Raw genomic sequence first — 57,671 nt, forward strand, 5'->3', positions numbered from 1 at the left:
TCCTTTTCTCCACAGGTCTTGACCTTTGACGGATTATTTATTGTAAAACACCAATTACAAGACTGTTTCGGCATTATATTCACCTCTGTGCGATTATGTTTGTGCGTGTGCGATTGTTTTTGCATATGACCGCACAGCCGTAAAAGGCGTGTTTACTTGCCTTACTGCCTGCTTGTGCGATTGTGCGATAGGGGGTAAAGGGTAATACTAACCTTTACCCCCTACATACCTACTTCCGATTTTTTTCGGATTTAGGCATAAAAAATAGATGTGATACGTTTTGTAACACATCTATTGTAAACCTACAACGGAATATTTTATTTTTTTGGTAGAAGTATTGACAAATATTTGTTTTTGTGGTATTATATAATATTACCATGACATATGGGGAATTATAGAGAATCGGGAGAGGTGCTTTTTATGAAGAATGGTATGAAGAAAACGGCGGCTGTTGTTATGGCGGCAATGCTTATGGGCACGGGGGCTGTTGTACCTGCGGCGGAGGATATGGGGATATTCTCACAGACGACTATCGTTGCGGAAGCGGCGAGTGTTGGCAAGGTAACGGGGCTTAAATCTAAGACGCTTTCAAACAGTGAGATAAAGCTCAACTGGAGCAAGGTAAAGGGTGCGAGCGGTTACACTGTTTATATGCGAAAAAACGGCAAGTACAACAAGCTTGGGGATTGCAAGGGCACGAGCTACACAGTTAAGAAGCTGCCTAATGCAACGAGAGAAAATTTTAAAGTAAGGGCATACAAGACTGTAAAGGGCAAGAAAGTTTACGGAAAATATTCCGCAAACTGGAACACGGCGACCAATCCGCAGGCTTGCAAGGGGCTAAAGGTAAGCAGTGTTGGCACTGACAGCGTTAAGCTTTCTTGGACGAAGATAGGCTGTACAAATTACCGCATTTATCAGAACATAAAAGGCGAATGGAAAGAGATAGGCAAGACCACAGGGACAAGCTACACTGTGAAGAAGCTTGCGCCTGCGACAAAGTATCAGTTCAAGATAAGGGCTTGCAAGCAGGACGACAAAAAGACGAATAATAATCACTATGGCAAGTATTCGGGGGTCGTGACGGCGACAACTAAGAAAAGTGACAAAATCACACAGGCTGATATTGATGTGATGAAAAAGGAATTGCAGGAATATTCAAACAGCAAGGCTGAATTTATTCGAGAAAATTATACCGAATTTGACGGCTATGGTACAGAGTATAATACTGTTGATGAATTTTTTGAAAGATGTGTTAGAAACTACACTCCTGATAATTCAAGTTACAGCTCTGTTTACATAATTCCTACGGACGAAACTGACATAGAAGAAGTCAAAAAACAATTAAAAAACAAAATAGATTATGGTTATAGGAGAAATGAAGATGTGAACTTTGTTGTTTACATAGATAATTGCCCTAATGGTCTTGATATATACAATGGATCTTGCTGGGCTGTGTATCTGCTTTATTAATTCGGACACATATAGCACAAACGTAAATGAAAGGTACAAATAATGAAAAGTAAAACATATTACGAAATGTATGATCTGTTGACACAATCTATGTCATTAAACCATAAAATGATTGACAAGATAGAAGAACTCAGAGCAGAAAACGCTGTTTTGTATAAACAAATCGAGGAGTGCAGAGACACATTAAGAACGTTGATATCAAAAGATTTTGAAAGTTCAAATGATAATAAGAGACTTTTTTCATTCTGTTAGAAAGCAAAAACGCTATATAAAATCTGTACTTGCTATGGAAAAGTCAAAGAGTTGAGAGGTGAATGTTTTGCAGGCGGTTTATGAATATCCTCCGAAGCTGTCTAGGGCGGAGAGGCAGGTCAAGGCGGCGCATGATATTGAAGAACACAGGAAAATGCAGAGGAATATGTATAAGAATATCCTGCTTGGGGTCGTTATCGTGATAATTGGTGCGGTGTTTGCAAGTGCGGTCTTTGCAAAGGTCCTGCTTATACTGCTGGGGGCTTGCAATTGTTCTGTGGGCGGGCTTATGTACTGGTATTACTCGCTTTCACGGGACGCTGATGTTTACACGAGGATATATGAGGATCACATTGAACACTCTCAGCGCATGGGGCTTTCTAAAAGCTATCTGCACATATGCCTTTACTATGAGGAGGTAGAGAAGTCTTATCAGACAAACAAGGGAAGACTCGTTTGCGTGCTGAAAAATGTGGAGAAGTCAAGCTTTGTGGTAAAGGACAAAGAGGGCAGGGAGAAAGCTTTTGTGCCTGAGGACGGTATGATAGCTCTGAGCTTTCAGGACACTAAGGGCAAGCTTGTGCTTATCAATGACTTTTATGAGAAGATAGGCTATCCCCACAAGGAATACAACAAGTTAGAGGACGAGGAAGACGATTATTACTCCGAGGAGGATATGAAGTGGGACAGGCTTCATAAGCATGGACTGTAGTTGTAAACTTTTTGTTAAGCCCTTGAAATGTGGGGCAGAATGTGATAACATATTATTGTATCAATACACTTAAAACACTATGACCGAGAGAGTAGTTTTGCTAAGGGTCTTCAGAGAGAAGCTGCGGCGTGTGTGCGTTTTCTGAAAGCGGCTTTATATCCTGACAAAATGAAGTTCACTTGCGAGTGGTCATGCCGAATGAGAGATAGTCTTTAGTAAGCGTGAACGTCTGTCTGCGTTAAGGACGGAAGAGTGTTGGCTCTTTACTGATAGGTGGTATAAACAAGAATTTCAAAGTCTTGTCCTGTTTAGTCGGGGCAGGGCTTATTTTTATAGGAGGATAAGTAATGAAAGAACAGTTGAAAAGCATTGACGAGCGTGCGAAAGAAGAACTTTCACATATTGATGACGCCAAGCTGTTGGAAGATTTCAGAGTAAGATTTCTTGGCAAAAAGGGAGAGATAACTTCCATACTTAAGCAAATGGGCAAGCTTTCCGCAGAGGAAAGACCTGTTATCGGTCAGCTTGCAAACAAGGTAAGAGCTGATATCGAGAATGCTCTCAATAAGCGTAAGGAAGAGCTTAAGAGCAAAATGGAGCAGGTAAGGCTTACAGAGGAAGCTATAGACGTTACGCTTCCGGGCAAGAAAACAAGAATAGGCAGACCTCACCCTCTGAACGCTACTCTTGAAGAGGTAGAGGAAGTGTTCCTTGGCATGGGCTTTGACATCGTTGACGGTCCAGAGGTTGAAACAGACCATTATTGCTTCGAGGCACTGAATATGCCTAAATCTCACCCTGCAAGAGATACGCAGGATACATTCTACATCAATGAGAACGTTGTTCTTAGAACACAGACTTCTTCTGTTCAGATAAGAACAATGGAAAAGAGAAAGCCACCTATCAGAATCATTTCACCGGGCAGAGTTTATCGTTCTGACACAGTGGACGCTACACATTCACCGCTGTTCCACCAGATAGAGGGTCTTGTTATTGACAAGGGCATCACTATGGCTGACCTTAAGGGTACTCTTGAGCTGCTTATGAAGCGTCTTTATGGCGAGGACACTCAGATAAGACTTCGTCCGCACCATTTTCCATACACAGAGCCTTCTGCTGAAGTTGACCTTATGTGCTTCAACTGCCATGGCAAGGGCTGTTCAATGTGCAAGCAGGAGGGCTGGGTAGAGCTTCTCGGCGCAGGTATGGTACACCCTAAGGTACTTGAGGGCTGTGGCATTGACCCTGAGGTTTACAGCGGATTTGCATTTGGTATCGGTCTTGAAAGAATAACAATGGGCAGATACAACATCAACGATATGCGTCTGCTTTATGAGAACGATATGAGATTTTTAGAGCAGTTCTGATGAATGAAGTTATGAGCCAGAGCAGGCTTTACAGAAAGCTTGTGCCGTCAAAGGCTAAGCTTGTAACGTCGGCGGCTATCAGCACACTTATGGCGCTGATAGTAGGCGTTGGCGGTGGGTTATCGGTCATGCTTGTAAAAGAACAGCAGAGTGCATGGGATATGCTTGTGCTATGTGGGTTTCTGGTGATTTTTCTGGGTATCCTGCTTTTTATCGGAATAAGAGGATTTAAAAGGCAGGTAAAACAATACAGAGGGAACCTTGCAAGGCTGGAGCAATTTGACGCTCAGGATATGCTGGCTTTGGAAAGCGAGATAGAGGGAAGCGAGTTCAAATACAACACCTTTTATCTACTTGACAGATATATGTATGTGCCTAAGGCTAAACTGCTTATAAAATATACGGATATTAGAGAGTTCAAGACCATAGTTCACAGCACAAATGGTGTCAATGACAGCATGAAAGCTGAGATAACTGATAATTTCGGGATAAAATATACTGTGAACATAAAGCGGTGGAAAGATTTCTATATTTATAGACCGCTGTTTTTAAAGGACTTGGACGAGAAGATACAAAACTGCGGTAAATGATAAGATTACGGAGGAATAATAAATGGATTTGTCAATGAAATGGCTTGCAGACTATGTAGACTGCGATATGCCGATAAAGGATTTTGTTTCCGCTCTGACGCTTTCAGGCTCAAAGGTAGAGTGCTTTGAGCAGGAGGGCAAGGATATTTCTAACGTTGTTGTGGGCAAGGTAGTTTCTATGGAGCGTCACCCTGATTCTGACCATATGTTTATCACTCAGGTAGATGTTGGAGAGGACGAGCCTGTTCAGATAGTTACTGGCGCTCAGAACGTTCATGAGGGCGATTTTGTGCCAGTTGCAAAGCACAAGTCATCTGTACTTCATGAGGGTAAGCAGGTGAAGATAACAAAGGGCAAGCTGAGAGGCGTTGCGTCAAATGGTATGCTTTGCTCTCTGGGCGAGCTTGGACTTTCTGTTCACGATTTCCCATATGCTATAGAGGACGGAATCTTTATTCTCGGCGATGACTGCGACAAGACAGTAGGCAAGGATATACATGAGGCTATAGGTTATAATGACACAACTGTTGAGTTTGAGATAACTTCAAATAGACCTGACTGTCTTTCTGTTATCGGTCTTGCAAGAGAAACTGCGGCTACTTTCGGCACTGAGCTGAAGGTCAAGAAACCTGAGTTCAAGGGCATTGACGGGGATATCAACGATATGCTCAAGGTAAAGATACACAACACTGACCTTTGCAAGAGATATATGGCCGGTATCGTTAAGAACGTAAAGATAGGTCCGTCACCTCGTTGGATGAGAGAAAGACTCAGAGGCTGCGGCGTTAGACCTATCAACAACTTTGTTGATATCACAAACTATGTTATGCTTGAATATGGCAGACCAATGCACGCTTTTGACCTGAGATATGTTAAGGACGCTTCTATCAACATCAGAAATGCTAAGGCAGGAGAAACTATCACAACTCTTGACGGCGAGGTAAGAGAGCTTTCAGAAGAGATGCTCGTTATTGCTGACGCTGAAAAGCCGGTTGCTGTAGCAGGCGTTATGGGCGGCGAATACAGCGGTATCATGGACGATACAACTACTGTTGTATTTGAGTCTGCCTGCTTTGACGGTGCGAGCGTAAGAACAACAGCCAAGAAGCTTGGCATGAGAACTGACGCTTCTGCGAGATATGAAAAGGGTCTTGACCCACATGAGTGCTATGAGGCTCTTATGAGAGCTTTCCAGCTTGTTGAAGAGCTTGGTGCTGGCGAGGTCGTAAAGACTTACATTGATGAGAACTATGAGGACGAGACACCTAAGACGGTTGATTTTGACCCTGAGTGGATAAATAAGTTCCTTGGTACTGAGATACCTGAGAGCGACATGGTTGAATATCTCACAAGGCTTGGCTTTGAGATAAAGGACGGCAAGGTAGTTTCGCCATGGTACAGAGTGGACATTGCCTGCAAGGCTGACGTGGCAGAGGAAGTTGCTAGACTTTACGGCTACAACAAGATTCCAAACACTATCGTAAGAGGCGTTGCTCAGGCTAAGCTCACCGAGGCGCAGAAGTTTGACAGACATATACAGAGATCTATGCTCGCTATGGGTCTTAACGAGATATCTACATTCTCATTCATTTCGCCTAAGTATTTTGACAAGATAAATCTTCCTGCTGACTCAAAACTGAGAAAGACAGTTGTTATCACAAACCCTCTTGGCGAGGACACTAGCGTTATGAGAACGACTACCATTCCGTCTGTATGTGAAGTGCTTGCAAGAAACTACAGCTACCGCAACCCTGAGTGCTATATCTTCGAGAGAGGAAACGAGTATATACCAGTTGAGGGAGAGGTGCTTCCTAACGAGCCTGAAAGACTTGGTTTTGGTTTCTATGACACTGAGACGAAGGCTGATTTCTATGACATCAAGGGTTTTGTCGAGGGTCTGCTTTCTAAGCTCGGCGCACAGAAAGTTGAATTTGAAAAGGCTACTGCTGAATGTAGCTTTGACGAGTTCTATGCTTTCCACCCAGGCAGAGTTGCTGTCGTTAAAGTAAATGGTGAGGAGATCGGCATTTTTGGCGAGCTTCATCCGAGAGTTCTGGAGAACTACGGCATTGACGCTAGAGCTTATGTGGGCAAGATAAATGTTCCTGAGCTTATGGCAAGCTGTGTTGCTCAGAAGACATATAAGCCACTGCCTAAGTATCCTGCTACAACAAGAGATCTGTCTATCGTTTGTGATGACGATATCCCTGCGGCTCTTCTTGAAAAGACTATAAGCAAGGCTGTTGGCTCGATACTTGAAAAGGTAACGCTTTTTGACGTTTACAAGGGCGAGCAGATCGAAAATGGCAAGAAGTCTGTTTCATACTCCATTTCAATGCGTTCACATGACGGCACGCTTACTGACGAGCAGGCTGACAAGGCTATGAAGAAAACTCTTGAAGCTCTCAAGGCTATCGGTGCTGAACTCAGAATGTAAAAAATATAGCGCTTGATTTGTATAAAGTGCATAAATTTTGCTTTTTGACTTGTTATTTTGAAACAAATGGAGTATAATAATATCAGGCGTATTGCTGATATTAATACATTGCAGAGGGGCTGAGCATAATGCACGAACAAACTATGGAATTTTCAGTACAGCACGACAAGGAGGCTGAGCTGAAAAAGACACTTACAATTATATATGACGCTCTGAAAGAGAAGGGCTATAATCCTATTAATCAGATCGTAGGTTATATTCTTTCTGAGGACCCGACCTACATAACGACATACAATAATGCCAGAAGTCTTATTCGTCATATTGACAGAGATGAACTTTTGCAGGCATTGGTGAAGTCCTATCTTGAGTCATAACTGATATTTAAAGGCGGTAGTTTTTGCCGCCTTTTTTGTTTTACGTCAGAATTTACCTGAAACGTATTTTTGTATAAAGACGTTTTCTGAACATAATAGTATAAGATGATAAGAAAACGGAGGGCTTCATATGAAGATAAGAAATTGCATGGCACTTATTTGTGCAGTTGTAGCGCTCAGTGCTTGTGGCAGGACAGTGATAATGCGTGAGGGAAATTCATCAGAGGGAACAAGCTCGGCGGTCATTGAGCCTGTGGCTGTGGGAAAGAAAACCGCAAAGGAAAAGATAGATCTTTCGGGGCTTTCACATGACAAGGTCGGATATGGTCAAGGCGTTCTTGTGGACGAAAAGAACAGGACGACTGGTGCGTTTGATTTTAATGCACAATACGGTAAGCTTAACGCAAAGGCTATAAATAATGATGACAAGATATATCTGACCTTTGATCAGGGTTATGAGAACGGATACACTGAAAAGATCCTCGATGTGCTGAAAGAGAAAAAGGTCAAGGCGACGTTTTTTCTTTTGCAGGATTATGCAGAGAAAAATCCTGAACTTGTGAAGCGTATGATAGACGAGGGGCATATTGTAGGAAATCATTCGGTACACCATTATTCTATGCCGACGCTTGGGCAGGCGGAATGTGAGTCGGAGATAAAGGATTTCCATGAGTATATGGAGGATAACTATGATTATACCATGACAGTGTTCAGACCGCCTATGGGCGAGTTTTCGGAGTTCTCTCTTGGAGTGACGGCAAACTGCGGTTATGAGACTGAGCTTTGGAGCTTTGCTTACGCTGATTGGGACGTGAACAATCAGCCTGATGAAGGACAGGCTCTTGAAAAGCTTGTGAATGCGGCTCACCCGGGGGCTATTTATCTCCTGCACTCGGTATCGAAAACCAATACTGATATTCTCGGGGACTTTATCGACAGAGTGAGGACTGGCGGATTTGAATTTGGCTGATAAGAGAATATGATGAAGAGAGGCCTTGTGCCTCTCTTTTTGTTATTTTAGGGGTATTTGTAGCTGATTTGTAATATGTTAGTCTATTGACAAATTGTTAAAAGTATGTTATATTTTAAATACGAACAGAAACATGAGTTTCTTTAAGGAGGAAATAAAATGGTAAAAAATAAGGTGCTTACACCTGTATTGGCAGGCGTTTTGGGTCTCAGCATAGTTGGCTCAGGTCTTGGCTATTATTTTGTAAATAAAGACAGTAATGATGGTAAAACTGAGGGCGGCAAGGCTAAGCTTACTCAGGTGGCAGATAATATAAACAACACTCTTGGCACGGCTGAAAAGGCTATCAAGGGCGAACTTGATTTTGCTTACAACGCAACGGCTACTGTTTCATTCGGTGAGGGCTTCACAGAGCAGGCAGGTGTCAGCTTACAGCCTATTTCTGTGACAACTGTTACAAAGCAGAAGGGAAGCAACACTGCAGCAGATGTTTCGCTGACATATGGCGGAAATAATCTTGTGTCTGCTAATGCTGTATATTCCAGAGATAACAAGTCGGCTTATGTTCAGATACCTGAGCTTTCTGACGCTTATCTTATGGTTAACGTTGACAGCCTTAAAGACAAGGTAGGCAGTGAGCTTTCTTCACAGGGCATTGACCTTGATTCTCTCTTTGATTCTGCTGAGGGCGCTGATGTTGATTTTGATACTGACGCATTTGAAAAGGATCTGGAGGAATACAAGAAGGTTATAGAGGACTCTTTCCCTAAGCCTGTTGACGGCGAGAAAAAGACTGGTGACATTGACGGAAACGAGTACAGCTATACAACTAAGGAATACACTATCTCAGGCAATGATGTAAAGGCTGCTTTTAAGGCTGTTCTTGACAAGGCTAAGGACGACGCTACGCTTAAAGATATGTTCAGCAAGGCAGGCGTTGCTGACAAGCTTGGTATGTCATATGATGAGATAATCTCACAGTATGCTGATTCTATGGATTCACTTTTTGCAAGCGATAATCTTGACGAAACTGCAACATTTAACGCTTACTACAGCGGTGATGATTTTGCGGGCTTTAGCCTTGAAAAAGACGGCGAGGGTGCAACTCTTTACACCATTCTTAAGGACGACGTTGTGGCTGTTGATTTTAGCCTTAACATGGGCAGTGAGGGCAGTGCATCATTCAAGGGTTCTGCAAATACTGTTGACGGTGTTACAAATGGCAAGTTCACAATGAAAATGGAAACTGCGTCTGATTCAGATATAGACGCTGACAAGACTTCTGCTGACGGTGGACTTTCCCTTGAGCCTACCATGGCAGTTTCACCGAGCATAAACTTTGACACAATGGAAGCTGAGGTGACTCTCAAAGACCTTAAAGAAGAGGGTGACGCATTCTCAGGTACTATCAGATTTGATGTGAATGGTACATCTGATTCTCAGGCTGTATCAGGCTGGGTAGAGCTTGCTTCTGCTTCAACTGCTGATAAGCTTGATCTTTCTGTTGAGTTTGGCATGAACGGCAAGCAGTTTGTTACAATGGCAGTTACAGGAAATAAGACAGAGGCTTCTGACATCACTGTTCCGTCAGGCGACAAGATCTATGACATGACAAATGACGATCAGATGAATACATACCTTGCAGGCTGTGACAGTGACGGATTTGTTGCTAATGTAAAGAAAGTTCTTGGTGACGAGGTCTACAATATGCTTGTAAATGCAGAGGGTGATCTTGAGTCAGATTATGATGACTATGGTGATTATGATGATTATGATGACTACGATCTCTCTGATATTGATCTGTCAGATTATGATCTGAGTGCAAATGCATAAAATGCACAATAGATAAAAAATTAAGAGGATCGCATTGAGCGGTCCTCTTTTTTTAGCTGATAACACGATAATTCTCGGCTGCTTCTTCTTTTTTTACATACTCGGTGACATTGAGAACTTCCACCTTGACAGGCTTCTGACCCATATTTATGGTGATAATGTCGCCAACTTTCACGTCATATGAAGCTCTTGCAATCTTATCGTTCACAAGCACCTTGCCTGCATCGCAAGCTTCGTTTGCAATAGTACGTCGTTTAATAAGTCTTGTGACTTTCAGGTATTTATCAAGCCGCATATTTTCCTCCTTTGTAGTAAAAAAGACCTAACCCGCAGGCTAGGTCTGAGTGGCATAAGCTTTAGATTACTTGTTTACAGCGTCCTTAAGAGCCTTGCCTGCCTTGAATGCAGGAACTTTCTTAGCTGCAACAGTGATCTGCTCCTTTGTACGAGGATTGATAGCTGTCTTTTCAGCTCTCTCTCTAACCTCGAATGTACCGAAACCTACCAGTGAGATCTTCTCGCCGTTAGCAAGTGTCTCTGATACAGAATCAATAACAGTTGTAAGTGCCTTCTCAGCGTCCTTCTTTGAATAATCGCCCTTTTCTGCGATAAGATTGATCAGTTCTGCCTTTGTCATTGTTTTTACCTCCAAATTATTTTTAACGAATAAAGTTATTCATTCATTTTGCTCTCGCCAATAAGCGTCAAGCTCATTTATGCTCAGGGCGGTCATATCCTGCCCGTTTTGCCTTACAGCATTTTCTGTTTTCTCAAACTTTTCGATATAATTATTATTTGTATCCGTCAGCACTTCTTCAGCGTCAAGGTCAAGCTTTCTTGCAAGTGAAGCACAAGTGAACATTATCTCGCCAAGCTGTTTTGCAACTACGGCTTTATCACTGTCAGCACTGTTTTCAAGAGCCTTAACAGCATTTTCAAGTGCGCTGATATCATGAGCATTGTCATACTCGATACCTGCTCTTGCTGCACGTTTGCTTAACTTCTGAGCTCTCATAAGTGCAGGAAAGTTCTTTGGAACGCTTTTAAGGGTATCGGAATAAGTTTCCTGTCCCTTGGTTTCTTTCTTGATAGTGTCCCAATTTTTAAGCACTGTTTCAACGTTGTCAGCTTCTACGCTTCCGAAAACGTGTGGGTGTCTGATGATAAGCTTTTTACAGATATCAGTTATCACATCGTCAAGTCGGAAATTGTTGTTTTCGGTCTCGATAACTGTATGAAAAACCACCTGCAAAAGAACGTCGCCAAGTTCTTCTCTCATCATTTCAGGAGAGTCACAGTCAATTGCTTCCATGACCTCATAGACTTCTTCAAGAAAATCTTTCTTGATAGACTTATGGGTCTGGACCTTATCCCACGGGCAGCCGTTCTCGCTTCTGAGAATTACCACGATATCCGCAAGATCATTGATATCAAAGCTGTCTTTAGCAAGCAATTCCTTAATTTTATCGCTCATTACATCATTACCTTTCCAAAAGGGTGCTTATTAATAATAAACCATTTTGCTCAAAATTTCAAGGGTTTTGCGGATTTTTTTTTGAAAATATGTAATTTACAATATTTTTCGGCGTTTCGCACAATAAATATAAACAAAAAAAGTACATTGTGCTACCAATTCCTATAGAAAAAAGGGTCACAAATCTATGATTTATTTGCAAATTGGCTATTTTCGTAAGTGTTTCGTGTGACAAAACAGCTGTCACACTGCACATGATAGCGGCGTAGGTGGGCTTTACGAAAATTTCGCTCACTTTTGGTTTTAGATCCGTCATTTTGCAAACTGAGCGTACGGATAGGGCGCATATGAAAACCTCTGATACAAGAGTAGAAATAGCTGCTCCTGATATATTTATTATGGGCTGTCTTATAAGTATAATGTTCAGAAATAGCTTAATAATTCCACCTGTCAACATAATTATTATGGCTTTGTGAGGTTTTCCCAGAGTTTGCAGGATAGCAAAGCAGGGAGTTGCTATGGCAAGGAATATTACTGCTATTCCAAGTATGGACATTGGCATTATACAGACCTGTATCTCAGTTTCACGGCCTCCAAAAAGAAAATGCAGGATAGGTTCTGACAAAACTGCTATGCCCATGCCTGCGGGTATGGCTATGATACTGGTGACGATGAGCATTTTTGTAAGGCCTGACTGTATGGCTTTTTTATCATTTTTGGCACAGCTTTCGGCAAGTGAGGGGAGTATGCTTTTGCCAAACATTGCGGTGATGGTCGGAACAAGACCGAAAACTGTTACGGCAAGTCCTATGTAAGAGCCGTAAATGAAGTTCGGGAGCATATCGGTGGTGAGCTTATCAGAAAGCAGGCTGTCAAATGTGTGTGGAGAAGCTTTCATGGCGATTTTGATACACGGATTGACAGTGAGCATATCTATCATGTTGGCAAAGGTCATTATCACTGAGATAAGTGCGATCGGAAGACAGCAGACGACAAGCTTTTTGGCTGTTGCTCCTGTGGGGTCTGTTATGGTATCTCCTTGAAGCATTTGCTTTGTTATGCTGTCGCCTTTGATCTTGCCTGATATGAGAATATACAGACAGGCGATCGCAGAGGCTATGGACGAACCTAGGATAGCTGCGGCAGCTATAAATGGAAGTGCGGCGGAGGCTGCCTGACGTGAGTTTTCATAGGCTGTGCCAAATATCATGCCTGTTTTATCATACATATCGGAGATATGATACATTAGTCCGTAGGCGAAACCAAGACCTAGGATAAGTTTGAAAAGGGTTTCTATCACTTCTGATACAGCGGTCGGTATCATATTCTGCAAGCCCTCACAGTAACCGCGTTCCACTGACATAATGGTACAGAAAATAATAGATGGGGCAACGCACATGAGAGCATATTTTGTACTTGGCTCGCCGACTACATTGCGTGACAGAAAATCTGAGGTGAGTATCATTACTGCGGCAGCGGCTGCGCTGATGATCGTGAAAAGGAAAAATGCAGTTCGCTTGGAATGACGCATATTTGAAAAGCGTTCAAGGGCATAGTTTTCAGCGGTAAGGCGAGCCATGGTGGAGGGGATACCTGAAACGACTATTGCGAAAACTGGTGTGAAAACTGAGAATGCTGAAGCGAAATATCCCATGCCTGTGCCGCCCAGAAGATTAGTAAGAGGTATCTTATAGAGAAGTCCCAGAATTTTTGTTATCAGAACCATTGCAAGCAATATTGCTGAGCCTTTTATAAAGCCTTGTCTTTTCATCTGTCAACCTGCTTTCTGACTTGTTTTTATATGATCTTATGCTGTTATGGTGGGTTTTATTACGGTTTGTCCATATGTCAGGTGGATATGCAGTTGTTTAAATTGCACAAAAATAGAGCTTAGGGTGCTAATACTAAAAAAAGTTTGTGTAAACACTTTATTTTATAGGAAAAATGTGATATAATCATATTATGTATTTTTAAGAAAAAGAGGTAAAAAAGTTATGACTTATAAGTTTTCAGAAAAGGTTTCTCATCTGCAGGCTTCTGCTATCAGAGAGATACTTAAATTTACTTCTGACCCAGAGGTAATTTCATTTGCGGCAGGCAATCCTTCTCCTGAGGCATTCCCTGTGGACGAGCTTAATAGAATATCAGAAGAGATATTCAAGGAAAATCCTATCGGCGCACTCCAGTACAGCCTTACAGAGGGATACACTCCGCTGAGAGATCTCCTTAAGAAAGAGCTTGAAAAGAAGGGTGAATTTGATCCTGAGAGAGATGATCTTATCATCACAAGCGGTGCTCAGCAGGCTAACGAGCTTGCTTGTAAAGTTCTCTGCGACCCAGGCGACATTCTTTGCTGTGAAGCTCCAAGCTTTATAGGCTCACTTAATGCGTTTAAGTCTTACAATGTTGAGCTTAAGGGTATCACGCTTCATGAAGACGGAGTTGACCTGAAAGAGCTTGAAGAGGCTTTCGCTACAGGCAAGGTAAAGGTATTCTACATTATCTCTAACTTCCAGAATCCTACTGGTCTTACAACTTCTCTTGAAAAGAGAAAGGCTATATATGAGCTTGCTAAGAAGTACAGTGTTATGATCCTTGAAGATAACCCATACGGCGACCTGAGAATAAAGGGTGAGGCTATCCCGTCTATCAAGAGCATGGACAAGGACGGTCTTGTTATGTATTCAAGAACATTCTCGAAGATACTTGCTCCTGGTATCAGAGTTGGCTACATTTCCGCTCCAAAGGAGATAATCGGAAAGATAGTTGTCTGCAAGCAGGTGGCTGACGTACATACAAATATCTGGGCGCAGATGCTGGCTTACAACTTCATGAAGGACAATGATATCGAAGCACATCTTGCTTCGCTGAGAGTGATCTACAAGCATAAGCTCGAACTTATGATAGAGCAGATCGAGAAGAATTTCTCTTCACAGATCAAGTTCACAAGACCTGAGGGCGGTCTGTTCATTTGGTGTACTCTTCCGGAAGGCAGTGACATGACTGGTTTCTGCAAAAAGGCTGTTGCAGAATATAAGGTAGCCGTTGTTCCGGGCAATGCTTTCATGGTAAGCGAGTCTGACAAGACAGCTTCATTCAGATTGAACTTCTCAACTCCTACAGACAAACAGATAATCGACGGCTGTGAGAAGCTTGGCAAGCTTTCTAAGGAAATGTTCGGCGATTAAGATAAAATGAAAAAAGTTCCTTTTACGCCTTTTCAGCTAGTGCTTACGGTGGTAAATACGGCGGCTCTAATGTTCTGCATGGGGTGTGATTGCTTTGTGCTGATAGTGGGCATGACGGCAGGCAGGACAAAGCCTTATGTGGTGGATCTTGTGCTAAGTCTTCTTACTATGGCGGTGTTTATTCTGCTTGTGTTTTCAGCAGGCAGGATAAATATTTTCAGTGATAAAGCTGACCCCGATGGGGACACTGCACCTGCGGTATCGGCACTTAGGACGTATTTTTGTATCTTGTTTTTTGATATCTCAGGAGTGCTGGGTCTTATGCTTGCGGGAGCGTTGGGGGTTGAGTGGGCTAAAAAAGCTATTATAATTTTTGCTCCTGTCGTTTTTGTCCTTGCGGCGATTGTTTATTTTATTCTATCGGGCAGGATAGGTCTTGATGATTTTTCGGATAGTGACGGGGAAGAATGATATTACAAAGGGGAGGTCTGTCATGAAAAGTGCATTGAAAAAGGATACTGTCAGAGAGATAAGTCACTCGTTGGGCAGATTTCTCTCTATTTTTCTGATAGTTCTTCTTGGCTGTGGATTTTTCTCTGGTATCAAGGCGACTATGCCTGATATGATAGACACGGCGGAGAAATATTTCAGTGATAACAGACTTATGGATATTAAGTTAATGTCGTCTATAGGCGTTAAGTCTGAGGACGTTGAGGCTGTGAAAAAAGCAGAGAACGTTGAGGGCGTTATGGCGGGATATTCTAAGGACGTTTTCTATTATCATGAAAATCAAAACCTTGTGCTGAAATTCATGTCCTTCAACAATGTTGTTGATGAGAACAGCCCTAATAATCTTGATAAGCCTGTTTTACTAGAGGGCAGGCTTCCTGAAAAAAAAGGCGAGTGCGCAGTAGAGGTAAAAATGAGTTCACCTAACACCTTTAAGTTGGGCGGAGAGATAAAGATCAACGAGCCTGACTCGTCAAAAAATATAACTGATACTTTGGCAACTGACACATACAGGATAGTTGGTATTGTGGCTTCACCGCTTTATATCGGCTATGAGCGTGATGCGACCACAGTGGGCAACGGAACTGTGGTAAGCAACGTTTTTGTGCCTGAGAGCGAGTTTGTGTGCGATTATTACACTGAGCTTTATGTGAAATTCAAAGGCACTGACGAGCTTGACCCGTTTTCCGACGAGTACAAGCAGGCTGTGAAAGATAAGAGCGTTCAGGCGGTGGAGTTTTTTGAGGACAGTGTGAACGCAAGGTTTGAAAAACTAAGCAGTGACGCTCAGGACAGTATTGATGTCGCTCAGGAGAAAGTTGACATCTTGAAACAGGCGCTTGCCTGCGACGAAAATCAGCTTACGGAGCTTTTGACAACGGCGCAGAAGTCGGTTGAGGAAGCTCAGGAGGCTTATGATAAGGCTGAACAGAGTGGTTCTAGTGCAAAGTATCTTGCAAGGTCACAGCTTTTAAAAGCACAACAGCTTGAAGAAGTGGCAGGAAAGCTTCTTCAAGACAAAGAGACAGGAAGTACGGCGGCTTTTGATGAATATAATGGTCAGCTTGCGGCGGCAGAAGATGAGATAGCCGTAGCGAAAAAAGAACTTGAAGCCGTGAAAACGCCTGCATTCTATCAGTATGACAGATTTGAGGCTAGCTCTGATTATAGTTCCTTTTATGGGGACGCTCAGAAGGTCGACTCTATTGCAAAGGTGTTTCCTGTGTTCTTTATTCTTGTGGCGGCGCTTGTATGTCTGACCACAATGACTAGAATGGTAGAGGAACAGAGAACGCAGATAGGTACATACAAGGCTTTAGGATACAGTGGGGCAAGAATAGCCGGAAAGTATCTTTTCTATGCAGCAACAGCGGCATCAGCAGGAAGCTGCATAGGCGTTGTTGTTGGATTGCAGATCTTTCCGAAGATAATTTATAGTTGCTATAATATTTTATATAACATTCCTGATATTGACACACCGTTTAAGCCTGTTTATATGGTGCTTTGCTTGGTGGTGTCGGTTATTTGCACTTGCTCGGCGGTGCTTTATGCCTGCATGAAAGAACTAAAGTCGCAGCCGTCACAGCTTATGCGTCCAAAGCCACCGCAGAATGGCAGGCGTGTTTTGCTGGAGCGTGTGGATCTTATATGGAATCGGCTTGACTTTCTTGCAAAGGTCACTGTGAGAAATTTGCTGAGATATAAAAAGCGTTTCTTTATGACAATCGTGGGAGTGGCAGGCTGTACGGCGCTGATAGTCACGGGTTTTGGTTTGAAATATTCTATAAAGACTATTGCCGAAAAGCAATTCAATGAGATATTTCTGTATGATGGTATTGCGGTACTTAATTCAGCCGATTTTGACGAGAAACAATTGGAGGACAAGATAAGCAGTATCCCACAGGTAGACAAATCTATGCTTATGCAGAGTACAGATGGCATTGCAGAAAATGAAAGTGAAAACCAGTCTGTTTCTATGATCGTGCCGAAATCTCCTGAAAATATGGGAGATTATATCGATCTTGTATCTGCTGAGAATGGATCAAACCTTGAAGTGAAAAGCGGTTCTGTTATCATAACACAAAAGCTTGCAAAGCTTCTTGACCTGAAAACGGGTGACACTATTACTATAAAGCTCAGTGGTCATGAGGAGAAAGAGTTCAAGATAGGCGGAGTAAGCAAGAACTATGCTTTGCATTATATTTACATCACTCCTGATGATTTTGAAAGTGTATACGGTGAGAAGCCTGTTTATAATCTTTCTTTTATTGACCTAAAGAAAGACACTGATGAAAACTCTTTCAAGGAACAGCTTATTTCAAATGACGAGTTTTATGGAATAAGCTTTAAAAATGATTCAAGCAGAGGTTTCCTTAATTCAGTGGACAGTCTTGACGCTATCGTTATTTTGCTCATCGTTTGTGCGGGAGGCTTGGCTTTTGTGGTGCTTTACAATTTGGCAAACATAAACATAACTGAGCGTGTTCGTGAGATAGCGACAATAAAAGTGCTTGGATTCTATGATGGTGAGACTTCAGCGTATATTTACAGAGAAAATCTGATATCGACGCTTGTGGGCATTATCGTGGGTCTTGTGGCAGGAAAGATACTGCACTATTTTGTTGTGATAACTTCTGAGGTCGACCTTGTGCTGTTCAACAGACAGCTTGTTTGGTGGGCGTATGTGCTTGGTGCATTGCTCACATTGGCATTTGCATTTATAGTTAATTTGGTTCTTCATTTCAAGCTTAAAAAGATAGATATGGTAGAATCTTTAAAATCAGTAGAATAGACGGAGGTATTATTATGGATATTTTTGAAGAAAACTGCGATACTGAAAATAACTGCACAGTAAGCTATTTTTGGAAAGGCCTTGCACTTTTTCTCCTTGGCGTTATAATTGGTCTGTTTGTTTCGCCTATCAAGAAAGGCGTTACTATCGGTTGTAACAACAAGATAGACAAGGGTGGCTGTAACGATCATTTTGACCCTGACGAGTATTATGATGATTATAACTTTGATGATGATGAAGATGATTTTGACCATGATGGCGTAAAATTTTAACGAAAGGCGTATATTGATATGAAACTTGGCATGGTAGGACTTCCTAACGTAGGAAAATCAACACTTTTTAATGCACTCACAAATGCGGGTGCAGAATCTGCGAACTATCCGTTTTGCACGATCGAACCGAATGTGGGCATTGTTTCGGTGCCTGATGAAAGACTTGACAAGCTGGCTGAGATGTATCACCCTGTAAAGTTTACTCCTGCAACACTTGAATTTGTTGACATTGCAGGTCTTGTAAAGGGTGCTTCAAAGGGCGAGGGACTTGGAAACAAATTTCTTTCAAACATAAGAGAGGTGGACGCTATCGTTCACGTTGTAAGATGTTTTGACGACCCTAACATCATTCATGTTGACGGCTCTATCAATCCTCGCAGAGACATTGAAACTATAGATTTGGAGCTTATTTTCTCTGACGTTGAGCTTATCGAGAGAAAGCTTGACAGAACTAAAAAGGCAATGAAAGGCGACAAATCTCTTACTTCCGCTGTAGAGTTCCTTGAAAAGCTCAAAGAGCATCTTGAAAGCGGCAAGCCTGCACGTTCTTATGACATGACAGAGGACGAGCTGGAGATACTTAAAGAAACACCGCTTCTTTCACTTAAGCCTGTTATCTATGCGGCTAACCTTTGCGAAGATGATTTCAGAAACAATATCGAAAGCAACGAGCATTACAAGGAAGTTTGCGAGATTGCAAAAGCCGAAGGCTCGGCTGTGTTCCCGATATGCGCGCAGATAGAGGCTGAGATATCTGACATGGACGATGAGGACAAGGAAATGTTCCTTGCAGACCTCGGTCTTGAAACTTCAGGTCTTAACAGAATAATCAAGGAGGGCTATTCACTTCTTGGTCTTATTTCATACCTGACAGCAGGCGAACCTGAGGTAAGAGCTTGGACTATCAAAAAGGGAACTAAAGCTCCACAGGCGGCAGGAAAGATACACACTGACTTTGAAAAGGGCTTCATCAGAGCTGAAGTTGTTTCATTTGACGATCTTATGAGCTGTGGCTCTATGATGGCGGCTAAGGAAAAGGGTCTTGTTCGTCTTGAGGGTAAGGATTACGTTATGCAGGACGGCGATATCGTTCTTTTCAGATTTAACGTATAAAGCGTAAGCTACACAAAGGCAGGCTGAAATATGCTTGCCTTTTTTATGTGCAATATGTATGTTTTTTGTTATTATATTTGTTTAAAATCACAAAAGTAAATTTAATTTGTGTTATAGATTTTTTCATATATTGATGATAGAATGTGATAGTAAAAATTAAAGATGATAAATGTAACAGTTAGATTTTTGGAGGAAAAGTAATGACAAAAAACATGACAACGGGCAGTCCGTTCAAGCTTATAATGAGCTTTGCGCTTCCTCTGCTTTTAGGAAATTTGTTGCAGCAGACATACAATCTTATTGACGCTGCCATCGTGGGAAGATTTCTTGGTTCTGACGCTCTTGCAAGTGTCGGAGCTTCAAGCAGTGTGCAGTTTTTGGTGCTTGGTTTCTGCATGGGAACAGCCTGCGGCTTTGGAGTGCCTATTGCAAGGCATTTCGGAGCAGGGGACATAAAAAAGCTGAAACAGTATTTTTACAATTCTATTGTTATAACCGCCGTTACTGCGTTTGTGTTGACCACAGTTTGTGCGGTGCTTTGTAGTGAGATATTGAAGCTTCTTTCAACTCCGTCGAATATTTTTGACGACGCATATAAATATCTTCTGGTGATATTTCTTGGCATACCGTTCACACTTTTGTATAACCTGCTTTCAAGCGTATTGCGTTCTGTTGGCGACAGCAAAACGCCATTTGTATTTCTTGCTATATCAACGGTTTTGAACATTGCACTTGACCTTGTGTGTGTTATCGTGTTCAGGTGGGGCTGCATGGGTGCGGCTATCGCTACGGTCGTTGCTCAGGCGATAAGCGGAATACTATGTGCTGTATTTATTATGAAAAAGGTAAACGTGCTTAAGCTTTCAAAAGAGGACAGAGTGATGTCAAAGCCTGCGGTGCTGAACCTTATAATAATGGGCTTTCCTATGGGACTTCAATATTCCATAACGGCTATCGGCTCAATGGTCATGCAGTCAGCTAACAACAAGCTTGGAAGCATTTATGTGTCAGGATTCACTGCTGGGGCAAGGATAAAGCAGTTCACAATGTGTCCTTATGACGCTTTTGCAACAGGTGCATCTGTTTTTGCAAGCCAAAATCTCGGTGCAGGAAATCTCAAGCGTATCAAAAAGGGTATACGCATTGGAGTTGGCGTTGGCATGACATATGGAGTAATAGCCGGTATTGTACTTATATTCTTCGGCAGAGAGCTTTCGCTTATCTTTGTGAATAAGTCAGACGCAGCAGTGCTTACTGCTTCAGCCAAATATCTTTTCTATGCAGGCTTTTTCTATTGGACGCTAGGTATACTCAACACTTGCAGAATGTGTACGCAGGGTCTTGGATATTCTGGACTTGCTATATTCTCAGGAGTGACGGAAATGATAGCTCGAATTTCTGTAAGTATGATATTTGTGCCGAAATTCGGTTATCTTGCAATCTGCTTCACAGATCAGGCGGCATGGATAGCGGCTTGCTTGTATATAGTTCCTGTTTGCATATATTGTGTGAACAGGGCAGGCAGACACATTGCAGGAGATCACGGACTTCCTGTGGAAAATAAATAAGTAAAAGGCAGCTCTGAAAAAATCAGAACTGCCTTTTGTTATGCCTACTTGTTTATAGCTTTTTTAAGTTGTAAGACAACTTCGCTGTAGTATCTTGGATTGACATCGCCAAGTTTCATGTTGTCATTGTATGCAGCATCGGGAAGTCGGAAGTAAAGCTCTTCCACGGTCACGTCCTCTATCTCGTAATAGCCGATGTATGTTCCTGAGAATTTAAGCTCGGCGGTCATGCCTATGTTGACGAGCTTGCCGTCGGGATCTTTCTCCTTGCCTGAGATATCATTTCTTATGAACTCATAGAAAAAGCCTGCGTCCTGTGCCTGACCTTTATACCAGCCTGCTTTGGTCATGCGGTTGACTAGAGTGGTGTTCGTTATCTCGGTATTCTTGAAGATCTCGCAGGCGGTCTTATTCTTATCGCTTTCCGCTACTTTGTATACCTTTCTTTTTAGCTGGTCGAATGGCTGTACTATCTCGTAATCATCAAGCTGTTCCAGCCAAGCTTCTTTTTCATGCTCAGTAAGCTCCAGCGGGTGAACAAGCCCTATCTGCATAACCTCGGACAGCTCTATCTCATCATCATCTGAGTTTGTAAAGCTGCCGTCGTCAAGATAACGGAACGAAGTTTTAAGGCAGCCATTTTCGTAAATACCCCATATAAGACCTATCGCAAAGCAGTGCATGAGAGGATTTTTTACAAAGAGAGCTTTCCAAGATTCTGCTGTCCACTTACGATCAAGCATAAGCACATATTCAAGACGCTGTTTCTGTGCGGCAACAACAGTTTTCATTTGCTTTTTCATTTCCTTGAAATCAGCAGTAGCCTTTTCTGCGAGGACAGGGTCGTCATTAACGCCTATTTTAGGGAGATTTTTAAGCTTTTTCTCACCCTCGAATATTTCTATATCAAGCTGTGGAGTGAGATAAACGGAGAATTTTCTGCTTCCAAAATCAAAGGTGCGGCACATTTTCTCGTCAAAGCCCATGTCAGGTACTATCTTGTCCGCAAGCTCCTGCGTTGTCAAGCCAAGCTGTTTAGCGGCATTGGCAAGTGCGTCAACTGCGGCAGCTCTGACCGCACGACTCTTATATTTTCTTGAAATATTGTCTACAGTCATAAGTGCATAGGAACTGCCGTTCAGAGCTACTGCATTGACTGCTTTAACCGCAAGGGCAACACGCATATTTAATGACTGTTTCGACCATTCTTTTATGTAATCCGTCAGGCAATTTATTGCTTCATCACCGCCGTAAATGGCCGCAAAATACATTGTCCACTTTGTTTTCGCTTCTGCACCTTTTTCAAGCCAGCGGCTCAGGACTTCAAGGGCGAATGTTTCAAGCTCATCAGCTTTGAGCTTCTGGGCAAGTGCCTTGCCCTTGGGTGGGAGGGTACCTTCGTCTGCGTTTGCATATGTAAGCAGGAGAGCCTGCAAATAGATATCCTCTGTGACTGTATCATCGGTGAAGTGAATAGGTGCAAAAGGCTGTTCAAAAAGCCAGAGAACTTTCTTGCTTTTTGTGCCTTTGGTGAGCGCGGTCACAAGGTCTTCATCTGATATTTCGGCAGGCTTTGCTTCGCTGCCCAAAAGTTCAGATATTTTCGATTTTAGTTTGTCGGATTTTTCTGTGGCATAGGCTTTTTCAAGCTCTGTGCGGTAGGCGTCAGCACCCTGATTTTCAATTATCATAAGTGCAGTTTCACGCTTGGCTGATTTTTTCTGAGCAAGAAGTTTGCAAACATCATCGTGCCAATCCTTGTGGGCGGATATAACTTTCACAAGCTCTGCTTTTATTACCTTGCTGTTATCGTCACAAAGGGCAAAAAATTCGTCTTTGTACTTGTTGCTGTCTGCGATATTAAGAAGCCTTATATACAAAAGTCGGCTGGACACAGCCATTTTGCTTACGTCAATAATGGTGGCTTTGTCTTTAATTTCTGGCATGATAGCGGTTATCTTTTTGATGATGACTTCTTTACAGTAAGAGCTTTCTATTTGCCAGCCAAGGGATCTTATAATTATATCTATCGGTAGACCTGATCTTACCATTGCACGGACGATGAACTCGGTGTTATAATAAAGATCGTTGCCTATAAGTTGGAGGGGATCACTTGTATCTTTAGACGCTCCTATGGAAAGGGCGGCGATACAGCGGATAATAAAATCGTCCTCTCCATATGCAACAATATAGTATATTTTCTTATGTCTGCCCTCGCAGGCTTCTTCGTCTGCAAAGGGGAGTATCGTGTCTATTTCTGCTTTGCCCATGATATATGCGTATATCTCGTCACTGTGCTTGAAATGTTCGGCAATAAGTTTGGCGATACGTTCCTGATGGGTAGCTTTAAGACCAATTGCTTCTGCGTTATATTTAGGGTCGGTGGCTTTGAGCATTTTCTCCATTGTGATCGCTGTGTCAAATGGAGCGTTTTTCATTGTTTCTATGAAAAGCTGTGGGTGATCTTTTGCGAGCTTTACCATTTGCGCTGGATAATTCCCATTTTTGTCAGGTGATTTGACAAAGTGTAGAATGTATCTATCTGTAAGACACTGTGGTTGAGCTTCGATAAGGTCGAATACCCTGGTGGTGGAAAGCTTCATATATATCAGCCCTTGGGTAAGATCGTCGCAGTATTTCACAATGTTCTTATCAAAAAATGCACGGTATTCTTTTACAAAATATGACGCTTCTGCATATGCGGCAAGAAAAAGACAGAAAACGGCTGTAGTTGTTTTAGGCTTTTTTTCGACCACTTCGCAAAGCTTTTTTATGGCAATTGCGGCTGTATCAGGAATTTTTGTTTTGCCGAGCAGGTTCTTTTTAGGCAGCTCGGTTGCGTCCAATGCGTAAACGCAAAGGAGAAGCTGTGCTATGATATCGTCAGGGCTAACGAAGTTGAATGTTCTTATGGCATCGTCTGCGGAATAGATAGGATGATTTACAGTGAAAACGCTGATAGAATCATTTGAGCGGTTTGAGATCTCTGTTGATATCCAGACTGCTTCTGCGTTCTCACCATAAAAATCAGTGAGCGGCTTCATATACATGGCTTTGTTTTCGGAATATATATAGGCATTGCCAGACAGCGCATCTGTCATATATCGGAAATATGGACCCGTTGCCATTGAACTGAAAATAATATAACGGTCTTTAAGCTCCTCACTATCTGAACCTGATATCTCACTTTTTACAGCTTTGATAAGCTTTTCACGATAACTATACTGCATGAGTTTTGGATAGTATTTTGTTGTAATTTTTCTCATCAGGTCATTGTTTCTTGGCTTTGTGATGTCAAGATATTCAAGGGCAAGGTCTATGGTCTGCTGGTCAAAACCAAGCTCCTTTAGGGCGGTTTCAAGCTTTATAAAGCTTTTGGTGCTTTCGTTGTAGATCATTTTTTCTCCTCCATATTATTTATCGCACTGAACAGTGCTAATTTTTGTGTGCAAAGTCTGATATACCGCATTGTGTTGCCTGCGGCAGTGAAGATATCAAGGCTTTTGTCTGCGGTGGTGTGTATTGCATTTTCGCACAGCTTTGTGAAGCATTCATAGCGTTTTGCAAGTTCTTCAAGTCCGCACTGGCGTATGCTTTGAGCGTGTTCGTCTGCGATAACAGAGTTCACTCCGCACTCCATTGCCGTGACTATCCTCTTGTCGGTTTCTTCGGTGGCGTCAAGAAGCTCGCTACACATTCCATAGTCTTGGTCTATATCATTCTCGACAGGTACAGGAACATTGTCAGGCGGATCAATAAAATCATAGACCTCTATTGGGAAAAGCGTTAGCCTGCCGTGGTCGATATATCCTTGAGCCAGCAGGACGTAGTTTTTGTGCTTTTCTTTTAGCATTTTGCCACCTATGGTTTCAAGCGTGGAAATAAATTCACGATTTTCTGCTGTGTATTTTGCGGTGACAGATATTTGTCTATCACAGCCGTCTTTTATAATGAATATTTGCTGTTGAGTGTGCTTGTCAAAATATGAAGCGACGCACTCTTTTGGGTGAACGAAATAAAGCCGGTCGGTCTCCTCGTTGCTTTTGTTTGCGGAGATCTTTTCCGCAAGCTCTTTGAAGTCGCTGACAATAAGCTCACGGAGGGCAAAACAGTTTAGCTGTGCAGGACCTGCGCATATGGCGTTGGTCTTTGACGATGAGGACAAATGCCCCATGCTCACCTTGGCGTTTTCAAGCTTCAGCTCTGTGCACATATAGCTGTTTAGAGAGCTGTCAAGATCCCATACAGTTGTGCTTTCGGCAAATCGTCTTGACTTTTTTTCATAGAACGTGGGGCGCAGATCGCTGTAGGTAAAAAAACGCTGGGGCGAAGTTCTGTCTATATTTAGAAAATAGTAGATACAGCCAGTGTATTCGCCACTGACATTTCTTGTGCCTATAGGCAGGAGTTGGAGCGTCCCCTCATAGTCGGTGTATTCTCTGCGGAAGGTGCCGAGCATTTCTTCTGTGATGTCGGCTTTTATAAGCTTGTTCATGCTGTCAGCATATTCAAACATTTTGTGAGTGAATACCTGCGGACTGAATGAAGCTCGCCTTGAAACACAGTCTTTAAGTCGGCTGCCAAGTTCACGCATTTGTCTTTCTGCCTCAGCCATTCTCAAAGCGTGGCAGGAAACTGCGGCAAGCTCAAAATTATCGGGGTCGCTCTCTTCGGTTCTTACAAGGCCTCTGGTAAATATTCCAGACATTATTTTTATGCACTGTTCGGCGCATCCTTTTATCTTTTTCTGGGTATCCTGAGAAAGCGAATTTATTTCAGGTTGCTCGGGGAGTTCAATTTCTGCTTGTTCAGGCTCGGAGGTTATGACCTCTGGAGTGATATCCTCGCCGTCGTACTGTGAAAGCTGTGCTTTCAAAAGCAGTATGGCTGTGATAATGTGCCTGCACATTCCTCTTGAAACACAACTGCATTGACTTTCATCAAGAGGTGATTTTATGGTGCAGGTTTCACCGTCTAATTTTACTATGTAACATTCATGGATTTTTTCAGCCGAAAGGGTCATGTTTTTGGATTCCTTCAACGCACGTTTGTAAATGCCCTTGTTTGAAAGCTCAATAAGCGTTTGTTCGTTTGCAATGCCAAGCTGTTTATCGATTACGTCCAAGATGTCATCTCCTATGCAAATATTTTTCCGATGTAATCCCCAAGCTTATCAGGGGTAAGACCGCCAACGAATGAGCCCATATCTGCAAGCTTCTGACCTGTCGCCTTGTCATAGGCAGGGTCGGCATTTTCATCAAGGGCGGTAAGGAATGAGAGATGTGCTCCGCTTGTGATTATATTTTTGCTGACGTTCATAAGCTGTGCTTCACTGCCACCCTCGTAGAGGTCTGTTACAACGATAACGCAAGTGTCACGCGGCGTAACGATAAGGCTTTCGCAGTAGGTAAGGGCTTTTGCAATATCCGTTCCTCCCCCAAGCTGAACGCTCATTATTGTCTGAGCAGGGTCGTCTGCATGGTCTGAGAGGTCAACGATGCTTGTATCAAATATGATGAGCTTCACCTCTGCAAATGGCAGTTCGGAAATTATCTGCGCCATTACTGCACTATAGATGACTGAACCGAGCATTGAACCGCTTTCGTCTATGGCTATGATAATGCGCTTTTTGTTATGCTTTTTCACACGTCCACTGAAATAGATATCTTTAAGTATAAGCTGGTTGCTTGTTTTGTCATAGTTTTTCAGGTTTCGGCGGATAGTCTTTTTGAAATCGAGGTTTGCAGAGCATTTCATAACTGACGATGTGTTTTTATCAAGCCTGCCTGTAAGGCTTCGCTTTATGGTCATATCAAGCTTTTGTTTGATATCGTCTGCCACCTGTTTTGCTATTTTTAAAGCCGCCTGCAACACCTCGCCGTTCATGAGATGTTTGAGCTGAATGATAGTTTTAAGCAGCGCTATATCAGGCTTCATTTCTTCAAGAACCTTTTTATCGGTAAGAAGCTCGGTCATGTTGAACCTTTCCAAAGCTTGACGTTCAAGCACCTCGGCGGTCTGCTTTGGAAAAAGCGTTCTGACTTTTGTTATCCATTCTGCGGCGTTTAGCACACTGCCACCCTGACCGCCTTGCCTGCTGTTCTCGTCCCTTACATCGTCACCTTGCGCACGGCTATAGAGATAATCGAGTAGCTTTTCCATATCCTGAAACGTTATTATCTCTGCTTTGTCACCGGTAAAGGAAAGGCTTTTGTCAGACATTCCGCCCAGCACGAGCCGCCAGCGGTTGACGAATATGGCTTTGTTTTCATCTGTCATGGCTTTTCCTCCTCAGACAAAAGTTTAACTATCTCTTTATCTATTTCCCTACCGAAGCTATATAGCCTTTCGTTTATAGGTTTTTCCACAAGAAGCTCAGCACTGTCAGAGTCATAAAGCTTTGCGACAGCGGTGGCTGTTTGCTGTATTTCATATGGAGTGAAACAACTGAAAGCAAGCTTCATGGAGGGAAGTATTTCTATAAAATCGTCATAGTCAAGTCCGCAGATAAGCGTGTCTGTCATTCTGATGAAAGAATCGTCCGTCATGATGATATCACGGGCGGCATTGAAAAGTCCGTGAAGAAACTCCGCTCCTTGTATCTGAACATTCCTGTCGCCTTTGAGATAGCTTGACATTGCCTGTTCAGCAAGCTTGCGGCGGTGGGGGTCAAAGGCATAAAGTATGCCAAGTGCTGTGCCGTAAACAAATGGGTCTTTATCAGATTTGCCGCAGAGGGAAAGCATGGCGTTTTCATAGTCATGACGATATTCTCTAAAGCCGTCAGTGACAGCTTTCTGCATTGCGTACATTATCGCTGCACATTCTGCAATGTGGTCGTCTTTCACCGACGCCATATCAGGCAGTGCTGTGATTATCCTTGTCATGCACCGCTTTGCACAATTTTCTGCGGCGGAAAACTCGGTATTATAAAGTTGTTGGAGTTCCATAAGAGTGATAAAATGCCTTAGACCTCTGCCTACAGAGAAAAAGTCACCGTCTGAGTTAAGAATGTTCTCGGCACAAGCTTTGTCATCATCAGAGAGTTCTAAGCCCATTTGGAAGCAGTCCACAAGGATATGCGCCGCAACATCACAGTGCTTTTCATGGCGAAGTGTTCTTGAAGCACAGGTGCGGCAGGCTTCTTCAATGGTGAAGCCGTCGGCAGTATGGTCTATGAGAGCAACGTCTGTGGCAGGAACTTTTTTGTATACCCATTCTTCACGGACACGGCTTCTGTCTTTTCGCCTATGCAAATCAGGTCCTTTTGTTCGCTGGGCAAAGTCTGTGCCTAGAAACACCATTCTATGGAAAAATCTGCTTAGTTCCATGCCGTTTGCAGTGGTAAAAAGTGAAACTTCCGTCTTATTAGGGGTTACTGTTTTTATTTTAAGTCGAAACCTTTTACACTGTTCTTCAAAATCAGCGATAAGCGGAGAAACGTGGTTTATATCACCTATATGACCTGTCTTGTCGCCTGTGGCAAGTTTGTGCATAAGGTCGATAGGCAGGGCGGAGGATATTGTTTTCTCTCCCTTGATAAATGACGAGGTTATGGCGTCCTCAAGCTCGTAAAGTCCACATTCATGACAGCCACGAAGTGCGGCAAGTCCACTCATCATAGACTGCGCTGCGGAAGCGTCAGCCATTGACACTGGGATATCATGTTTATCACAGGCTCTCACTGTACCTATGAGCAGGTCAAGAACTGTGTCGCTGTAAACACCTGCCGGGTCATCGCAGTGGATTAGCTTGTTCATCACGCAATCATAAAAATAAGGACGCTGGATACCAGAGGCATATCCACTGAGAGCGTCTGCTGCTTCATAAGAATAAGCTACAGGGAAACAGCCTTCATCTTTTTGAGAGAGCTTGTGAAGCTTTTCTTTTTGGATATTATCACTTTTCAAAAGCTCATAAAGTCCCAAACTGTGGAATCCGCCTGTTACAGCAAGGACTTTTTTGTTATCTTTAAGTGCTTCTTTGATACGCAGAGCCATATGGTTTTCTCTTGCAAGAGTGCCGTCTGCCGCAAGATCATCTTCTGTTTCGTCATTTCGTGTGATAATGCAGTAGGTGTACATTTGCTGTACAAAATCTTGTACAGATAACCTGAGCCCCTCTATCTCAAAATACTTCTCCCAGAACTCTTCAAAGGTCCTTAGATCTGTTTTCTCGCAAAGCTTTTTGCAGAATTTGCTGTATATAAGTCTGCTGTCATCAGTGTAGCTGTGTTTATCCTTATTACTGCGAAGGCCTTTATTTTCTGCGGTGGTAATAAGTATCTCGCTGTAGGGAAGATCTATAAAGCGTGCTTCTATATCCATGGCTGCGGCTGTTTTCAGAGCGTTATACTCAGGTGAAGCATAGATAAAAGGGTAGTAGCATTTATAGTCTTCGGCTTCATCACTGATAAACTTTTTTCTGTCCTTGTAGTAATAATAGAAAGCCGCAGGGAGTTTTGTTCTCTCGTCCGTCAACACACCTATCATATCATTGGCGTTTTCAGGACCCTCTATAAGTATGACATCGGGCTGATATTCTTTAATTGCTCTGATGAGCTGCCACGAGCAGACAGGGCTGTGGTGTCTTACAGGAAAAAGCATAAATGGCTGAGAATAGTCGAAAGGTATTATTTCAGATACTTGGCTGTATCCAGATATTCTGTCCATATGCCTCCCTCACTTGCACTTTTTTCCTTAACAGCGATCCTGAAATAGCTTTTAAGCTTTTCAAGGTCGTCTTTGTTTTCCTTACAAACTGCTCCTAAAAGATTCTGCGTAAGCTCTTTGAGATCAGTTTTTCCGTCACCATAATAATATGCACTGCTCATAGTTTGATAGAAAACGGACACAGCTTCGGCTGTACTCATAACGGCGTTTGGTTTTTCAAGCTTTGTTCCCTCTGAGGTAACGCCCTCACGAAGCTCATGATATGTGACAGCAAGAAGTTCAGCAGCGTCGGTGTCTATAGGCTGGTCGATATGACCTGTTTTTGCAAGGTCTTGTGCTTCACGGATAATGATCTCCTTTTCGAGCCTTACGTCACGAACAGGCTCGACAGTTTCAAAATTGAAACGCCTTTTCAAAGCACCTGACATTTCATTTACGCCCTTATCACGGGTGTTTGCAGTACCGATTATATTAAATCCTTGCTTGGCGAAAACAAGTCCTTCGTTTTCAAGCTCAGGGATATTGAGTATCTGGTCGCTCATTACAGAAATAAGGCTATCCTGGATTTCTGCAGGGGTACGAGTTATTTCCTCAAATCGTGCGAAAATGCCTTGTTCCATGCCTATGAGCAGGGGAGCAGGCACAAGGGCTTCACGGCACGGACCTTTTGAAAGAAGCATGGCATAGTTCCAGCTATATTTTATCATATCCTCGGTAGTTCCAGCCGTACCCTGAACTGTGTTCGTGCTTATGCCGCAGCAAGCAGCAGAGAGAAGCTCAGAGAGCATAGTTTTAGCAGTGCCTGGCTCACCCACCAGCATAAGTCCACGGTTACCAGCGAGGGTGATTATACAGCGCTCAACAAGTGCGTCATTGCCATAGAATTTGCGCTTTATCTGCATTTTGCCATCGGCAGTTTTGATGATTCCGCCTAATATAAATGTTCGCACTGCCTTTGGCGACAGCACCCAATTCTCAGGCTTTTTGCCAATATCAACACTTTTCAAGGCGTCGAGTTCATTTTTGTAGCGTATCTCAACGGGCGGTTTTATGTATTCATTCGTCATAGCAGTTATCTCCTAAAAGTTAATTTATCAGCAATAATTATATCATATTTTGTTGTTATTTACAATAAGCATGGGGATATTCAGCTAAATTGACAACGAACAGATGTTTTGATTGTGCATTTTGACAGTTAGGATCGGGTATAAAAAAACCGCTTCGCATTTCTGCGAAACGGTTTGATAAATGAGAATGAAATTATCTCTTTGATAAAGTGTAACCACGTTATATCGTTGTTTTAAGGCTATTTTGTTAGTTACGTGTTTGTTACCCTGTGAGTTTTGTGACGATGATTAACAATTTTCATCATGTTTAGTTTGTGATTAGAATGGTGGATCAATAGCAAATACATCTATTTCTTTATTTGCTATTTTATTGATTATATTAGAAATAATGATATTTCGCTTAGTCGTTGACACACGTTTTAACCACTCAACAAATTCACGGACTTTGTCTACGGAGATTCCGTATTCATTGTCATACGTACACCTGCAATTGACAAAAGCCTGTATAACATCCAGATTGTTGCTGATAAAATCTTCAAACATATTGTTGGTTAGTACCGTTTCAAGCTTAGAAATGATACTGCTACTATCAAAAGTGAATGTTGGTGATTCTCCGTATACACCGATTACATAATCAAGCGAATCTGCAAAATCTCTATATATACGTTTTTCGTCATCTGTTATGGATAATGAATAGAAAGCTCCCTGTTCAATGTCTTTTTTTATTTCACTAAATGAGCAATATCTATCCGCTGGCTGTTTTGACATCATCTTGTCTACAATATGTTGATACTTAAACTCTGAACAAGGATATAAAGTCAACAAGCGGTTAATTAACTCTGCTAAATAGAACATATCAGTTGATGATGTATATATTCCACTATAAAACTCCGCAGGCAATGTATCCGAATTTGCTCTATTTATATCTGCATACAAACTATCTTTTATAGTATCACCAGGCTGAATCACTTTGCCAATACCGAAATCTATGACTTTTACATTATCGTCTTTATCTATAAGAATATTGCCTTCTCTAATGTCCCTATGAATGATCTCATGTTTCTGTAGGTAGTCAAACGCATCTATCAATTGAATAAAGATTTCATTTGACGAAGATTTGGTAAGTCCCATAGAACAGTTTTCAAACCATTCTTCTATACTTTCGCCATCAATGTATTCCATAATGATAAAGCCAGTATATATATCTTCATAAGCGTAGTAATTGTAAATTCTAACTATATTATGATGGTTAAGCTTATACATGATCTTAATCTCATCAAGGAAATTCTTATAGAATTTTTTCTTCTCGTCTTCATCACTAAATGCTGGCTCATATTTTTTTGCAACAAATACATCATCAATGAATGGGTCTTTAAGCAAAACGGTTTTTCCAAAGGAGCCGCCGCCCAAATCATTATCAAGCATTATGTATTCTTTATCTTTGAAGAAGCGAACAATATCTCCGTTGTTTTTCATATAATACTTGGCTCTCCTTTCCAATAGTTGTATCCAACTTAATTACATACATTATACCACATGACTATAATTAAGTCAATTTATAATTGGTAAAATGTTTGACCTTTCATAATAGAAAAAGTATAAATTATGATTAGAGGGCATTGTCGGTTAAAACAATGCCCTCTGTTTTGTTTATTCATCCTCGTCCGTACACTCATCCAGCCCATGTATGAGCTGAATGTAAACGCACTCTGCTCGGTCACGTTCCTCACCCTATGTAGTCATCATCTGCCTGAGAAAGAAATTCTTCGTTTCTTCGTAATCGTCCCAGACCTCTTTCTTACCGTCGCAGATGGTCGTGACCTTGCGTGTTCTCGGCATTGCGAGTTCAGGTATTTTAAACATAAAAATCGACTCCATAAATCATTGTTGTGAATCCATTATAGCGGATAAATATTCCAGAGTCTAGCTCTACGGGATGATTGTAATAATTCTTGTGAAATGCGTAGCAAGAATTATTATTTTGTCAGTGCATAATGCCTTGAATTCTATTCCCTTGGAGCAAGCTTCTGAAAGAAAAACAGGATCCTCCATATCTCAAGAATTCGTTCCTCGATCTCCTTGAAATCATCGGCGTAAGTGTCATCGTTTGTCGTGACTCGGACTTTGATCTGATTGACATTATTATTGATGCTGTTTAACATCGAATAGAGTCCCTGCATTTTTCTTTATCGATATGCAGGATCAGACCTTCAAAGACACATCTCCTTACGAAGTCGCTGAATGATTTACAGCGGCTGTTTTTATACTTACGCCGGAACGCTTCAAGCTTTTCCTCAGTTACTCTGATTTTCAGGAATATGTTACGCTTGTTTTTCTGCTTTTTTATTCGTTTTTCTTCTCATAAAAATCTCTCTTTCTTTTATTCAGATTCGGGGTCTGAGGGGTGCAATGCCAATTACGCTTAAGTTGTTGGCATTGAATCCATACATCGTCCGCAAGACAGTCGGCTGGGACATTGATACCGAAACAGGCAAGCGTAAACAGCAGTACATCACTATCGGCTATGCTCCGACCAGGGCTAAAGGGCTTGAAATGCTCATGGACTACAATAAGAATCCCTATGACATTGAAGCTTCCAAAATCACCTTTGCTGAAGTCTTTGAGAAGTGGTCGGCAGAAAAATTCCCCACGATCTCGGACAGCAACGCCAAAGCCTACAAAGCATCGTATAATACCTGTGAACCCCTGCACGACAGAGTATTCAAGGAATTATAGCTAACAGACTTGCAGGGCGTTGTGGACAACTGCGGTAAGAACTATCCCACACTCCGTAAGCTGAAAGTACTGTTCAGCCAGATGTATTAGTATGCCATGAAGTATGAGATCTGCATGAAAGATTACTCTGAGTATGTGGATATTATCAAGTTCAAGGACAAGAACCCGAACAAGACAGACCGTTCTCCTTTCAGCAAGGAAGAAATTGCTGCTCTGTGGGTGCAAGAAAGCAATTTCTACGCACAGATTGTCCTGATGCTGATATACAGTGGAGGGCGTGTGTCTGAGCTGCTTGACCTGAAACGTGAGAATGTCAACATCGAAGAGCATTGCTTCAAGGTGGCGGAGAGCAAGACAGAAAGCGGTATCCGTGTTGTTCCGATACACGACAGGACTTATCCGTTCTTCAAGAAGTGGTACGAGGACGGCAACGAATATCTGCTCCATACTCCTGACGGCAAGCAGTTTATCTACCGCAACTTCTACGATTCCTACTGGACACCTGTTATGGAGCTGATCGGCTGCTCACACAAGCCCCACGATACCCGTCACACCTGCATCTCTATGATGACTGAGAAAGAGGTATCGCCTACGCTGGTTAAGAAGATCGTCGGTCATTCGGGTGCTATGTCACTGACCGAGAAGGTCTATACACACGTTAATGTGCAGTAGTTGTTGGAGGCTATCAATAAAATATAGGTATAAAAATAACCGCTGATGGATTGTTCCCTCAGCGGTTTTGTTTTGAAAATAATTATTCAAATTTAAATATACCTTGAACAAACTCTTCGACATTTGGATGATCTATACGAGCTTGATCAAGTGTGTTTTTAATTTGTGGATTTGAAATATCAAACAATTCACACATTTCTCCCTTAACTTGTGTTTGCTGGGGAGATAAGGTTTCATCAGGATTTAATAAACTGGTATACATTTCACATACATTTAATATTCCTTTTCGGATGAATCGTTTTGAACAATTAGTTGAAATCACTTTACTTGCTTCAATCTGTGTCATGTTGTGTTGTGCTAAAAATAGATTTAATACCAAACAAATTATTTCTGGATACATTAAATCTTCTATTTCATAATTGCCATTATGTGATGCTTGTCCTGAATAGTTTTTTATGATAAACGGCTTTATATCTATATTTTTAAAATTATTTTGATTCTTTAAAAGCGAGTTTATTCTATCATATTCTGGTCGTCCAGCGACATCATCATCATACAGTACATGAACAATAGGTTTGTCAGATTGATTGGCAGAAAAAGAATTATATACATCTAACATAGGATTAATTCGATTTACCCCGCCGGCAATAATAAATTTAATCTCGCTATGATTAATTCCATAATAACTTGCCAGCTTAAATAAATATTTTTCATCGCATTCGCCTTCGACGATAATGTTGTATTTAGCGAGAACAGGATCTGAAATAAGAACAGGTTCTATTCCTAAATGTTCACATATTTTTTTATAACCATCTTCAGTGTTTAACGGAACGATATTTGTATCAAGATAATATATTTCTTTATTTTTCCTTTTGCTAAATTTATGACTAAGCAACCCCTCTAAAAACACAATATTGCGTAAATTCTTGTCAATAAAGTGCTCAGAATGGGTTGTATAAATTGTTTGAAATCCACTATCAAGTATAAACTGATATAACTTTTTCTGTAATCCACTGTGAAGAAATATATCCGGTTCATCAATACATAATATATAAGAGCTTTTCTTTCTTGGAGATATTCGTTTTATTAATTCTATATTTAGTAAAATAATAGCTAATCTTTGTAAACCCGATCCTTTGTTTGAAACACCCATACCGCTTTTGTCGTCGATTTTTAAGTCAACATCATCGGAAATAATATCTCTAAATTTATCAGATTTTTTAGGAACATTGAATGATACATTCCAATTATCTTTAAAAATATGAAATGTATCAGATATTTCCGAAGAGAAAGAATTCAATATTTCTTGTAGCAAGTCAGTATATTTTTCAAAAACATCCTTTAAATCTTTTTTTGCGGCTACAAATCTTGATTTATCAAATTTAATATCAAGCATATCACTTGTTAAATCATCTACCAGTTTAGGAATGTTTACATCAATGGACTTGATCAAACGAAATTCGATTTTGGAGATAAAATCATTTATCTCATCAACCGTTAACTGATGAGTGTTGCCTCTTCGAAGTGAGTACCCTTTTAATCCGTCGTCATTTTCAATATTTGAAAAATCCCTTATTATTCTCATTTTGGGAGAATGATTATCTACTGAATTAAAGTCAAGTGTTATTTTAGGATAGTAACTACCACCACGTTGAGCTTTTTTCAATTCGGGAATATCAGTATTAGGATTAAAAGTATTTGGATTAAAGAATAAATTAATAGCTCTTAATGTATTAGTTTTGCCTACATTATTTTGACCACAAATTGCTACAGGCATACTATAATCTGAAATATTGAATTCCATATCCATTATTGAACGAAATCGCTGTATGCGTACTTTGCTGATATAATACATTTTGTTCACATCCTTTCGTGACAATTAAAATATTTAAGGCATCCATCAAACGATGAATGCCTTGATTTTTGTTAGTTACCCGTTAGTTACGTGTTAGTTACCGCCCCAAATTCACCATATTTCAGATAAACCCAAACCGAACAAAACAGCGTAAATACGTGATTTCGAGTGCTCCCAATAGGGATAAAATTATCTCTTGGAGTTTACCCCGAATGTTCGGCTAACCCAGAACTGGTATTCAGGCATCTTCACTTAAATTATCCTTTTCTTCAAAAAGTGCCGTAAATACGGCGTTTGGATTGAGTTACAAGAACTGCGGTTCTGCTGGATTTCAAAGTCTCTGCCGCTCTCTTGTAACTTAGTTGACCACTACTTGACCTTAATTGACCACGCTATTGCATATCTCTGTACTAAATTTGAGAACTGTGGTGAGAGCCTTTGAGAACTCCGCCCACGAAAGGAAGATCATTATGACAATAGCAGAAAAACGTGAGATCGTAAACACAATCATTAACCTCTTGCTTCAACTGACCGCCGAGGAAGAAGTGCAGGAACAGCCTGCAACATCATCAAAGCCTGTCAAAGCTCCTGCACAGTCGGTCAGAATGCTGACTATCAAGGAGTGTACCGCGCTGATCGAAGGTATCTCCGAGCATTCTATCCGTATGCTGATAGCACAAGGCAAGATCAAAGCGTTCCGAACAGGTGAGGGTGTCCGTGGCAAGTATCTCGTCAACAAGGAAAGCCTGCTGTCTTATTTCAGCGGAAATGAGGAGGTGTGAACTATGAGCAGAACAATCCTCGATGAACTTTACGATTATGACCTGTTCCACCTAACCGAGATTGAGGATACGGACGGAGCATACAGAGTCGCCCTCGACAGACTCGTCAAGGCAGAAGCCGAACTGAAGAAAGCCTATCCCGACAGCACCGATATTCTTAACGAGTATCAGTCAGCGGACATTGAGCTGCACAATCTTTCCAATCGCAACGAATTCCGCAAGGGCTTCAAGGTCGGCGCACAACTCGTCCTTGAAATGATAAAGCCAATTAAGTGAGGTGGACGGTATGAGCAGATACAAGAGCGAACAGACCGCATACAATCAGCTGAAAAAGAAATACGTTCCGTTGTGGAGACTTGATACCAATACCGTGACCGTCACTCACTTCAATGCCGATACGCAGACCGAGGAGAGCAAGACCTACCACACCGACTTCATCAGGTATCATCTTCATTATTCTGACAGCAAATGCCCCGATAGGCTTCGCAGGCTCGTCAACGAGGGTAAGATCATTCAGTACCTTGATGATATGAAACTAAAAGTCAGTGAAGCTATCTTCCGTCAGGTGGAGCATTGGAAGCAGACCGACAGTTGCTATAAGAAAGCTGTCCTCAGCGGTGATGCCGAGAAGATACTCGGTCTGGAGAACTGCTTCGTCTACATGGCGAGAGAAGCTGTGTTTGAGTGTATGGTTTATATTTGAGGATAAACGGCTGTGCCTTCGGGTGCAGCCGTTTTTTGAAAAACAAGTACTATATGAATAAAATCACAACCAATAGAGTATACTTATAATGTAGTAACGTCAGCGTAGCGAGATGATATGCATTCAATTCACTTGGGAATAGGTCGTTTACCCAGTGAATAACGACCAGCAAGGGCAGGACTTGCACGTTACTACTTTTTTGAATATTTATCTTTAGCCCTTTCAATTAGAAGGGGCTTCTTTGCTTTAGGAAAGAATTTGCTTTCCAGTCTGTCTGTATTTTCACGTGTATCATTACGTGTTATAAGCCCATGACGAACAATGCATTGTAAAAGATACGAAGAAACTTTTTCGTTATAATCTTTCTGTAAAGCCAATGCAGATGATACAAATTCATTTGAATCTTGTATTTGCTCCACAAACATCAGATGTTCTAATTGATAGGTTGGGTTTTCTCTATAGTCGAAGAATTCAACGCTGTTCAAAAATTGTACAGTGTTTTTTCCGGCAGCATTCAAAACGGGAATATAGTAAAGGTTCAATAGTAAATCCATTGAATATAGTGCAAATGATGACCTCACTTTTAGATCAATGTCACTTTCTCTCATTTGAGGTTTCTTTGTTGTAAAATATGGATGTGTTTTTAATTCTTTTATGATGTCTTCGTAGTGTTTCTCAATAAAGTTGCACCAAAACATAAATATCCTGTTTGGTAGCGTATACAATAAGCGAATCAGTTCACTCTTTTTATCTTTTTTCAAAAGATGTTCAAAGCAAGGAAGGGATTTTGCGATAATTTGAAGTAAGGACATCATTCGGAACAATTTATTATTATACTCGTCAATAATAGAGTCATCCCAATCATATATATCCCTTATTTTGAACTCTTTTACCATTGATTCCTCTACTGTTTCTTCCGATCTTTCAATTTGTTTCTTTTCTTCTTTTTTATTAATTGATTTTGTATTAACAGATAGTTGATTGGAAGTTTTAATGAACATAGGAACCTTATTAGGTATACTGAATTCATCCCACGATGTATCTTCGACTACTGTTCTATTAATAGAAGACATTATTTGACTTAATATTGAAGTCTCATCAGTTAGATATATAACGAATAAAAGGATATCTGTACAAATGTTTATACAAGCCTTATTTATTACATCTTCCAAGCCAGCAACATCTTTTCTCGCAACGATCTCTTTTGCAACAAAATATGCCAGAATACTTTTGTTTCTAAATCTGTATTCTTCACGACTTTCTTCAGTATCTGATATAATTTTTGCAGTTTTTGCAATGTTGATTATGTCTTCAGTTTCAAGATTATTCCCATATTCAGCATTATATTCTTTAATTATTTTTCCAATCTCACATCTTTTTACAGGATATGCTTTATTAAAATGAATGTAATAGGCTATTTTTCTAAATATTACATACATAAGATCAACTGTAATATTTCTATTCTTAGTATTAGTTTTTAGTGCATCATCAATCTTATTAGTTAGATTTGCTTCAAAAACTTTACTAAAGGCATTAGTGCTTTTATATATAGCTTCACCTACATGATTCATAAAGTTTTCTGCCATTTGAATAATGTAGTATGGCTCTGGCGGAATGATGTTAAGTTGTGTTTTAATAATTCGATCCACTTGCTTAACAATATTCTCAATATTTTGTTCTGATTTGTCATCGGCTTTATCTAACGCTACAGCTCTTATTATTTCTCTGCGCTTATGGCCTACAGGTGCCTTAATCTCAAATTTTGCTATAGTTTCTTTTTCGTCAATATTGATAATAGATGTGTCAAAATCAATTATTCGAGTATTAGTTATAATGATTGTGCCAAATCTACCGCTTAGTGATTTGAAAAAGTTACTAATGTTTATGCCATCGATTTGTTCAAAGTCATCAAGCATAAATATACAATCAGTTGTGTCAGATTGTTCAAACGCCTGCCATTCACTTTTGCTACTACCATATATATCCTCAAAAAGAGCCTTGATTAGTTTATCGATATTCTGTCTTTTATGTTTGCTCTTTTCAAGAAGTTTCTCAGGGCTGGCATAAAGAACATAATGGCTTTTTGCAAAAGAAGAAAATAGATTCTTTAATAGTGTGGTTTTTCCAACATTTCCAGCTCCAACAATAATAGAATATCTGTGTTTTTGTAATTCTTCCTCAAAATAGCTGGATGTTTCAATTAAAAAATTCTCAGTAGATTTATTGCCATGATAAATAATTGAAGGAAAAACATAATACTTTTCCTCATTATCATCATGAATAAACTCCTGAAAATCTTCTGTTATTTTCAAGTCGGGCTTTTGCGGCTTGACTTGTGCCTTTTTCCCACTATCGTGTTCGTATTGTTTGGCACTACTATTCCACGTATACTTATAATATTCATATTTTAGAGACTCGGTATCCAGTAATCCTACCAAATACGAACTATCATCCCAATTCCCATTATTACATAAACAGCCGCCAGATTGAATGACTGTACAATCTGAACCATTAAATGAAGTCTGTTTACTATAATTGTAATGCTCGTGACCATGAAAAAGTATATCGCTGTTCTTCACAATAGTATCTTCTACTCGATTTTTTATATCATCTCTATAATAATCCGGTGCATGATGCATTATTGATATAACAAAATCAGCATCTTCTCTATCTGAAAGCTTATCAATGTAATCATTTGGTAAATACAGAAGCCCTTTGTACTCATCGCAAGTTGAAAAAATCCCATTGTTAATTAGATTCACTTTGATTTTGCAGTTGCCAATTGAAAGTCTACGTATGTCATAGTATATTTCCGAATGCTCAAAGCATTTATTGAGACGAGCAAAATTATAGAATGAATTAAGTTTATTATATTCCCCCACTTCACATTCTGAATACTTATTGTCTTTAAGCAATGTTACGTTCAATGGTGATCCAGCATGATTAACATCGTGATTTCCAGGAACAGCTAACACTGTGCAGCTACATTTAAAGACCTTGTTAAGGCTAACTAATAAACTTCCAATAAGTTTTTTTGCATTTGAAAACTGTGAAGCGTCGCCAGAATATGTAATATCACCAGAAAGGATGATAATGACATTTTTAATATTAATAGACTTGTAGCTTTTTAGCGAATCAACTATCTTCCTAATATGTTCATCACTTATATCTTTTTCTTTACCAATGTGTATGTCACTCAGGTGAAGAAAAACAATAGTTTCTTTGTCTTTCATAAGTACTCCTTTCATTAAACATAACTGAAATTTCTAACAAATATCATTAATTCAGGTTCGATTATCACTGGATCAAATATTTATTTTGCTTGTTTATGACTTGAAACTAAGTAAATGCTCGTTATCATAGAATCAATTTTATCTTCCATTTGTTTGATAGTCTTATCATCTATATTTTCTGATAATTCTACAATTCTGTCAACCGTTTCGCTAATTTCATCTAATAACATCGAAGATGGCTCAATATAAGGGATAAGCTTTATATAATTAGCAGAGTTGTTAGCAGTTGGATTGATGATATGTATAATCTGATTGATTATATCAGAGTTCATTAATGCCAATATATAATTAAGCTTTGTTTTGTCTTTAGGGAATATCCCTACGATTGATTGATCAAATACTCGGTTCTGCATCAAAAAAGCCTTAATTCTACTTGACTTAACCATAGGAATTCCGATACCCGTCTTAAAATAATACTCGGAATTCTGGAATCGAGCTTTTTTATCAGCTTTATAAAAGGAGACAGTTTCGCTGTCCCAGCGCACATACCAATCCTCACGACTACGAATATATCGTTTATCAGATGCACTTTTTATAAATGGAATATATGCTTCGGATAGGTCTGATGCTCCATCAGTAGAAGAATTATCTACAATCATACTTGGATCTATAACCTCATAGTTTTTTGCACCTTTTACAGCATTTGATGCAGCTTTAATGAATTTAGTATTATTTCCTGTATAGAAACCTGTTACTACATCTGCAACATCTCCAAGATTGACTGTGGTTTCCCTTAATAAAGAAACTATTTGATTATCAGCGAAAACAAATCTATGTTGAGGATTAGATAAGACCTCACTTTGTTTAAGATTAAACTGCTCTATGTAAGCTGGCAATGTATCATTTGCGATTAACTGACGAAATTCCTCGGATTTTTTAAATCCTCTATATATCTTTACTGAATTGTTGATTGCGTCTTGCATTTCGCTTCGTTCTAAAGTAATGATACATAAATTAGAGTATCCAAAACTAATGCCAGGGAAAAACTTTGACGGAAAAATAATGATTTCCTCAATTTTCGTTTTCTTCAATAAAAGCTCACGAAGCTTTGTGTGCATATTAACATACAAAAACGTATCAGGGATAATAAAAGATAATCTTCCGTTTAGTTTTAATACAGATATGCACCTCAATAAAAACAAAGAATAGGTTTCTTTGACGTACTGTCCGACATATTTCTTTTTTAATTGATCACGTCGTTCATAATCCTGCCAAGCACCATACGGCGGATTGCCTATAACGCCAGTATAATATCCACCTGTAGAGTTGAAAAAATCTAACTGTTCATCCAACAATGTGTCCGTTTGCTTTAACCATAATTGCGATATGTCATATTTATCGAGTTGAGGATCGAATAGCGTATCAGTTTTACGAACATCAACATCAGGATTATCATCATACTTTTTTTGCAAAACTGAAATAGCATCATCATTGATATCTAAAGCATCAATGTGAACTTGCTTCTTGGCGTTAAGTATCTCATCTATGAATATACCCTCTCCGGCTGATGGTTCTAAAATAATATCACCATCATGTATCCCTAATCGCGAAGACATATAAAATGTAATATCTTCTGAATTGGTATAAAACGAACAAAACTGATCTTTCATATTTATATCCCTCACTTGTTATACTTAAGCCTTGACTTAAGTATAACACATTAGGCTTACCATGTCAAGTAGCGCAAAAGATCATTTTTCTCAAGATGCTCCCTTAATTCACTGCTTATATCATTTTCCCAATCGACGTTATTATCAAGCCATTCACGCATATCAAAACCTGTGAATCGTTTCATTGCAGCGTAGCCATCGTTTGCACAGTATACATCCCAATAGGGAGAGTTTTTCAAAGTCTGAAGATAGTGATTATTATCATCTTCTGGTTGTCTTACAAACAATATCGTTTTTTCAATTTCTCCAAGTGAATTATAGATACTTGCAACAAGTAACAAGCGGTTTGTATTGCCTTTTTCATTTGAACTAAACCCGCTTTTGAAATCACAGTTGTAATGAATGCCATCTTGTTCAAAATGGAGATCAAGCCCGAGTTTGATTCCACCACTATCAACCATTGTCCACGGGATTGCATAGTGACGCTTTAATTCGTCTTTTGTTTCTTGATCTAGCTTTAAACTATCAATATAATTCGTAGCATCCTTCTTTATGGTATCCTGAACTTTATTGAAATCAGGTGGAGAGATAATTGTCAGTTTTTTTATTGGATATTCGAAAGGCAGTTTGCAGAACGGCTCCCATAACTCACCAATACGTCGTGCAAAAGCCATGTATTCATAAGGCCATACTGAATTTCTTGCATCAAGCATCACTATATAAGAAGCATATGTTATAATAAGGATTTCATCAAGTAACTCAGACTGGGTTAATTCATTTGAATGTGCTTTCAAGGAGCGAATTGAATTATCACGTATATCATTTATAAACTGATTGATTGCACTTGCTTGATCTTTATAGTTTTTATATCTGGAACAAATCTTTTCTTTTTCAGTAGCAACTTGCTGAGTAAAGAAAGCTATCCACTTTGATTTATCTTGTTTCATTCTCCTATACCTCCACAATCATAACAAGCGATACCTAGCGTAGAATCGCTATTTGTATTATTATAACATGGTATAGAATCTAAGTCAATATTTGTTATAAAATGTTTTTTGATATCAATATTTTAACTTTGAACCCACCGGAGTCAAAGTTCACCTCTTCTTCCCAAACCTCTCAACAAGCTCTTCTGCAATAGCCTTTATCTCCGTCTTATACTTAGCACTGAGTTTTTCAAGCTCCTTGGTCGGCAGACCGTTGCGTATCAGGCGTTTTTTGAGCTTGTCCATATCTTCCATACGTTCCTGCTTCGCCTGTATAAACTCGTCAAACTCGGCAGGGTGATACTTCTCAACACCTGCTTCAACGAGAACCTTCTTATATCTGCGGACATAAGCATCATAATCTCGCTTCACGGCTGAGTATGCCTTTGTATTTTCCTTGTATATGGCTTCCTTCTGCTGTTTCTGTGCTTCGATGCACTCGGCGGAGTGACAGCAGACTTCTCTTTCCGTTCCGAGAAACAGCTTATGACAGAAACCGCACTCGCAGACAATCCACTTGTTATGATGAACGAGCTGCCCGATCTCTGCAAGGATGGTAAGCAGGCAATTGTCGCTTTCACGGAACACATTGAATGTATAATCATCGGCAGCAACTATCGTTCTTCCGGACTGTATCATAAAATGCTCCATAGTAGACTTATGGCTGAAATACGCATCACTGCACATCAGGGCGAACTGCGTATCCATGAACTCCATTAGCTTTCGGGAAACTTCGTCCTGTATCTTTCTTCTGTTGAGCTTGGCGATAACAACGTCATTCGGTTTCAGTAGGACGTGCCTCTCCTTGTCATAGAACTCAATAACAGAGCTGACATATCCTCTGAAAAAGATATTCTCCCCATATTCAGCTATAAACCTTGCTATCATATCATCGGTGCTGACTTCAATGCTCTTGTCAATACGCAAGGCGCTGTTGAGCCTGTCCTTGAAAGCGTCATAAGGCTCGGTATGTTCGCAGAACACTTTATGCTGATTCATCAGCTCATCAAAAGTGTACATTCTTGTATTCAAAACTACGCCGTGTAAGCTTTCATCAGTATCATTAACAGACTGTGCGATATTTATCGTGCGGTCTGTTTCGTTTATACGGTAAATTGTCGTAGTTCCCATACGCTCTCCTCGCTTTCGGTATCTTCTGATATTATAACATATCACACGCAAAATGTCAATTATAATGCGTATTATAGCGTAATATACAGCGTATTCAAAAATATTATACGTATTCTTTTGCGTAAATACGCAATACACGCACAGGACCTCCGAAAGAAATGTTACAATGGTCATGTCAGCAGGCGACGGTCGGCTGACAGCGGTATTGCATACAAGATGCTGACCGATATACATATAAATTCGCTTTTATAAATACATCTGAAAGGAAGATGATAGTTGAACAACGAAACAACGTGGGTTCAGCCCATACCACTCCGTCCCGACGGGACAAACCTCCTGCCGTTCCCTGTGAACGCACTTCCATCTATTATAGGTGATATGGCAGACGCAATAGCGACTACCACATCAACGGACGTTGCTATGGCAGGCACTTCAATACTCTCGGCGGTGAGCTACTGCTTTTCGGGCGTGTACCGTATGTCGGCCAAGCGTGACCATACTGAGCCGCTGGTACTCGACACCCTGACGATAGCAGAGCCGAGCTTCAAGAAGTCTCCTGTTATCTCTCTTATCAAGCGACCGTATATACAGTTCGCTCACGACTGGAACGAGCATAACAAGCAGGACATCTTCACGGCGCAGGCAGAATACAAGCTGTTAGAGAGCAAGCTCGAAGCACTTGAAAAGAAGAAAGACGTTACCGCCGAGGAGATTGCCAAGCTGCAAACAGACCTTAGCAATATGTCTCCGAGCAACTTCCGCAGGATAGCTGTTGACGATGTTACGCCCGAATCTCTTGTAAATCTGCTTGAAGAAAACGGCACACTCCTGATGATATCCGATGAATCAGGAATGCTCGGTAATTTCAGCGGACGTTATAGCAACAATATACCGAACCTTGATCTCCTGCTGAAATCGTGGAATGGTGAAACGTATATCAGCGACAGAGCGACCAGGGCGAGTATAGTGCTGAAAAAGCCGTACATGAGCATCTGTCTTGCGTGTCAGCCCTATATGTTCGATAGCATGATAAATAATCCTGTGTTTCGTGGCAGCGGACTGATAGCACGTTTTCTGTATTGTTTCCCCGTAAGCAATATCGGCTATCGTAAATATGATACGCAGGCTGTTCCTGAAGCCGTTGCTGAGAATTACAAGCGGCTGATATACAAGCTCCTCGGTAAGAAGTTCGCCTATAATGACGAGAAAGAGCTGTATCTCCATTTCGACGAAAAGACATACGGTGAGTTCGTAGATTACTACAACAGGCGTATTGAGCCGATGCTCCTCACGGATATGGCATTCTGCAAAGACTGGGGCGGTAAGTATCACGGCGAACTGCTCCGCCTGTGCGGTATCATTCACTGTATCAAGTGTGCTTTGAATGGTGTTGAGCCAGCAGAGAACCTTGTCACGCTTGATACGTTCTGTAACGCTATCGAGATCGGTGAGTATTTCCGTGAACAGGCGATATATGCGTACAGTCTCGGTGACGTTGACCACGGAACGATAAAGGCAGAACGTGTGATAAACAAGATACGCTCCAAGCACATCACAAATATCAGGCAGAATGACCTGTACAAGCTGTGCAGATGCACACTATTTAAGAACGCCGCCGACTTTGCTGAGACAATGGATATGCTGGAGGAATACAGGTATATCGTCCGCAACATAAGCAAGGGCACAAACAACAAAACGATAACAGATGTTATCATCAACCCGAACATTTACAGATGATGACCCTGAACTTTCCGCATTTTGCACACTTTGAAACTGCAAAATGCTCAAAATGTTCAAAGTTCATAAAACACAAAACTCTTAGATAGAAAGATGAGGATTTTAATTATGACAAACGAAAGAAAAGAACAGCTTCTCGACCAGATACTTGAACTCATGACCGCTGTCGCTTACGACAGAGAGCCTAATGAGGGCGCAGTCCCCGAAACAACCAAAGCTCCTGCACCTGAAAAGGTGAAGATGCTGACCGTCAAGGAATGTACCGAGCTTATTGGCGGGCTTTCCGAACACACTGTCCGTATGCTTGTAGCTCAGAACAAGATCAAGTATATCCGCACAGGCGAAGGTGTTCGTGGAAAGATACTTGTCAACAAGGCTGACCTGCTTAACTATTTCCAGAATTGACGGTATTCGAGCAAGTAAAATCTGCTATTGATATGAGAACGGTAGCGGAGGGATATGGTCTTGAAATATCCCGTGGTGGTATGGCACTTTGCCCGTTTCATAACGAGCGTACTCCCTCTGCAAAAATTTATCCCGATGCTCTTCATTGCTTCGGCTGCGGAACGCACGTTGACGTTATCGGTTTCACGCAGAAAATGTTCGGATTGGACAAGCCTATTGATGCTGTGAAAAAGCTCAACGATGATTACGCTCTGCATATCGAAATCGGTAAAGCTCCGACTGCGGAAAAAGTGTCCGAATATCAGAAGCGAGTCCGAGAAAAACGAGCCTATGAAGAATGGGAGAAGTCAGCGTGGCGAACACTCAATGATTATCTGTGGCGGATGCGTGAATGGAGAGAATTTGCTCCTGCTTCTCCCAATGAAGAATGTGACGAGCGTTTTGTATATTCCTTGCATCATCTGGACTACGCAGGGTACCTTTGTTTTGAGTTCATAAACTGCAACAAAGCTGGTCGGCTTTCCATGAAAAATATCGTTGCTGAGATAGCAGATTTTCAGAAAAAATGAGAGCTGATTTTTCAAAATTGTAATGCGGATTTCCGAAGTTCTCACGGGTACGATTCAGAATAACCGTACCCACAATTTCGGCTGCTCCGCCAGCCGATAAGAGCCTCGCAGAGCCCCGGCATTTTTGATAGTCGTGTAGGCGGCTGTCAAAAGTGCTTTGGGGTTACTGGCGGCGCACCGCAAGTAAAATCCGGTGCTTCGCACCGTTTGGGTTGCCGATCTCCGTATCGTTGCAATCCAATTTGACCATCAGGGCTATATGGAGCATAAGCTCCGTCTTATGCGAAATTCTTCAAAGCCCGACAGGGCGTAAATGTTCTTAGTAGCACAAGCTCTGTCTTGTGCGTAATTCTTCAAGCCCGTCAGGGCTTACATGATGAAAAAAATTTTATGAAAGAGAGACTATAACATGAGTACAAAATCTATCTCGATGTGCGAGGGTAAAGGCAGCCTTTCACATAACAACAGAGAGTTCTCTGCCAAGAATATCGACAGCTCCAGAACACTGAACAATGTTGTGTTCGTTCAGCAGGCTCTGAGTGATGCTTATCATCAGCTTTTCGATGAAGCGGTTGAGAGATACAACGCTAATCAGAAAAGAAAGGATCGTAAGATCGGTAACTACTTTGAACACCTGTTCAATCGCCTGCCGAGCAAAAGTGTTATTACAGGCACGAACAAGCAAAAAAGCTTCTACGAACATCTCGTTTATATCGGAACAAGAAAAGACACTGGCGTCGGCACTCCTGATGCCGAGATAACGACTGAATGTCTGCGTGAATATATGGAGGGATTTCAGGCGAGAAATCCTAACTTCTATGTGTTCAATGCGGTGCTGCATCTTGATGAATCAACTCCGCACCTGCACATCAATTATATCCCCGTAGGTCACTTCACTCGTGGACTTGAAGTCTGCAATGCGAAGAACAAAGCAATGGAGGAAATGGGCTTCGGAAATGATGCGAAAGCGAATGACCGTTGGAGACACAATGAGTGGGATATTTTAAAGAATATCTGCAATGCTCACGGCATTGAAATTTCCGAACCGAAGAAGTCCAGGGGTTACAGTTATAAGGTCGAGGAGTACGGCGAACATCAGGACAAGATAAATGCTCTCAATGCTGAGATCGAAAGACTCACCGCCGAGCGTGATGAGACAGTTGCCGAGTTTGAGAAACTGGCAAAGAAAAAGGTGAACATAGGTGAGATCGAAAGCATCGAAGCCAAGGAGTCCGTATTTAGCAAAAAGGTCACACTTTCCAAAGAGGACTATGACAAGCTCAGCGACACCGCTAAGAAGTATGTTGCTATGGAGAAGAGCATCAAAAAGCTCAAAAAAGAACGTGACACTGCCGTGCAGGAACTTGGGGCTGTGATGCAGAAGTTTGAAGCGGTGTCCTCGGAGCTTTCGGAGTACAAGAAGAAAGAGGAGAACGCTCATTACCTTAGCCGTAAGAAGCTGAACGCCGAAGCACAGCGCATCAAGCGTGAAGATCAGCTATCCCGTGATCTACAGAAAGCAAGGGCGTTCATATCCGCTTGTGGACTTGCGGAGGATTTTGCCCGGTATAAGTTTAACAAAACAAGAAATGCAGAGTTAGAATAAAAGAAAAAAAGCTACGGCATATCTCCGAAAGCACTTGACAAAGATAGAATAGTGCGCTACAATGCTAAATACAGAGATATGCCGTAGTGTAAATTTAGGAGGATTTACATTGGCGAATATAACAAAACGCGGAAACACATTCCGCATCAGGGTGTTTGTCGGCTGCGATATGAACGGCAAACAGCTTGTAAAATCAACAACCTACACTCCGCCCGACGGAGTGACACCAAAGAAAGCCGAAAAGCTCGCCCAGGAGTACGCTTTCGAGTTCGAGAGACACTGCAAAGGTTACTCTCAGCTGAACGAAAATATGCGTTTTTCCGAGCTTGCAGATTGGTATTTCACAAACTACGCTCCGCAGGAGCTGAAAGAAAGCACGATCTACACCTACAAGGGGCAGTACAAGAACCACATCGAGCCTGTTCTTGGCAACATCAAGGTAAAGGACATCAATGCTCCCAGGCTGACGCAGATAATGCAGTCCTATGACCTGAACCCTGCAACAGTTAAGAAACTGTACGTCATAGTGCAGAGCATCTTCCGCAGAGGAGCAGAGCAGGGCTTCATTCGTGACACTCCCTGCCGTAACGTGATACTGCCGAAACGTAAGAAAAGTCGTAAAAACAAGGCTTTAGAGGAAGACAAGCTCAAAAGGTTCATGGAATACCTCGAAAGTAAGCCGTGGTACGAGGACTTCAAGCGTATCATCAAGGTTCTGCTTTACACGGGTATGCGTTCGGGAGAGTGCCTTGGACTTGCTTGGGAGGATATCGACTTCGAGAACAACACTATCTCGATAAACCACACGTTGACCGACATAGGCGGAAAGCATGAACTGACTGATCCTAAGACTGAGAGCAGTATCCGCATCATCGGTATGGGGCAGGAGCTGAAAAAGGTACTTCTTGCACAGAAAGAGTATATCGAAAAGCTGAAATATGCCCTCGGTGATGACTTCACTCACCCTGAAATGGTGTTCGTATCATCAAGAGGAAACTACCGTGACCGTAATTCAGTCTATCAGTCACTCAAACGCTTCACCAAAGGAACGGAGTTTGAGGATATGACTCTTCATCAGCTCCGTCATTGCAACGCTACAATGCTCTTAAACAGCGGTATCGACCTGAAAGTCGTGTCTGAGCATCTTGGTCACTGTGATGTGAACGTAACTGCTGACATCTACGCTGATGTTCTGCGTAAAACAAAAGCCCGAACTGCCGAACAGATTGAGCTGTGCCTTGCATAAAGGCAAATAAAAAAACCTCCCTGCGCGAACAAGGAGGTTTTGAATTGACCAAATGTTGACCAAAGAGTTTTTGACCACTCGCAAAGTGCGTAAATACGCAAGTTTTGAGGTATCTGATTATCTCTTTGAGAACTGTGGAGCACGTCTTGCGGCTTTGAGACCGTACTTCTTTCTTTCCTTCATTCTTGGGTCACGAGTGAGGAAGCCTTCCTTCTTGAGGAGAGGTCTGAACTCATCGCTAGCCTGAAGAAGAGCTCTTGAAAGACCGTGTCTGATTGCACCAGCCTGACCTGTTACTCCACCGCCTGTTACTGTGCAAACGATATCGTACTTATCCATTGTATCTGTTACAGCAAATGGCTGACGAACGATGAGCTTGAGTGTCTCAAGACCGAAATAATCGTCAATGTCTCTGCCGTTGATTGTGATCTTACCTGTACCCTCGTAAACACGAACACGGGCAACAGAATGTTTTCTTCTACCTGTGCCATAGAAATATGGCTGCTTTGATTCGTACATCTAAATTGCTCCTTCCTTACAGTTCGTATTTAACAGGCTTCTGAGCAGCATTGTTATGCTCAGCACCCTTGTATACTCTGAGTCTCTTTGCAGCAGCTCTGCCAAGTGTGTTGTTAGGAAGCATACCCTCAACAGCAATTGTCATAGCTCTGTCTGACTGATTAGCCATCATATCTGAATACTTGATCTCCTTAAGACCGCCGATCCAGCCTGTGTGCCACTTGTAAGACTTCTGATCAAGCTTCTTGCCTGTGAGAACAGCCTTATCTGTGTTGATGATGATTACATGGTCGCCGCAGTCAGCGTGTGGTGCGTAAGTTGGCTTGTGCTTACCACGAAGAATGTGAGCAGCCTTAGCAGCAACTCTACCGAGTGACTGACCTTCAGCGTCGAGAATATACCATGTGCGAGTAATGTCGCCTGCTTTTGGCATATAAGTTGACATATTATTTCCTCCATTCAGAATTTTAAAAAGTCTGTTCACAGCCGCATTTTTCGCCCTGTGAACTCACAACGATGTCTATTATACAACAGCTTTTCACGATTGTCAATAGCCAAAACGCTGAATTTTTAATTTATATCCCTCATTCTCTTTAATTCTCTTCGTTTTGCTCCATTTCTCTCGATTTCTCACAATTCATTTCACTTTTGCCTTTTACACTAATATACACAGTAATATGGCGTAAACTAAAGATAATCATAGCATAAGCAACGTATATTCAATATTTAACTGTCTACGTTAGAATATGTGCTTATATGTCTGTATTTGCATTTTCAGCATATGCTTTTCTTCTGCACCAAAATCCTGCAAACCGTCTGCTTTACTGTATTTTCAGCTTTATTCATCTTCGAATGAAAAAATATCCTCTACAGATACACCAAATACCTTTGCAATATCCATTGCAAGCTTTAATGACGGATTGTATTGTCCTTTTTCAAGACGTATGATGGTTTCACGCCTGACGCCCACTTTTTCGGCAAGGTCACCCTGCTTCATGTCAAGCTTGGCACGATATTCCTTGAGTTTTGTTTTTAGCTCCGGCATTACTCGTCCTCCTCATCGGTGCTGAGCTTGCCCTCATGGTGGAGGAAAAATCCGCTTTCAAGGGTCATATAACTGAACCAGAATATAAACCATACTTGATATAGTCTGTCGCTGTTTATCTTTATGGTTATACTTCCTTCCCAGAACATTGATATAAAGATCGCCACTGCTAATATTATCAAAAACATTTTTGTGATACTTTGATGTGCCTTGAGCATATTTTCTTTTGCCATTTCATCCTCTTTGTCAACTTTCTGACAGCTTGCATACAGCCATATTACTGCAAATAAAGCCGTCATAGCAGCCAACACAACGAATATCACCGTCGCCCATGTTGTATTATCAAGCTTGTAATGCTCCACAGTGTTTTCAAATATCTCTGTGACAAGTATTGCAATTCCTGTTGCCATACGCTTTTTGTGATATTCTCTCAGAGTTATCTTTTTCTTTTCTTTTTTCTCTTTCATTTTTATCCCTCTAGTTCTCATCATCATCGAACTTACTTTCAAAATACAGCCCTATAAAATTGTACACCGCATAGCAAAACCATATCAAGCCCGTTATAACATATTCGTTTAGTGTTACCTTAAATCTTCCTAAAATATCGGAAAACAAAGTCATAACTGAAATAAACAGGCAGGCAATCGTGAACAGGAACGTTATAAAAGTCTGATTGACCTTTGCTGTTGTCTGCTGAGTAAGCTCGTCATTTGTATCTCTTTTGCCAACCGTGGATATCATCTTTGTTATGCATATGGCGATCAGCGCAAGCGTTCCCAAAGATACGATAAGATTTATCACATTGGTAAGTGTGTGCCCTTTCTTTATCGCAGTTTGTGATTTAAACAGCTGCATATATAAGGTGATTTATTTATCACCTTATGTGACAATAATATCACTTTTACCTTGCAAAGTCAATAGAAAAGTGACAAATTTATCACCTTTGTGCATATACACAAATCGTGCCATATCAGTTTGTACACATTTATGTACACTGACAACAAAAAGAGCGGAACAAAGTCCGCTCATGAAATTATTCTGTTTGTGAATTTGAACTTTCTTCGTTGCTACTGTCGGTGTCGCTTTTATCTTCTGTGAATATTTCTTTGCATACAGCACTAAATTCATCGTCACGTAGTGAAACTTTATTTTTTATCACGTCTGTAATGGTGAATTTTCTGTAGGTGAAGCCGTCATATACTATTAAAAAGGAAATAGTGTAGTTATCAGAGCCATGTTTGCCTTTTACTGTTACTGTGTAGTTGTGACCGTTCTTTGTGCAATCCCACTTTGCGTCCTCGCCTAGATAAGAAGCTATGCACTCACCGATTACCTTTGATGAATTTCCCGAAAAGTTGTCAAGGCTTTGCACATAACTGTTCTGTGCGGATACGAGCATATAGTTGTTGTCTATTTTTATGCTCTGCGTAAAACCATTCATGAACAGTGCAGCGATAATGAAAAATCCACACATTATTGCTTTATAACGCTCTCTGCCGCAAAGCTTTTCACGCTTATAAACATAAAAAGGCGTTAGCCATACCCATTTGAAAAGGTGTGCCGCATCAATGCCATGCTTTATAAGCTGTTTGCAATCTGCAATGGAACAGCCTATCATGAACAGCGGAACAAGTATCCACAGGAACGCTCCTGCGGTGGCAGAGTTTGCATAGTTTTCAAGAAACAAGCCGATAAGCGGAACAAAGCATATGAACCATATCAGCCCATTGTTAAGGGACATTGCTTTGGCAGAGTTTGAGTTGCTTTCGGTCTGCGGTGCATTTATTGTAATATCCATTTTGTCCTCCGATTTTTTAAGCTACTTATATTATATAATATTTTTTTCAAATAATCAATAGCTTATGTTTTTGTTTATTAGTAACAAAACAAACGTTCGGCATTGTTCTGAAAAATGTTTAATTAATGTATTTACAAAATCGTTGACTTTGTGTTATAATATAATTTGTATGTAAAAAATTCTTCAGATCCGTAAGAAAGGAAATGAGAAATGGCAAATAAAAAGGAATATACAAATGAAGATATAGTATCCCTTAAGGGGGAGGACAGAGTAAGAAAGCGTCCTGCGGTAATATTCGGCTCTGACGGACTTGAGGGCTGTAAACATTCTGTTTTTGAAATTCTTTCAAACTCTATAGACGAAGCTCGTGACGGTCATGGCGATAAGATAATCGTTACAAAGTACAATGACGATTCTATCGAGGTGGAAGACTTCGGACGTGGTTGTCCTGTTGACTATAACCAGCGTGAGAAAAAATATAACTGGGAGCTTGTTTACTGCGAGCTTTATGCAGGTGGCAAGTATAATAATAACGGTGGAGATAACTATGAATATTCGTTGGGTCTTAACGGACTAGGTGCTTGTGCGACGCAGTATTCATCTGAGTTTATGGACGTCGAGGTTTTCCGTGACGGATATAAGTATGACCTGCATTTTGAAAAGGGAAGAAACGTTGGCGGTCTTAAAAAGGAAGAAACAAAGCAGAAAAAGACAGGTACAAAGACACATTGGCGACCTGACCTTGAAGTTTTCACTGATATAAAAATTGAGAACGAATATTTTGAGGACGTTCTGAAAAAGCAGGCTGTAGTAAACCCTAATATCACATTTATCCTGCGTATACAGCGTGAGAACAATTCTTTTGAAGAAAAGACGTTCTATTATGAGAATGGTATCGCTGATTATGTTGCAGAGATAGCAGGTGAAAAGCCTCTGACCTCGGTGCAGTTTTTCACAGGCGACCGCAAGGGTCGTGACCGTGAGGACAAGGACGATTACAAGGTAAAGCTTTCTGTGGCGTTCACTTTCTCTAATCAGGTAAAATGTCTTGAATATTATCACAATTCAAGCTTTCTGGAACATGGCGGCTCACCGGAGGACGCTGTAAAGAGTGCTTTCACATCTCAGATAAATGCTTATCTCAAAAGCAACAATAAGTATCTGAAAAACGAAAAGCCTATTACTTTTCAGGATATCGAGGATTGCTTGGTGCTTGTTTCAAGTTCGTTTTCTACACAGACTTCATATGCCAATCAGACAAAGAAAGCTATCACAAACAAGTTTATCAAGGAGTGCATGACAGAGTTCTTAAAGCACAATCTCGAGATATACTTTATTGAAAATCCTGACGAAGCGGTGAAGATAGCAGAGCAGGTTCTTGTAAACAAGAGAAGCCGTGAAAAGGCTGAGAAGTCAAGAATAGACCTGAAGAAAAAGCTTGCAGGTTCTATCGATCTTTCAAATCAGGTGCAGAAATTCGTTGACTGCCGTTCAAAAGACCTTTCTCAGCGTGAGCTTTATATCGTGGAGGGTGACTCGGCGCTCGGTTCTGTAAAAATGGCAAGAAATGCAGAGTTTCAGGCTGTTATCCCTGTAAGAGGAAAGATACTCAACTGTTTGAAAGCTGACTATGATAAGATTTTCAAGAACGAGATAATCACAGATCTTATAAAAGTCATAGGCTGCGGAGTTGAGGTCAAGACGGGCAAGAACAAGGAGATATCCATGTTTAATCTCGACAACCTACGTTGGAACAAAATAGTTATTTGTACCGATGCCGACGTTGACGGTTTCCATATCAGAACGCTTATACTCACAATGCTTTACAGGCTCGTGCCGACCCTTATTGAAAAAGGATATGTTTATATTGCGGAGTCACCGCTCTTTGAGATAACGACTTCCGACAAGACTTACTTTGCATATGACGAGAACGAAAAGACAAAGATACTCAAAATGATAGGCAATAAAAAGTTTGATATCCAGCGTTCAAAAGGTCTTGGCGAGAACGAGGCGGAGATGATGAGCCTTACGACAATGGACCCTGCCACAAGACGTCTTATAAAGATAGAGCCTGACGATATCGAGCAGACACAATGGATGTTCGATATGCTTTTGGGTGACGATCTGCAGGGAAGAAAAGATTTCATCACCAATAATGGTGTTGATTATCTGGATATGGCAGATATTTCATAAGCTGTTTGAGTGGAGAGCATTATGGACGCAATTTTTATATGGTCGTCTGCGCTTGTGATATGTGTTGGACTTCCATTGTTTTTCACAGTAATAAATGTTATAAGGCTTTTTGAGAATGCACCTAAAGAATTGGACAGACCGCTGTTTGATGTGCTGACGGTGGTAATCGGTTCGCTGCTGTCTGTTTTTGACCTTGACGGGTTAGGTCTTGGCGTTGAATATGATGTTCCTCTAACTGTTCATGGGGAATTTCATACACCCATAGCAGGGGAGTATAGGTTTAGTTTTTTCTTCCTGTTTTTTATAGCTATGGTGTGCATTGTACTGTTGAGTGTTATAACAAAGAGAAAACCGCCGTTGTTTGCGGCTATGCTCATTGCAGGGGTGTATATGGGCAATGTGCTTGATATACTGCTGGTGATACAGCTTTTGAAGAATATGGATAACTTTTTCACGGTGATGATGTTGGTTTTTCCAATGAATTATATGCTTATGTCCGTAAGGCTCATTCGCCGTGAAATAAAGGCGCAGACGGGATATCTCAGCAATTCGGCGGAGAAAAGCGGCTTTATGGGCTGGCTTAATAAGCTTCTCACAAAAAGCCTTGGTTGGTATCTTATCAGCTTTGTGGCAATGATACCGCTCCTTGCGGTGATGCTTTTGATACTTGTTTTATTTGGACAGCGCCCTGACAGCATAGTAAAGGCTTTCACGGAAACAGCCGATTGGACGTTTTCTCAGCAGATACCTCCGCCGCCTGATTACTCACAAGGGCATTATCTTTGCACAGTTGCGGCAGGGGGACACGCTAAGCTCGTCAAACCTCAGCGAATGGGTCTGCGGCGTGGGGATAAGATAGTTGTGAACAGACAGCTTTGTGTTGCAAACGCATTTGAAGAGCTTATACAGGATAAGCTTCCACGTTTTCACAAATGTGTGAGAAGCTTTTACGATAAACACGGATATCCCATTTCACAGCATATATCGACGAAATTGCGTGCTGATGTGGTCTATATCCTTATGAAACCACTTGAATTTATTTTTATTGCGGTGCTGTATATGTTTGACGCCGATCCCGAAAGCAGGATCGCTATGCAGTATACAGGCAAAAAGTGTACCGACCTTACGAACTTTATGAAAGGATAGATTTTATGGCAAGAAAAAAGGCAGAGCCTAAAAAGACTGCTAAACCAAATAATAACGCATATATCGAGGGTGCAGGACTTGTTGCAGACGAAAAGATAACAATGTCCCTTGAAAAGAACTATATGCCATATGCCATGAGCGTTTTGGTATCAAGAGCGTTCCCTGAGATAGACGGTTTTAAGCCCTCACACAGAAAACTGCTTTATACCATGTATAAAATGGGACTTTTAAACGGAAAGCTCACAAAGTCTGCCAATATCGTTGGTGCGACCATGAGGCTCAATCCTCACGGCGACAGTGCTATATATGAAACCATGGTAAGACTTTCACAGGGCAATGAAGCGCTTTTGCACCCATATGTAATGAGCAAGGGTAACTTCGGTAAGGCATATTCAAGAGATATGGCTTATGCTGCCTCTCGATACACTGAGGCAAAGCTCATGCCTATCTGTCAGGAGCTTTTCGGAGATATAGACAAGGACACTGTTGATTTTGTTCCTAACTATGATAACACCACCACAGAGCCGACCTTGCTTCCTGCTACTTATCCGTCAATACTTGTTAATGCAAATGTTGGTATAGGCGTTTCTATGGCTTCATCAGTTTGTCCGTTCAATCTCAGCGAGGTTTGCGAGACAACTATCGGACTTATGAAAAATCCTGATTTCAACGCTCTTGAAACGCTGAAAGGACCTGACTTTCCGGGCGGTGCTTCACTTCTATATGATGAGGAGGAGCTTGATAAGATATACCGCACAGGAAAAGGCTCTGTTAAGCTGAGAGCAAAATATCAGTATGACAAGGAGTCAAGGTGTCTTGAGATCGTTGAGATACCTGCCACTACCACAGTTGAAGCAATAATCGAGAAGATAATTGCTCTCGTTAAGGCAGGCAAGATAAGAGAGGTATCATATATCCGTGATGAAACGGACATTAACGGTCTGAAAATAGGTATAGATATCAAAAAGGGCGTAGA

Annotated in this window: 49 protein-coding genes and 1 pseudogene (1 of these 50 running past the window's edge); 27 read left to right on the plus strand and 23 right to left on the minus strand. The window is 41.1% G+C overall.

The window, feature by feature from the left end:
* Positions 1-420 precede the first annotated feature (420 nt).
* From AB5627_RS10850 to AB5627_RS10885, 8 genes are all read left to right on the plus strand, one after another.
* Positions 421-1,473 carry a fibronectin type III domain-containing protein gene (locus tag AB5627_RS10850; protein ID WP_265290728.1) on the plus strand — a complete coding sequence of 351 codons (1,053 nt, stop codon included), beginning with the start codon at positions 421-423 and terminating at the stop codon, positions 1,471-1,473.
* Between the two features lie 310 nt (positions 1,474-1,783).
* Positions 1,784-2,437, plus strand: a complete 654-nt coding sequence (locus tag AB5627_RS10855) for a hypothetical protein (protein ID WP_333635090.1) — start codon at positions 1,784-1,786, stop codon at positions 2,435-2,437.
* Between the two features lie 347 nt (positions 2,438-2,784).
* Positions 2,785-3,804, plus strand: coding sequence for a phenylalanine--tRNA ligase subunit alpha (pheS, locus tag AB5627_RS10860; protein ID WP_022288228.1), 1,020 nt, complete (start codon positions 2,785-2,787; stop codon positions 3,802-3,804).
* Complete coding sequence (locus AB5627_RS10865; RefSeq protein WP_022288227.1) at positions 3,804-4,394, plus strand: hypothetical protein; 591 nt, start codon at positions 3,804-3,806, stop codon at positions 4,392-4,394. The genes pheS and AB5627_RS10865 overlap by 1 nt, the downstream gene beginning before the upstream one ends.
* Positions 4,395-4,416: 22 nt before the next feature.
* A complete protein-coding gene (pheT, locus tag AB5627_RS10870) occupies positions 4,417-6,831 on the plus strand; it encodes a phenylalanine--tRNA ligase subunit beta (RefSeq protein WP_368369839.1) in 2,415 nt (804 codons plus the stop codon).
* A 128-nt stretch (positions 6,832-6,959) separates the two neighbouring features.
* A complete protein-coding gene (locus AB5627_RS10875; protein ID WP_022288225.1) occupies positions 6,960-7,205 on the plus strand; it encodes an IreB family regulatory phosphoprotein in 246 nt (81 codons plus the stop codon).
* Between the two features lie 130 nt (positions 7,206-7,335).
* Positions 7,336-8,175 (plus strand): polysaccharide deacetylase family protein, encoded by an 840-nt coding sequence (locus AB5627_RS10880; RefSeq protein WP_022288224.1) that lies wholly within the window; start codon positions 7,336-7,338, stop codon positions 8,173-8,175.
* Positions 8,176-8,334: 159 nt separating this feature from the next.
* Positions 8,335-10,008 (plus strand): DUF6583 family protein, encoded by a 1,674-nt coding sequence (locus tag AB5627_RS10885; RefSeq protein WP_265290726.1) that lies wholly within the window; start codon positions 8,335-8,337, stop codon positions 10,006-10,008.
* Positions 10,009-10,060: 52 nt separating this feature from the next.
* Here the strand turns inward: AB5627_RS10885 and AB5627_RS10890 are convergent, their stop codons facing one another.
* The 4 genes from AB5627_RS10890 to AB5627_RS10905 form a co-directional block, all read right to left on the minus strand.
* The gene (locus tag AB5627_RS10890) at positions 10,061-10,303 is read right to left on the minus strand and encodes an RNA-binding S4 domain-containing protein (protein WP_022288222.1); all 243 of its coding nucleotides are present in this window, start codon (positions 10,301-10,303) and stop codon (positions 10,061-10,063) included.
* Positions 10,304-10,369: 66 nt separating this feature from the next.
* A complete protein-coding gene (locus tag AB5627_RS10895) occupies positions 10,370-10,660 on the minus strand; it encodes an HU family DNA-binding protein (RefSeq protein ID WP_256319968.1) in 291 nt (96 codons plus the stop codon).
* A 24-nt stretch (positions 10,661-10,684) separates the two neighbouring features.
* On the minus strand, positions 10,685-11,482 hold the full coding sequence (gene mazG / locus AB5627_RS10900) for a nucleoside triphosphate pyrophosphohydrolase (RefSeq protein WP_022288220.1): 798 nt from the start codon (positions 11,480-11,482) through the stop codon (positions 10,685-10,687).
* A 58-nt stretch (positions 11,483-11,540) separates the two neighbouring features.
* Positions 11,541-13,253 carry a polysaccharide biosynthesis protein gene (locus tag AB5627_RS10905; RefSeq protein ID WP_265290725.1) on the minus strand — a complete coding sequence of 571 codons (1,713 nt, stop codon included), beginning with the start codon at positions 13,251-13,253 and terminating at the stop codon, positions 11,541-11,543.
* A gap of 223 nt (positions 13,254-13,476) precedes the next feature.
* On the opposite strand from AB5627_RS10905, the gene AB5627_RS10910 reads away from it, so the two are divergent.
* The 6 genes from AB5627_RS10910 (at position 13,477) to AB5627_RS10935 (ending at position 20,924) form a co-directional block, all read left to right on the plus strand.
* Positions 13,477-14,670 (plus strand): PLP-dependent aminotransferase family protein, encoded by a 1,194-nt coding sequence (locus AB5627_RS10910; protein WP_022288218.1) that lies wholly within the window; start codon positions 13,477-13,479, stop codon positions 14,668-14,670.
* A 6-nt stretch (positions 14,671-14,676) separates the two neighbouring features.
* Positions 14,677-15,141 carry a hypothetical protein gene (locus AB5627_RS10915; RefSeq protein WP_041337320.1) on the plus strand — a complete coding sequence of 155 codons (465 nt, stop codon included), beginning with the start codon at positions 14,677-14,679 and terminating at the stop codon, positions 15,139-15,141.
* Positions 15,142-15,163: 22 nt separating this feature from the next.
* Entirely contained in the window at positions 15,164-17,971 is a 2,808-nt protein-coding gene (locus AB5627_RS10920) for an ABC transporter permease (protein ID WP_022288216.1), read from the plus strand.
* A gap of 14 nt (positions 17,972-17,985) precedes the next feature.
* Positions 17,986-18,243, plus strand: coding sequence for a hypothetical protein (locus tag AB5627_RS10925; protein ID WP_022288215.1), 258 nt, complete (start codon positions 17,986-17,988; stop codon positions 18,241-18,243).
* A gap of 18 nt (positions 18,244-18,261) precedes the next feature.
* Positions 18,262-19,356, plus strand: a complete 1,095-nt coding sequence (ychF, locus tag AB5627_RS10930; RefSeq protein ID WP_022288214.1) for a redox-regulated ATPase YchF — start codon at positions 18,262-18,264, stop codon at positions 19,354-19,356.
* 200 nt (positions 19,357-19,556) lie between these two features.
* Entirely contained in the window at positions 19,557-20,924 is a 1,368-nt protein-coding gene (locus AB5627_RS10935) for an MATE family efflux transporter (protein ID WP_022288213.1), read from the plus strand.
* A 44-nt stretch (positions 20,925-20,968) separates the two neighbouring features.
* Here AB5627_RS10935 and AB5627_RS10940 read toward each other — a convergent pair whose 3' ends face one another.
* From AB5627_RS10940 to AB5627_RS10975, 8 genes and pseudogenes are all read right to left on the minus strand, one after another.
* Positions 20,969-24,322 (minus strand): DUF4132 domain-containing protein, encoded by a 3,354-nt coding sequence (locus AB5627_RS10940; protein ID WP_265290724.1) that lies wholly within the window; start codon positions 24,320-24,322, stop codon positions 20,969-20,971.
* The gene (locus tag AB5627_RS10945; protein ID WP_022288211.1) at positions 24,319-26,049 is read right to left on the minus strand and encodes a hypothetical protein; all 1,731 of its coding nucleotides are present in this window, start codon (positions 26,047-26,049) and stop codon (positions 24,319-24,321) included. The genes AB5627_RS10940 and AB5627_RS10945 overlap by 4 nt, the downstream gene beginning before the upstream one ends.
* An 11-nt stretch (positions 26,050-26,060) precedes the next feature.
* Positions 26,061-27,203 (minus strand): VWA domain-containing protein, encoded by a 1,143-nt coding sequence (locus tag AB5627_RS10950; RefSeq protein ID WP_022288210.1) that lies wholly within the window; start codon positions 27,201-27,203, stop codon positions 26,061-26,063.
* A complete protein-coding gene (locus AB5627_RS10955) occupies positions 27,200-29,596 on the minus strand; it encodes a DUF5682 family protein (RefSeq protein ID WP_265290723.1) in 2,397 nt (798 codons plus the stop codon). Before AB5627_RS10955 ends, AB5627_RS10950 begins: the two co-directional genes overlap by 4 nt.
* On the minus strand, positions 29,557-30,663 hold the full coding sequence (locus AB5627_RS10960) for an AAA family ATPase (protein WP_022288208.1): 1,107 nt from the start codon (positions 30,661-30,663) through the stop codon (positions 29,557-29,559). Before AB5627_RS10960 ends, AB5627_RS10955 begins: the two co-directional genes overlap by 40 nt.
* A gap of 318 nt (positions 30,664-30,981) precedes the next feature.
* A complete protein-coding gene (locus AB5627_RS10965) occupies positions 30,982-32,139 on the minus strand; it encodes a protein kinase family protein (protein WP_265290722.1) in 1,158 nt (385 codons plus the stop codon).
* A gap of 174 nt (positions 32,140-32,313) precedes the next feature.
* Positions 32,314-32,526: pseudogene (locus tag AB5627_RS10970) on the minus strand (hypothetical protein).
* Positions 32,527-32,669: 143 nt separating this feature from the next.
* Positions 32,670-32,825, minus strand: coding sequence for a hypothetical protein (locus AB5627_RS10975; protein ID WP_265290721.1), 156 nt, complete (start codon positions 32,823-32,825; stop codon positions 32,670-32,672).
* A 247-nt stretch (positions 32,826-33,072) separates the two neighbouring features.
* On the opposite strand from AB5627_RS10975, the gene AB5627_RS10980 reads away from it, so the two are divergent.
* A complete protein-coding gene (locus AB5627_RS10980) occupies positions 33,073-33,399 on the plus strand; it encodes a hypothetical protein (RefSeq protein WP_265290720.1) in 327 nt (108 codons plus the stop codon).
* A gap of 96 nt (positions 33,400-33,495) precedes the next feature.
* The gene (locus AB5627_RS10985) at positions 33,496-34,071 is read left to right on the plus strand and encodes a tyrosine-type recombinase/integrase (RefSeq protein WP_302837669.1); all 576 of its coding nucleotides are present in this window, start codon (positions 33,496-33,498) and stop codon (positions 34,069-34,071) included.
* An 82-nt stretch (positions 34,072-34,153) separates the two neighbouring features.
* Here AB5627_RS10985 and AB5627_RS10990 read toward each other — a convergent pair whose 3' ends face one another.
* Positions 34,154-35,926, minus strand: a complete 1,773-nt coding sequence (locus AB5627_RS10990) for an ATP-dependent endonuclease (protein ID WP_265290718.1) — start codon at positions 35,924-35,926, stop codon at positions 34,154-34,156.
* Between the two features lie 470 nt (positions 35,927-36,396).
* Here AB5627_RS10990 and AB5627_RS10995 point away from each other — a divergent pair, with 470 nt between their 5' ends.
* From AB5627_RS10995 to AB5627_RS11005, 3 genes are read left to right on the plus strand one after another with little or no spacing between them, the layout of a single operon-like run.
* Positions 36,397-36,708, plus strand: coding sequence for a helix-turn-helix domain-containing protein (locus AB5627_RS10995; RefSeq protein WP_022287334.1), 312 nt, complete (start codon positions 36,397-36,399; stop codon positions 36,706-36,708).
* Between the two features lie 3 nt (positions 36,709-36,711).
* A complete protein-coding gene (locus AB5627_RS11000) occupies positions 36,712-36,984 on the plus strand; it encodes a DUF6809 family protein (protein WP_195220359.1) in 273 nt (90 codons plus the stop codon).
* Between the two features lie 10 nt (positions 36,985-36,994).
* The gene (locus AB5627_RS11005) at positions 36,995-37,411 is read left to right on the plus strand and encodes a hypothetical protein (RefSeq protein WP_022288007.1); all 417 of its coding nucleotides are present in this window, start codon (positions 36,995-36,997) and stop codon (positions 37,409-37,411) included.
* 191 nt (positions 37,412-37,602) lie between these two features.
* Here the strand turns inward: AB5627_RS11005 and AB5627_RS11010 are convergent, their stop codons facing one another.
* The 4 genes from AB5627_RS11010 to AB5627_RS11025 form a co-directional block, all read right to left on the minus strand.
* A complete protein-coding gene (locus AB5627_RS11010) occupies positions 37,603-40,644 on the minus strand; it encodes a metallophosphoesterase (RefSeq protein WP_265290717.1) in 3,042 nt (1,013 codons plus the stop codon).
* 80 nt (positions 40,645-40,724) lie between these two features.
* A complete protein-coding gene (locus AB5627_RS11015; protein WP_195220364.1) occupies positions 40,725-42,314 on the minus strand; it encodes an N-6 DNA methylase in 1,590 nt (529 codons plus the stop codon).
* Between the two features lie 56 nt (positions 42,315-42,370).
* On the minus strand, positions 42,371-43,261 hold the full coding sequence (locus AB5627_RS11020; protein WP_195220366.1) for a hypothetical protein: 891 nt from the start codon (positions 43,259-43,261) through the stop codon (positions 42,371-42,373).
* A gap of 150 nt (positions 43,262-43,411) precedes the next feature.
* Positions 43,412-44,431 (minus strand): hypothetical protein, encoded by a 1,020-nt coding sequence (locus tag AB5627_RS11025; protein ID WP_022287494.1) that lies wholly within the window; start codon positions 44,429-44,431, stop codon positions 43,412-43,414.
* A gap of 276 nt (positions 44,432-44,707) precedes the next feature.
* On the opposite strand from AB5627_RS11025, the gene AB5627_RS11030 reads away from it, so the two are divergent.
* The 5 genes from AB5627_RS11030 (at position 44,708) to xerC (ending at position 49,994) form a co-directional block, all read left to right on the plus strand.
* Positions 44,708-46,168, plus strand: coding sequence for a YfjI family protein (locus AB5627_RS11030; RefSeq protein ID WP_022287495.1), 1,461 nt, complete (start codon positions 44,708-44,710; stop codon positions 46,166-46,168).
* Between the two features lie 108 nt (positions 46,169-46,276).
* On the plus strand, positions 46,277-46,573 hold the full coding sequence (locus tag AB5627_RS11035) for a helix-turn-helix domain-containing protein (RefSeq protein WP_022287496.1): 297 nt from the start codon (positions 46,277-46,279) through the stop codon (positions 46,571-46,573).
* Complete coding sequence (locus tag AB5627_RS11040; protein WP_022287497.1) at positions 46,570-47,142, plus strand: CHC2 zinc finger domain-containing protein; 573 nt, start codon at positions 46,570-46,572, stop codon at positions 47,140-47,142. The genes AB5627_RS11035 and AB5627_RS11040 overlap by 4 nt, the downstream gene beginning before the upstream one ends.
* 409 nt (positions 47,143-47,551) lie before the next feature.
* Complete coding sequence (locus AB5627_RS11045; protein WP_368369840.1) at positions 47,552-48,748, plus strand: plasmid recombination protein; 1,197 nt, start codon at positions 47,552-47,554, stop codon at positions 48,746-48,748.
* A gap of 109 nt (positions 48,749-48,857) precedes the next feature.
* Positions 48,858-49,994 carry a tyrosine recombinase XerC gene (gene xerC, locus AB5627_RS11050; RefSeq protein ID WP_368369841.1) on the plus strand — a complete coding sequence of 379 codons (1,137 nt, stop codon included), beginning with the start codon at positions 48,858-48,860 and terminating at the stop codon, positions 49,992-49,994.
* A 117-nt stretch (positions 49,995-50,111) separates the two neighbouring features.
* Here xerC and rpsI read toward each other — a convergent pair whose 3' ends face one another.
* From rpsI to AB5627_RS11080, 6 genes are all read right to left on the minus strand, one after another.
* Entirely contained in the window at positions 50,112-50,513 is a 402-nt protein-coding gene (rpsI, locus tag AB5627_RS11055; RefSeq protein ID WP_041337331.1) for a 30S ribosomal protein S9, read from the minus strand.
* Positions 50,514-50,529: 16 nt separating this feature from the next.
* Positions 50,530-50,958: a 50S ribosomal protein L13 gene (rplM, locus tag AB5627_RS11060; protein WP_022287500.1), complete on the minus strand. Its 429-nt coding sequence runs from the start codon at positions 50,956-50,958 to the stop codon at positions 50,530-50,532.
* Positions 50,959-51,351: 393 nt separating this feature from the next.
* Positions 51,352-51,558, minus strand: coding sequence for a helix-turn-helix transcriptional regulator (locus AB5627_RS11065; RefSeq protein ID WP_022287501.1), 207 nt, complete (start codon positions 51,556-51,558; stop codon positions 51,352-51,354).
* Positions 51,558-52,025: a hypothetical protein gene (locus AB5627_RS11070; RefSeq protein WP_022287502.1), complete on the minus strand. Its 468-nt coding sequence runs from the start codon at positions 52,023-52,025 to the stop codon at positions 51,558-51,560. The genes AB5627_RS11065 and AB5627_RS11070 overlap by 1 nt, the downstream gene beginning before the upstream one ends.
* A gap of 10 nt (positions 52,026-52,035) precedes the next feature.
* Entirely contained in the window at positions 52,036-52,359 is a 324-nt protein-coding gene (locus tag AB5627_RS11075) for a hypothetical protein (RefSeq protein WP_288177800.1), read from the minus strand.
* Positions 52,360-52,591: 232 nt separating this feature from the next.
* Positions 52,592-53,356 carry a hypothetical protein gene (locus AB5627_RS11080; RefSeq protein ID WP_022287504.1) on the minus strand — a complete coding sequence of 255 codons (765 nt, stop codon included), beginning with the start codon at positions 53,354-53,356 and terminating at the stop codon, positions 52,592-52,594.
* A gap of 210 nt (positions 53,357-53,566) precedes the next feature.
* Between AB5627_RS11080 and AB5627_RS11085 the strand changes: the two genes are divergently transcribed.
* The 3 genes in view from AB5627_RS11085 to AB5627_RS11095 are tightly spaced (at most 21 nt apart) and all read left to right on the plus strand, a layout consistent with a single transcriptional unit that may run on beyond the window.
* Positions 53,567-55,549, plus strand: coding sequence for a type IIA DNA topoisomerase subunit B (locus tag AB5627_RS11085; protein WP_022287505.1), 1,983 nt, complete (start codon positions 53,567-53,569; stop codon positions 55,547-55,549).
* Between the two features lie 21 nt (positions 55,550-55,570).
* The gene (locus AB5627_RS11090; RefSeq protein ID WP_022287506.1) at positions 55,571-56,695 is read left to right on the plus strand and encodes a DUF6688 family protein; all 1,125 of its coding nucleotides are present in this window, start codon (positions 55,571-55,573) and stop codon (positions 56,693-56,695) included.
* 5 nt (positions 56,696-56,700) lie between these two features.
* On the plus strand, positions 56,701-57,671 hold the 5' end (the start) of the coding sequence (locus AB5627_RS11095) for a DNA gyrase subunit A (RefSeq protein ID WP_368369842.1). 1,267 nt of this gene lie beyond the right edge of the window; only the first 971 of its 2,238 coding nucleotides appear in the window; it begins with the start codon at positions 56,701-56,703; its stop codon lies off the right edge, out of view.

This window comes from Ruminococcus sp. RTP21198st1_G1_RTP21198_201120, from assembly GCF_040924265.1.
GTDB classification, from domain to species: Bacteria; Bacillota; Clostridia; order Oscillospirales; family Ruminococcaceae; genus Hominimerdicola; species Hominimerdicola aceti.

Excerpts from the sequence above, each read along its gene's own strand:
- pheS (WP_022288228.1), top strand. The coding sequence starts at position 2,785 with ATGAAAGAACAGTTGAAAAGCATTGACGAGCGTGCGAAAGAAGAACTT.
- AB5627_RS10885 (WP_265290726.1), top strand. The coding sequence starts at position 8,335 with ATGGTAAAAAATAAGGTGCTTACACCTGTATTGGCAGGCGTTTTGGGT.
- AB5627_RS11015 (WP_195220364.1), bottom strand. The coding sequence starts at position 42,314 with ATGAAAGATCAGTTTTGTTCGTTTTATACCAATTCAGAAGATATTACA.
- AB5627_RS10990 (WP_265290718.1), bottom strand. The coding sequence starts at position 35,926 with ATGTATTATATCAGCAAAGTACGCATACAGCGATTTCGTTCAATAATG.
- AB5627_RS10965 (WP_265290722.1), bottom strand. The coding sequence starts at position 32,139 with ATGAAAAACAACGGAGATATTGTTCGCTTCTTCAAAGATAAAGAATAC.
- AB5627_RS10940 (WP_265290724.1), bottom strand. The coding sequence starts at position 24,322 with ATGATCTACAACGAAAGCACCAAAAGCTTTATAAAGCTTGAAACCGCC.
- ychF (WP_022288214.1), top strand. The coding sequence starts at position 18,262 with ATGAAACTTGGCATGGTAGGACTTCCTAACGTAGGAAAATCAACACTT.
- AB5627_RS10865 (WP_022288227.1), top strand. The coding sequence starts at position 3,804 with ATGAATGAAGTTATGAGCCAGAGCAGGCTTTACAGAAAGCTTGTGCCG.
- AB5627_RS10920 (WP_022288216.1), top strand. The coding sequence starts at position 15,164 with ATGAAAAGTGCATTGAAAAAGGATACTGTCAGAGAGATAAGTCACTCG.
- AB5627_RS10880 (WP_022288224.1), top strand. The coding sequence starts at position 7,336 with ATGAAGATAAGAAATTGCATGGCACTTATTTGTGCAGTTGTAGCGCTC.
- mazG (WP_022288220.1), bottom strand. The coding sequence starts at position 11,482 with ATGAGCGATAAAATTAAGGAATTGCTTGCTAAAGACAGCTTTGATATC.
- AB5627_RS11000 (WP_195220359.1), top strand. The coding sequence starts at position 36,712 with ATGAGCAGAACAATCCTCGATGAACTTTACGATTATGACCTGTTCCAC.
- AB5627_RS10875 (WP_022288225.1), top strand. The coding sequence starts at position 6,960 with ATGCACGAACAAACTATGGAATTTTCAGTACAGCACGACAAGGAGGCT.
- AB5627_RS11025 (WP_022287494.1), bottom strand. The coding sequence starts at position 44,431 with ATGGGAACTACGACAATTTACCGTATAAACGAAACAGACCGCACGATA.
- pheT (WP_368369839.1), top strand. The coding sequence starts at position 4,417 with ATGGATTTGTCAATGAAATGGCTTGCAGACTATGTAGACTGCGATATG.
- AB5627_RS11010 (WP_265290717.1), bottom strand. The coding sequence starts at position 40,644 with ATGAAAGACAAAGAAACTATTGTTTTTCTTCACCTGAGTGACATACAC.
- AB5627_RS11080 (WP_022287504.1), bottom strand. The coding sequence starts at position 53,356 with ATGGATATTACAATAAATGCACCGCAGACCGAAAGCAACTCAAACTCT.
- AB5627_RS10975 (WP_265290721.1), bottom strand. The coding sequence starts at position 32,825 with ATGTTAAACAGCATCAATAATAATGTCAATCAGATCAAAGTCCGAGTC.
- AB5627_RS10980 (WP_265290720.1), top strand. The coding sequence starts at position 33,073 with ATGCCAATTACGCTTAAGTTGTTGGCATTGAATCCATACATCGTCCGC.
- AB5627_RS10985 (WP_302837669.1), top strand. The coding sequence starts at position 33,496 with ATGAAGTATGAGATCTGCATGAAAGATTACTCTGAGTATGTGGATATT.
- AB5627_RS11085 (WP_022287505.1), top strand. The coding sequence starts at position 53,567 with ATGGCAAATAAAAAGGAATATACAAATGAAGATATAGTATCCCTTAAG.
- AB5627_RS10850 (WP_265290728.1), top strand. The coding sequence starts at position 421 with ATGAAGAATGGTATGAAGAAAACGGCGGCTGTTGTTATGGCGGCAATG.
- AB5627_RS10905 (WP_265290725.1), bottom strand. The coding sequence starts at position 13,253 with ATGAAAAGACAAGGCTTTATAAAAGGCTCAGCAATATTGCTTGCAATG.
- AB5627_RS11035 (WP_022287496.1), top strand. The coding sequence starts at position 46,277 with ATGACAAACGAAAGAAAAGAACAGCTTCTCGACCAGATACTTGAACTC.
- AB5627_RS10890 (WP_022288222.1), bottom strand. The coding sequence starts at position 10,303 with ATGCGGCTTGATAAATACCTGAAAGTCACAAGACTTATTAAACGACGT.
- AB5627_RS10925 (WP_022288215.1), top strand. The coding sequence starts at position 17,986 with ATGGATATTTTTGAAGAAAACTGCGATACTGAAAATAACTGCACAGTA.
- AB5627_RS11005 (WP_022288007.1), top strand. The coding sequence starts at position 36,995 with ATGAGCAGATACAAGAGCGAACAGACCGCATACAATCAGCTGAAAAAG.
- AB5627_RS10915 (WP_041337320.1), top strand. The coding sequence starts at position 14,677 with ATGAAAAAAGTTCCTTTTACGCCTTTTCAGCTAGTGCTTACGGTGGTA.
- AB5627_RS10950 (WP_022288210.1), bottom strand. The coding sequence starts at position 27,203 with ATGACAGATGAAAACAAAGCCATATTCGTCAACCGCTGGCGGCTCGTG.
- AB5627_RS10960 (WP_022288208.1), bottom strand. The coding sequence starts at position 30,663 with ATGACGAATGAATACATAAAACCGCCCGTTGAGATACGCTACAAAAAT.
- AB5627_RS11090 (WP_022287506.1), top strand. The coding sequence starts at position 55,571 with ATGGACGCAATTTTTATATGGTCGTCTGCGCTTGTGATATGTGTTGGA.
- AB5627_RS11045 (WP_368369840.1), top strand. The coding sequence starts at position 47,552 with ATGAGTACAAAATCTATCTCGATGTGCGAGGGTAAAGGCAGCCTTTCA.
- AB5627_RS11070 (WP_022287502.1), bottom strand. The coding sequence starts at position 52,025 with ATGAAAGAGAAAAAAGAAAAGAAAAAGATAACTCTGAGAGAATATCAC.
- AB5627_RS11020 (WP_195220366.1), bottom strand. The coding sequence starts at position 43,261 with ATGAAACAAGATAAATCAAAGTGGATAGCTTTCTTTACTCAGCAAGTT.
- AB5627_RS10910 (WP_022288218.1), top strand. The coding sequence starts at position 13,477 with ATGACTTATAAGTTTTCAGAAAAGGTTTCTCATCTGCAGGCTTCTGCT.
- AB5627_RS11065 (WP_022287501.1), bottom strand. The coding sequence starts at position 51,558 with ATGCCGGAGCTAAAAACAAAACTCAAGGAATATCGTGCCAAGCTTGAC.
- AB5627_RS10995 (WP_022287334.1), top strand. The coding sequence starts at position 36,397 with ATGACAATAGCAGAAAAACGTGAGATCGTAAACACAATCATTAACCTC.
- AB5627_RS10955 (WP_265290723.1), bottom strand. The coding sequence starts at position 29,596 with ATGGACAGAATATCTGGATACAGCCAAGTATCTGAAATAATACCTTTC.
- rpsI (WP_041337331.1), bottom strand. The coding sequence starts at position 50,513 with ATGTACGAATCAAAGCAGCCATATTTCTATGGCACAGGTAGAAGAAAA.
- AB5627_RS10935 (WP_022288213.1), top strand. The coding sequence starts at position 19,557 with ATGACAAAAAACATGACAACGGGCAGTCCGTTCAAGCTTATAATGAGC.
- rplM (WP_022287500.1), bottom strand. The coding sequence starts at position 50,958 with ATGTCAACTTATATGCCAAAAGCAGGCGACATTACTCGCACATGGTAT.